This is a genomic window from Pyramidobacter piscolens W5455 (genome assembly GCF_000177335.1).
Classification (GTDB): Bacteria; Synergistota; Synergistia; order Synergistales; family Dethiosulfovibrionaceae; genus Pyramidobacter; species Pyramidobacter piscolens.
Map to the genome: position 1 here is coordinate 1 of NZ_ADFP01000079.1, position 57,671 is coordinate 57,671.

Sequence of the window (57,671 nt, forward strand, 5' to 3'; positions counted from 1 at the left end):
CCCTGGGAAATCGCGGCAAAAGCTTGCCAAGCGGCGTTGGCTCGTCTAAAATAAATAGATATCTTCGATCATGTTTCTAACCGGTCGGTAGAAACAAATCCGCTGCCCGGAAGTCGAATTTTTCGTAAAAATGGCGAAGAGTGATGGACCATGATCCCGCGAGGAGGCGCTGAGGCATGAAGAAAATATGGCGGTGGCTGCTGACGGCGCTGGCGTTCTTCGCGGTGCCGGCCGGCGCGGAAGACAAACCGTACGTGGTCCTGGCGCTGTCCGGCGGCGGCATCAAGGGGTACGCCCACATCGGCGTGCTTCGGGAACTGGAAAAGGAAGGCGTTGGCATCGCCGGCATCGTCGGCACCAGCATGGGGGCCATCGTCGGCAGTCTCTATGCCAGCGGCAGAACGTCCGAGGAGTTGGAGCGGATTGTCATGGACGTCAATCTCGGCGAGCTGGTTACGGCGAGCGGCGGCAATTATTTCAATTTGTCCGACAAAGCTACGCGCGACATCAGCATGATCCGGCCGGAAATCTACACCGACGTTCACAACAAAGTGGCGGGGCCGCTGGGGTTCGTCGCCGGCACGAGTGTGCTCGAGTACATCGCTCAGCTGCTTTCCCACGTGACCGTGACCGATTTCCGCCGTCTGCCCATCCCGTTTGCGGCTGTCGCCACCGATCTGGTCAACGGCGAGAAAGTGGTGCTGCGCCGCGGCTCTTTGGCCTCGGCCGTGCGCGCGTCCATGTCCATTCCCGGCGTGTTCGATCCGTGGGAGATCAACGGCCGCCTGCTTGTCGACGGCGGCATGGTCTCCAACATGCCTGTGGAAACGGCCAAAGAGCTATTCCCCGGCTATCCCGTGATCGCCGTCAACCTCACCAGCGAGCTGGCGCCGCGCGAGAAGCTGAGCAGCGTGTTCGACGTGGTCGGCCAGTCCATCACCATCCTTACCATGCAGAACGTGCGCCGCGAGGCGACGCTGGCCGATCTGGTGATCAGCCCCGGCGTGAAGGAGTATCCCATCCTCGGCGCTTCGCCTGCCGCCGAGATTATCCAGCAGGGGCGCGACGCTGCCGTCAAGGCTTTGCCGCAGATCCGCGCGCTGCTGAAGAAAGCGCCGCGGCGCCCCGTGAAGGAAAAGGAGCCGGTGCCGCCCGAGCCGCCTCACGTGATGGGCGTGCACGTCGTGGGCGTGCCCGAAAAGATGGGCAAGGAAATAGAGCGGGAGCTGCTCAAGGTTTGGCTGGGACGCCCTGTTCCCATGAAGGAGATCGTCGCTGCCAGCGCCAATATTGCCAAGCGCGAGGACGTTCGCAGCGTCGATTACGATCTGCTGGATACCGAGCGCGGCGTTATCGTGCTGCTCAAGGTGCAGCGATTCCCGGCGCACCGTTATTCGCTGGGCGGCTATGCCAGCACCTACAGCGACATGGGATGGTTGGTGATCGGCAGCCGTCGTTACGATTTGTTCACGCCCGGCGACACGCTGCAGTCGAGCTTCTATCTTGGCCAGCGCTGGGGCGCGAATTTCAACTACTTCTGGGACATGGACGTGTCGCGCAGCTCCTTCTGGGAGGCGGACTTGTCGGCGTCTCATTTCAGGATCGACGCGTCCGGATCTCCGCTGGAATGGGAGCGCTACAACTTCGACGTGCAGCGCCACTTTACGCTGCACGACCGCCTGCGCCTTTCCGCCGGCGTGTCGGCGACGGCCGTGCGCCGCGTGGAAGGAGGCGAGAGCGCCAACTACGTCGCGCCTTTCCTCGAAGCGACGCTCAACCTGATGGACAATCCTGACGATCCGGTCAATGGCTGGCTGCTAAACGCCCGCTCCATGTGGTCTTCCGAGACGGGAACCATGCTGATGCGCGCGACTCTGACAGGGCGCCGCCGCATCAGCCCGAAACTCATGGCTGAGCTCCAGGGCGGCTTCACGGAAGGCGATATGGACGAAAAACGTTTGTTCAGCGCCTATCTTGGCGCCCGCGAAGAACTTTACAGCCTGGCGGAACACCCCATCGAGGCCGAGCGCTTTGCCTGGTGGCGCGCCAAGCTGCGTTATCCGCTGTCGCAGACCATATTCGGCAACGTCATCGCCGAGATCTTCGGCGGCCAGGGGTACGCCTGGGCCGACGATGGAGCCGAGATCGCCCAGCCGTGGGAAGTTGGCCTCGCGCTCTGCGCGCCGCGCCGCCTCATCGACGGCAAACTGTACGCCGTTTACACTGATCGTAAGGAATGGCGCTTCGGCGTCAGCATCGGCGTCCCCAACTGGGACGTGTTCCATCTGTTTTAAGTGAGAGAACAAAGGCCACCGCGGAGAAAACAGAGAAGCGGCGAAAAAATAAACGGATGAAAAAGATTTTTTCGTTTTTCGCCGCTTTTCCGCTCCGCCGCGGTGGATTTTGTTTTGACTTTTGATTCCACGCAGGAGGACAAGAGCGCAATGGCACGCAACATCACCCCGAGAGAACAGGATTATTCACAGTGGTATCTGGACATCATCAAGGCCGCCGAGCTGGCCGACTACGCGCCCGTGCGCGGCTGCATGGTCGTACGCCCCACGGGCTACGCGATCTGGGAGGACCTGCAGGCCAAGTTCGACAAGGCCTTCAAGGAAACGGGGCATGTCAACGCCTATTTCCCGCTGCTGATCCCTTCGTCGTTTTTGCGGAAGGAAGCCGAGCACGTCGAGGGCTTCGCCCCCGAGTGCGCGGTCGTCACTCACGCCGGCGGCGAAGAGCTGGAAGAGCCGCTCGTCATCCGCCCCACGTCCGAGACGGTCATCGGCGCGATGTACAGCAAGTGGGTGCAGTCGTGGCGCGATCTGCCCCTGCTGATCAACCAGTGGGCCAACGTGCTGCGCTGGGAAAAGCGCCCCCGCCTGTTCCTGCGCACCTCCGAGTTCCTCTGGCAGGAAGGTCACACGGCCCACGCCACGGCCGCCGAAGCCGAGGAAGAGACCGTGAAGATGCTCAACGTCTACGCCAAAATCATGAAGGAAGACATGGCGCTGCCCGTCGTCGAGGGCGTCAAGTCCGAGGGCGAACGCTTCCCCGGCGCGCTCGACACCTATACCTGCGAGACCATGGTCAGCGACACCAAGGCCCTGCAGGCCGGCACCAGCCACTTCCTCGGCCAGAACTTCGCCAAGGCGTTCAACATTCAGTTCCAGGACCAGAACGGCGCCATGCAGTACGCCTGGACCACCAGCTGGGGCGTTTCCACCCGCATGATCGGCGCCATCATCATGACCCACTCCGACAACGACGGCCTGATCCTGCCGCCCCGCGTCGCGCCCGTCAAGGCCGTGATCCTGCCGATCTCCAAGGACGACGCGACGTTCGCCGAACTCGACGCCAAGGCCCACGAGCTGGCCAATCGGCTCAATTCCGTGCTCGGGCCGCTGACCGTGCGCGTGGACGAGCAGAACCACATGCGCCCCGCCGACCGCTTCTTCTATCATTTGCAGAAAGGCGTGCCGCTGCGCCTCGAACTGGGCGAAAAGGACGCCGCCGCCGGAACCGTGCGCGCCGTGCGCCGCGACACCGGCGTCAAGGAAGATCTGAAATGGGAAACGCTGGCCGAGCGCGTGGCCGCGATCCTCGAAGACATTCAGAAGAGCCTCTACGAAAAAGCCTGCGCCTTCCGCGACGCCAACACGTACGAGGCAAGCAGCTACGACGAGCTGAAAGCGCGGCTCGAAAAGGGCGGCTGGGTCAAATGCTTCTTCGCCGGCGGCAAGGAAGACGAAAAGAGGATCAAAGAAGAAACTCAGGCCACCGTGCGCTGCTATCCCCTCGCCGAAAAAGACCGCACCGGAAAATGCGTTTACACCGGCAAAGAAGGCGCGCATCTGGCCATCTTCGCCAAATCCTACTGATGAGCACATATAGTCTGGAGGGGTTGATATGTTTAAAAAGATAACTATTACGCTGTTATTTTGTGTCTTTTTAATCGCTTTTAAAGGAAATGAAGCGAGTGCAAAAAGAATAGAGGTAAAAAAAGCATTTTTTTCAGATCTGAAAAAAGGGAAGCTTGACGTTCTTGCTTTGGCGAGAGTGCAGGGCGGAACATTAAATTTGAATTATGAAAACGAAATAATGAAAGTTGATGCCTTCCCGGTAATTGCGTGGCAAGGTTTTACATCATCTGATATCCGTCGCACGATCAATCATGCTTTTAGCGGACAGGGGGATTTTATATTTTACGCTAACGGTATGGGCTTCAGAGGCGAAGCGTACTTAGGCGGTATTGATGGAATAGCAATGAGAATAAGCAATAAAACATCTAAATTACTTTTTATTGATTTGAATAAATCAGCAATAACCGTGGGATCATATTATGGCGCGCCATTATCATCAGCAAACCGTAATCATGAAAATCCTAATGCAACATTGCCTCCATTACTCATTCCTCCTAAGGGAGAAGTGACTACAACGTTAAATCGTGCAGATTTTTATAACTCAAGTGACTTTGGTTGGACCTCAGTTTTTGAATTCCCAACGGATAAGAACATGCTGGGATATATTATTTTTGCGATAGGGGAAAAAGAAACAGAGTATATAACATTTAATTTGGACTATACAGTTCCTTTAGCAGCCTTAAAAAAATATCGTCGTAATCCCGGAGATTTAAGTTGAAATGTATATTTCAAGAAAATAAAATATGAAATATCCCTTCTATCCGTGGCAGCTGGAAGCCTGGGAAAAACTGACGGGGACGGACGGGACTCCCCTGAGCGCCGTGCTGTCGGCTCCGACCGGGGCGGGGAAGACCATGGTGGCCTACCTGTGGGCCGGCCTCGTCGACGGCGGAGGGAGGCCGCTCACCGACCGCAGCGGCTGCGACCGCGTCATCTTCACCGCGCCCATCAAGGCCCTCAGCAACGAACGCTACATGGATCTGCTCAAGATGGGCTTCGACGTCGGGCTGGAGACCGGCGACTTCAAAAAGAACGACGGCGCGCCCGTGATCTGCTGTACGCAGGAGATCTACGACCTCAAATACGCCGGCTGCGACCGCATCCGCCTGATCATCGACGAGTTCCATTACATTTTCAGCGAAAACGAGCGCAGCCGCGCCTACATCGACGGCCTGCGCAAGACCCATCCCGCCGTCCCCATCCTCGTCATGTCGGCCACCTTCGGCCAGCCGGAAGAGATCCGCGGCTACCTCGAACGCGTCATGGAGCGCGATTTCGAACTGTATCTGCTCAAGGAGCGTACTACCAGGCTGACCTATCTCAGCCACGCCCTCAGCGCCCGCGAGATCCACGACGCCTTAGTCTTTGCCTTTTCGCAGAAAGGCGTGCATCAGGTCGCCGACCTGATCGCCGCGCAGCGCATGGACATCGACAAGGACCGCAAAGCCCGTCTGCGCGACCTGGCGTGGATCCTCGAAGTGAACGTCGTGCAGAAGCACCTTTACAAAGGCGTCGGCGTCTATTACGGCCGCCTGCTGCCCAAGGAAAAACTGCTCGTCGAGCGCGCCTACCGCGAGCGCATCATCGACGTAGTCGTCGGTACCGACGCGCTGGCGCTTGGCGTCAACCTGCCGGCCGAGACCGTCGTCTTCGCCCAGACGGTCAAGTATTTCGACCGCCGGCCCCTCACCAAGACCAGCTTCAGCCAGATGGCCGGACGCGCCGGGCGCAAGGGCCTGTTCGACGAAGGTTTCGTCAGCTGGCTCGCCGATTCGCCCGTGGAATCCCGCGGCGTCGACACCGGCGAGATGTTCAAGGCGCTCGAGCGCACCGGCGACGAAAAGGCCACGATCGAGCTGTGTCCCGACTTCGGCGCCATCCTCAAAAAACGCAGCACCGTCGAAAACGAAGCCGATATCGTCGCCCGCTACTCGCTGCCCCAGCTCCGCGCCAAGACCGTGCTCGAAGAGATTCGCGACGCCGTGCGCCAGATCGATTCCAGCCTCGGCCTGCTGGCTCCCGGGCGCAAGGAAATGTTCAAGCGCATCCTCGCCGACGTGTGGTACGGCGAGATGGAGATCGACCAGAATCTGGAAATGGCCGATCTGTTCTTTCGCGGCGCCGGCAGCGGCGAAGAGTACGTCCACCCCGACGGCTTGATCGCCGCCGAGCTGTTCCAGAAGTACGAAAAGAACTTTTTGCAGGCCCTGCTGCGCGTCAAACGCTATAACAACTCGCTGCCCGACGAGTACAAGTTCAACGGTATGGACAAAGTGGAACAGGCCATCGAAGAGATCGACCCTACCGTCTTCGGCTTCGAAGACCGCATCCTCGAAATGGACAACACCGCCGTCGACCTGCCGGAAGCTGAAGTGCGCCTCGTCCCCGGCGACCGCGTGCGCCTCGAAAAGCGCCGTCGCGCCCGCAAAAAAACGCCGCCCGTCCAAAAAAACGTGCCCGAGAAGCAGGAGCCCAAACCTGCCAAAAAGCGCCGCGGGCACCGCGGCGGCCGTCGCCGCAGCGCCAAGAAGAAACAGCAGATGCAGGAAGCGCTGAACGCCGCGGAAGAGTAGCGCGTTCTTCCCGGTCCTTTTCGAATTAAACGAAACGGGCCTCCGCGTTTATGCAAACGCCGGAGAACCCGTCCCTTGATATAATAAATCGAACGCCAACTTTTCCCGATTCGCGAAAGGAGTTCTTCATGGACAACATCGTCATTCTCGACTGCGGCTCGCAGTACACCCAGCTCATCGCCCGCCGCGTGCGCGAAATGAAAGTGCACAGCGAGATCCTGCCCTGGGACGCGACGATCGAACAGATCATGTCGCGAACGCCCACCGGCCTGATCGTCTCCGGCGGCCCGCGCAGCGTGCTCGAACCCAATTCGCCCCGTCTGGCCGAGGGATTTTTCGACCTCAGGCTGCCTATCCTCGGCATCTGCTACGGCATGCAGCTGGCCGCGCTCCAGTACGGCGGGACCGTGCGCCGCTCCGCCGCGCGGGAATACGGCCGCGCAACGCTCGTCGTCACGGACGGCAAATGTCCGTTCTTCGCCGGCGTGCCCGAACGCTCGCAGGTGTGGATGAGCCACGGCGACGACGTGGAAAAAGTCCCCGCCGGTTTCGTCCCCACCGCCGTGTCCGAAGACGGCGTCGTCGCCGGCATGCGCACGCCCGACGACCACATCACCGCCGTACAGTTCCATCCCGAAGTCTCGCACACCGAAAAAGGCGCGGAACTGCTCGGCAACTTCCTGTTCAAGATCTGCGGCTGCAAGGGCGACTGGGACCTCGGCGACTGGGCCGAGAAAATGAAAGACGAGATCCGCGCCACAGTCGGCGAAGACAAAGTCATCTGCGGCCTCTCCGGCGGCGTCGATTCCTCCGTGGCCGCCGCGCTGACTGCCGCCGCCATCGGCGACCGCCTGCAGTGCATCTTCGTCAACAACGGCCTGCTCCGCGCCGGCGAAGCCGAAGAAGTGCTCGCCAGCTACCGACAGATGAAACTCAACGTCGCCTACGTCGACGCCGGCGAAAAGTTCATCAAAGGACTGGCCGGCGTCATCGACCCCGAGAAGAAGCGCAAGATCATCGGCGAGACCTTCATCCGCATCTTCGAGGAAGAAGCCCGCAAGATTAAAGGCGCCCGCTGGCTCCTTCAGGGCACGCTCTACCCCGACGTGATCGAGAGCGGCCAGCGCAAAGGCGCCGCCGTCATCAAGAGCCATCACAACGTCGGCGGCTTGCCCAAAGACATGAACCTGTCGCTGCTCGAACCCCTGCGCGAACTGTTCAAGGACGAAGGCCGCGCCGTCGGCCGCCTGCTCGGCGTGCCCGAAAACATCGTGCGCCGCCATCCCTTCCCCGGCCCCGGCCTGGCCGTGCGCTGCCTCGGCGATATTACCAAGGAAAAACTCGAGATCCTGCGCGCCGCCGACAAGATCTATCTGGAAGAGATCAACAAAGCCGGACTGTACGACGAGATCTGGCAGGCCTTCGCCGTGCTGCTGCCCGTCTACACCGTCGGCGTCATGGGCGACGAGCGCACCTACGCCCGCGTCTGCGCCCTGCGCGCCATCACCAGCCGCGACGGCATGACCGCCGAATGGTACCGCATGCCCCACGAAGTGCTGGCCCGCGCCTCCACAAGAATCTGCAACGAAGTCCGCGGCGTCAACCGCGTCGTCTACGACGTCACCAGCAAACCGCCGGCGACGGTGGAGTGGGAATAAGATGATAGCGTCCCGAGGGTGTCCAGTCATGCTGGACGGTTTCGACTGCCGTGCGGTATGCGTAACTTGCTTTGTGGATTTCCCTCGGAGTGCAGTTGTCATTCAATGTTTCAATCAAGTCAACCAATAAACAGTATGAACTAACATTGATGCTAGTTCTTCAATTGACAGATAGTGGTCTTTCTCTATATGGCAGAAACAAGTTGCCAATCTATAAGTTCAGAATGATCTTCGAATATGATTGTTGCGCTACCACGACTTAAAGTACGATGTTATCCTCCTATTTGAGGCAATGTCATCCTTCAGGTTTGATAAAGGAAATTAAGAAAAACAAGGGAATTTAAGATATGGATTACTTCAAACAAGGAACCGAACTGAGGTTGGCTATTAAAAATCTCGTATACGAATTTATGCTTAAAAATGAAGATTGCTCTAACTTGGCACAAGGAATGAAGCAGGCAGAAATTTTCCGAGCATGTGGTCTTGATTGGGGAGAATATCTTAATGCAACATCTTCAAACCAACAATATTGGGTCGTTGCGTTGCTTCGCGAACTTGAACGTGAAGGGAAAATCCAGCGTGACAACACTTCAAAACATTGGCGTCTGAAATAAATAAAAATGTCTTACCGATTTGTGAAAAATCGGTAAGACTGATTCTTATATAGTCAGCTTGACATAAAATGTTTAACGTCCTGAGGGGCCCAGTATCTCATATTAGGTTTTGTCGAAAAAACGTCATAACGTCATATTGCTCAAAGAGTCCGAAGCATTTAAACTTTAGCTGTGGAAAGGAGAAGATCTGAACTGACTGGCAGCGGATGTGGTTGAATCAAGGATATTCCGCCGTCGGCGCACCTTGAGTCAGGCAAACGCAGACGTCCGGCAAAATACGATAACGGCAAAATAATGAAAGGCTTTCTGTGGATCGCCGGAAACAGGGTGTAGTGGAAAGAGCTTCCTGAACGCTATGGTATATGGCAATGGTAGGCAGTTTATGCACGCTTCCGGCTGTGGAAACAACGGGAAATATCCGGGGACAATCCTTGACGCGACGTGAACGGGGAAAACATTTCTATTGATTCTACTTCCTGCAAGGGACACCAGGGGGCTAACGGCGAGAAAAAACAGTCGGCATATCGCCTAGGCCGTAATATGAAGGTCCATGCCATGAGAGAGGTCCTAGGCAATCCCGCGGCTTTTATGCTCTGTTCTGGTAACAACCATGATGCCCTGCATGCCGTTTTCTTTCTCCACGAGATATAGAAATCAAGGGAAGCAACGTTATCGGCGATAAATCTTATAATTCACAGGCTATCAAGGAACACATTCTTTCTCATCGGACATTTTCTCTAAGAGCAGTAACACTAGGCTGTGGTTTATAGATCACCACGTTTATAAGGTGCGGTACCTAGTCGAGTACTTCTTTCTTTGTCTTTGCTCTTCTCATTGTTACCATCGTTGTCTTGACAAAGGAATGCAAACTCTACGTTTTTTAGTAGGCTTGAAAAGTTAGGAGTTGAGGATGATTGTGAATGATCAATCCATTCAAGTTGTAAATAGTATGGACAGTGATATAAGTGATTTGCGCGAAATTAATGATTTTATATTGTCTATATTTAGAGATATTTGGGGTGCTGAATACAAGACTGCAGAAAAGTGTGAGATTTACAATGATCCTAATTCATCGTGTCCCATGTTAATGATTGAAGAAATTCCACTTAAAATTCGTTTAAAACTAACTTCATTAAAATGCTGGGCACAGGCTATTTTTCAGCTTTCCCATGAGCTTTGTCATTATATAATACGGCAACATAAATACGACAAGGATTTTATTCTTGGCTGGTTTGAAGAAATTATTTGTGAAGCTGTATCGCTCTATACATTAGAAATAGCATATAAAAAATGGAAAAGTTGTAGCCTTAGTGAACAAGGTCCTGAATATAATATTAAAATTTATGATTATTTACAAAAAGAACTAGCACAAGACGAAACAGACGCGCTAGCTAAATGTACAACTCTTCAGCTACTTGCAGAATATGAGAAGCGACATATCCATGATAGGGATTCACATAGACACGAACGTAACCGACTTTATAAGTCGATATCCATTGATTCTAAAAATATTCCGATATTATGTAAATATGCTAACTATATAAATCAGGATAAACTTACACTTGATTTTGACAGCTGGGATAAAAATTATCTATGCTTGATTTTAAAGGAGTTACGTAATATTCAGCCAGTAAGATAATGAAAAAGTAAGAAGATTTTTTGCCCTTGCCACACACATTGCCTTTTTACAAAAATAGTCATATCCCTTTGGCAGGGGCGTAAACTTTGAGATGTCCGTTTCCAATGTGGAAGAGCTTTACGATAAAGTGATAACTGCGGGGATCGAGCCGTTTAGAAGATTATCGACCAGTCGCTACAGAAGCGGGACGGAGGAGATCGTCCAGAAAGAGTTTTTGGTTCAGGATCCTGACGGGTATCTCTTGAGATTTACAGACTGACGAGAAAAGCGCATGGCTTGAAGAGCGCATGGCTTGAAGAGCGAAAAATCCTTCAGCCATGTGCTTTTTCTGTATTTGTTGAAGAGTGTCGACCTGAAAAACTGTTCCGCGGCGCTGGATATACCAGACGGGGAGCTGCAGGATGTTTTCGCGCGGGAGGTTGGGCTGGGGCATGAATCGAGGCGCCGTCCGATTTCCGCGAAAGAAACTCCTTGCGCCAGACATTTTTCGACGTTTTTGCGATCCGACAACGTCAAACGCTTTCTCAGTGCCCATCCCTTTAAAAACACGTCAGAGAAATCGCATCAAACTTAATGCACACCGAAGCTTTCAGATTAAATGCAACGATGGCTCGATATTTACATTGCAGTGACTTTGACGATTGGCTGATGTAAATATTTTGATGTAAAAACGTAAAATATTTATTGACGTATCTTGAGAGCCGGGCTATACTTGGGCCCAAAAGGAGGCTGATAAAATGTATGAGATAGCAGATTTGTTTGATATGCGCAGCGCTGTCGGAGCGAAACTCGAATCGATATTGCTTGAACGTGGTTTTACGAAAGCTGGTTTCTGCAAGGCCGCGGGCATATCGCGCCCGACTTTGGACAAGCTTTTGTCCGCAGGCATTACGAACGAGACGAATTACGAAAAACATATTACAAAGGTTCTTGACGGTTTGAAAATCTCCGCAGATATGTTAATGGGAAACAGCCCGAATCGATTCAATCAAACCCGGCTCCTGAAGCAGCTTCTTCGAGTTGACGAGAAGCAGCTGGCCGAATGTACGGGAGTATCGACGGCGCGACTGAAAGAAATTGAAGCCGGCGCAAAAGCTGAGATCTCTGAACTTCGCGACCTTGCCTATGCCTTGCGCACAGGCGTGCGGAGCCTCCTGGGGACGAATTATTTCCCACCTCAAATAGCAAGGTGGGAAGCGTCCCTTGACCGTTGCAGCGCAGGAGATGAATTAGCGGAAAACGGGTTCTGGGGGCATATGGGAATTCTCCCCTCATCTTCCGAGAAATATCTTTGGTATCCGATTACCGGAACCACGCGAAGCATGGTTTATAGTTGGCTCGGACACGGATATCTTGTCATCCCTTGCATGAATAACAAAGTTCTTTTGATCAACACAAACAATGTTGATAGAATTGTTTTACTTGACGATGGGTGTAGTGCGCCTAGTTCATGCACCTGGGATTCGTCTGTCGACGAAGGTGATGTTCCGCCAGTCGTCTACGAGTCATTGAGTGACTACACGTATTACGAAGAGACCAAAGAAAAAATACCGGAAAAACTTATCTCTCCAAATCTGTGCGAAGTGATGGCCAGTTACGTCGAGAAAGATGACGCTACAAGTGACGCATTATTATCTGAGGAAGCAGTCTGCCGCTACGTCGACGGCAAAACAGAGCAGTATAACATCGATTTTGGTCAAGAGCAATCCTTGAGTTTTGAAATCTCATTGATCTACGAACTCGGCGATGAAGCTTCTGACGAACGTTTTTTGTTCTTCCATGATAACGATGGCGCAGAGAATTTTCTAAATAAAGAAAAGATATCGATTCTTGAACTTCCGCTGTTTAATATAGAAGAGACTATTTGCAAAGAGCAGGAAGAGGAGCTCGCAGAATAAAACGAGATATATAAAGGAGCGACAGCAAGATCATACTGCTGTCGCTCCTTTATTTTTTGATGCTGAGAAAACTGTGCGCGTGCAAAGAAATTGAAATATTGGGGCGGAAACATGCAAAGATCACGTTCACATGTTGCTGAGCGTTCCGCCCAAATAAGCATATCGCAGGTGATGGGTAGTTGAAAGGTAAAAGCAGCCTGATGATTTACGAGAAGTACGCGAATCTGAAGTACGAATATGCAATCGTCATTTTGGGCGCCGCGGGGATTACGCAAACGCGGCAGGACGCACCAAAGAGGCAGCCTGTGAGAGGTGCACGGCTGACGGGGTGCTCGATGAGCCTCCGGGCTTGACCTGTGTGATTACCGCCGGCCGGCCATCGCTTCGACGTCTCCGAGCCAGGCGTCGATAGAGCTTGTCACGTTGCAGAGATGACCGTCGCGGATGTCGGCTTTGGGGGCTGACGCCCGCAGGCTCTCGACGCTCTCGTGGATCGAACTGCCGCCGCTGGTGGCAAAGGGCAGGATGGTTTTGCCGTCGAGGTTGTGGGCGTCGAGGAAGGAGCGGATGGGCATCGGTTCCACGAACCACCAGATCGGATAGCCCAGCAGGATCAGGTCGTAGTCTCCGATGCCGGGCACGGAGGCGGTCAGCGGGGGATGGATGTTTTCGGCTTTTTCCTTTTTGGCCTGAGCCACGGTGTCGCTGTAACCGGCGGGGTAGGGCGTTTCGGTGCGGATCTCGAAGATGTCGCCGCCGATTTTTTCATGAATGGCGCGGGCTGCCGCGCGCGTGTTGCCGCCCCAGGAGAAATACGCGACGAGAATCTTCTTGCCGTTTTTGGCGGTCGTGCCGAGCACGTCTTTTTCCGCGGCGGTGGCGTCTACGCGCGCGCGGCTCGTGTGCAGCCAGCCGACGACGGATTCCCATTTCCACGCGGCGGCGCCGGTGGCGACGAGCACCAGCGCCAGCAGGACCATCATCAGTTTTTTCATCGGGATCACCTCATTTGCAAGATCGCGGCCTATGGCCGCTGTGATGATATCGTCACTATAACACATGGATCAGGCTTCATGGCGTGGGGGATTTTGCATCCCGTCCGTCTTTTGAGCGGCGCTTCTTTTTGCGGGGAGCTCCTGCTAAAATGATCCTGAAACGTCGGCAGGCGTTTTCGGCGTGCGGAAGAAAAGCCGCTGCCGCAGCGGTCTTCGCAAAATGAAAAACGGCGCGCACAAATAAAAGGAGTGGCCAAAATGAGCAGGACAACGAAAAAGATTCTCGTGACCGTGATGCCCGTCACGGAAGAACACAAGACGTGGTTGGAGGAGCAGGCCGAGGGCGGAAATTTCGACTGCCGGTTCGTCTATAAAGAGAGCGGTCTGAGCGCCGCCGATCTGGAAGACGTGAACGTCGTCATCGGCAACCTGCCGCCGGAGCTGGCCAAAGACGCGCCGAAGCTCGAGTGGCTGCAGCTCAATTCCGCCGGCGCCGATCCCTACGCATCCCCCGGCGCGCTTCCCCCGGGCTGCCGGCTCACCAGCGCTTCGGGCGCTTACGGGCTGACCGTGTCGGAGCACATGCTGGCGCTGACGTTCGCGCTGGTGCGCCGCCTCGGGCAGTACGCGCTCAATCAGGCGCGGCGCGAGTGGAGCGCGCGCGGCAAGATCATCTCCGTGGAAGGGGCGACGATCCTCGTCCTCGGGCTGGGCGACATCGGCGGCTCTTACGCGCGCAAGGCGCACGCGCTGGGCGCTCACGTCATCGGCGTGCGCCGCCGCGTCGGCGAGAAGCCGGATTATCTCGACGAACTGCACGCCATCGACGAGCTCGACTCCCTGCTGCCCCGCGCCGACATCGTCGCCATGGTTCTGCCTGGCGGCGCCGCGACGGAACACCTCATGGACGAGCGCCGCCTCGGCCTGATGAAAAAGGGCGCTTTCCTCATCAACGTCGGCCGCGGCAGCGCCGTCGACCCGAAGGCGCTGAAAAAGGCGCTGCGCGCCAGGCATCTCGGCGGCGCGGCTCTGGACGTGACGGAGCCGGAACCGCTGCCCGCCGACGACGAGCTGTGGGGTTTCGACAACGTCATCATCACGCCGCACGTGGCCGGATTCTTTTATCTGCCCGAAACGCTGAACCGCATCGTGCGCATCGCCGGGGACAACCTGCGCGCCTGGACGCGCGGCGAGCCGAGGACCCATGTTGTCGACGTGAAAAAAGACTCTTGAACGCGAAACGGCGCGGCCGCCCGTGAAAAATTTTTCATGAGCGGCCGCGCCGTTTGTTTTGTACTCGTAGGAAAAAAAGCTACCAAGCCGGCATGTAGCGCTGCCGGCCGCGCCGCTCGCGCTGCAGCGATTCCCTCGTGACCACGTGATTTTCGGCGAGAAATCCGCTGGAAACGGTGCCGGCCGTCAGAAAGTCGTCCATGGCGTGGATAACGCCGAGCGCGACATCGTCCCCGCGGGGGCCGACGGTGGCCGTCATGTCGCCGGTTTTGACGGAGAACTCCGCCGAGGGAATGCGGTCCGCTCCGCCGACGGGAACGGCGATCCCGTGAGAATGGAGGACGTCGAGCGCTCCCAGCGCCATCAAGTCGTTGGCGCAGAACACGGCGTCGGGCTCCCACTCGAGAACATGGAACATGGCCTTCTGGCCGCCTTCGCGGGTAAAATCGCTCCAGACCGTGCGCTTTTCCACGCCTGGAAAGCCGCTCAGCGCGGCGAGAGCTCCGGCGACGCGGCTGCGGCTCTGCCGGGCCCGCTGCGGTCCGCCGATACAGCAGAAGCGGCGCAGCTTCCGCGCGTGCCTGAGCAGCTCCTGCGTGCAGGCCTTTCCCTGCTCCTGATAATCGCAGAGCGACAGCGGCTGGTATTTGGAAAGAGAGCGGGCCAGCTTCGGATCGCTCATCGGCCCCAAATCGAAGACGACGGTGCGGCTGCGCGAGGCGGCCGCCGCCTGGGCGACGGCGGTCTCGTCGAGCGGATTGACGAGGAGCGCGTCGAATCCTTTGCGCAGCAGCGTTTTGCACAGATCGGCCTGCGCCGCCGGATCGAGCGCGTCTTCGGGAAAGAAGATCTGCGCGTGAAAGGGCGACTCGGGCAGATAGCGACGATACCACAGAATCTGTTCCTGCCAGAACGGATTGTCCTGATCGCCCAGGAGAATTCCCAGTTCATAAGCCATAAACGTTCACGCCTTTCTCGCCGATCGAAGCAGGCGCGCCGGAATGTCCATGCGCGCGAAGCCTTTCGGAATCGTTTCAATCTATAATCATCATAAAGAATATTACTAAATTTTATTTATATCATCTGCATATCCGCATCAGGTTTAAAAAAGATGGCGCGCGAAAATTCGTCTTTCTAACGAAAAACCTTCCGCGCCGCTCCGAAACCGGCGCGCTGGAAAGCCCGCTTGGCCTTCCGCCGAGAGCGTACCAAAAGCGGAACGCCGGACATTGTTCCCGGCCGTTGAAGTCGGGGCGCGCAAGATGTTATACTGACCTGCACAGGATAAGCGCGAGGAGAGTGAAGCATGAGCTATATAACGACTTACGGCGGCATCCATTTCGACCCGCTGGCGCCGCGGCCGGAACAGATTCTGGCGGAAGACATCGCCCACGCCCTGTCGCTGATCTGCCGCGGCAACGGACACGTGCGGCGTTTTTACTCGGTGGCGCAGCACAGTCTGGCCTGTTCATACGAAGCGGAAGTTCGCGGCTTTTCGGCGCGCGTTCAGCTGGCCTGCCTGCTTCACGATGCGGCCGAAGCGTACCTGTCGGACGTGACGCGCCCCATGAAAGCGCTGATGCCGCAGCTTCGCGCCGCCGAGGAGCGCCTGCTCGACGTCATCTGGCGCAGATTCCTCGACGAGGCGCCGGACGAGAGCGAGCGGGCGTTGGTCTTTGAGATCGACGACGACATGCTCAGCTACGAGTTTCACGTTCTCATGCCCGAGGATATTTCCGAACGCTGGCGCAAAATCCGCTGTGCCGTCGATACCCGCTGGGAAGAACCGGAGATCGCGGCGGCGCGCTTCGAGAAGCGGCTGCGCGAACTTTCCCCCACGGTCCCGGAATAAGGGCGGCATTTCTCGAAGCGACGTTTTCGTGGAGAGGGACACGACGCGGCAGGACGCGGAAAAAAACGCGCGGCATTTCCAATCCGTTTTCGAGCGCCTGTGCCGGAGACGATTTCTCCGGCAATGCCGGGAACGCCTCTGCGCCGTGGAGATCTCTCCCTTTTGGGGCTTGCCTCGTGATGTATAATGACGGCGGGGAAACGGAGTTTTGTTCGATATTTTGCTATTACGGGGGGATTTATCATGGATTACAAAGAAGTGCTGGAAACGGCGCGCAAAGTTCTGGCGCCCAAGTGCCGCGTCTGCCCGGTGTGCGACGGGCGCGCCTGCCGCGGCGAGGTGCCCGGCGTGGGCGGCAAGGGGACCGGCGCCACGTTCGTGCGCAACGTCGCCGCGCTCGCGGAAGTGAAGCTCGTGCTCGACACGCTCTACGCCGATCGCGGCCAGGACACGAGCTGCGAGTTCTTTGGACGCGCGTTCGCCATGCCCGTGTTCGCCGCGCCGATCGGCGGCATGAAGCTCAATTACGCTTCCGACCTCGGCGAGGGCGCCAACGGCGAGCGCGTCGTCAAAGGAGCTCACGCCGCCGGCAGCGCCGCCTTCACCGGCGATTCGCCCGACGAAGCCTTTTACGGCCCGCTGGAGGCGATCAAGGCGCTGGACGGCTGGGGCGTGCCCACCATCAAACCCTGGGCTATGAAGCAGGCGCTCGCGCGCATGGCCGACGCCGTCGCCGCCGGCGCGATGGCCGTGGCCATGGACGTGGACGCGGCCGGACTGGTCAACGTGAAGCTGCGCGGCGAATCCGTCTATCCCAAGAGCGTCGCCGATCTGCGCGTCCTCGTCGAAGCCGCGGGGAAAACGCCGTTCATCGTCAAGGGCGTCATGTCCGCCAAAGGCGCGCTCAAAGCCCTCGAAGCCGGGTGCTACGGTATCGTCGTCTCCAATCACGGCGGCCGCGTGCTCGACCACGCTCAATCCACCGTGGAGGTCCTGCCCGAGATCGCGCAGGCCGTGAACGGCCGCATGAAAATTTTCGTCGACGGCGGCGTCAGAAGCGGCGTCGATGTCTTCAAAATGCTGGCGCTGGGCGCGGACGCCGTGCTGATCGGACGCCCCGTCACCATGTCGGCCTTCGGCGGCGGCGCCGAAGGCGTGGAGATCTATCTGAAGAAAATCCAGTCCGAGCTTGCGGGGACCATGCTCATGACCGGCGCGGCCACGCTCGCCGAGATCGGCCGCGACATGGTGCGCGTGCCCGCGTATTTTTAGGCGAAGCGCGCCGGAGACGGCCGCCGGAAAAAGGCGAAAACGAAAAAAACGAGGCAAGGCGATCATAACGAAACGCCCGGCGGTTGCTGAACCGCCGGGCGTTTTTTATGCGGATGTTCCACGTGGAACATTGGCGAACGATCGCTACTCTTCGACTGTGAAAGAACCGTTTCTCCCGATCCGCGCCTGAAAATCGCTGAAATCGCCGATATGGGTGTAGAGTCCGCGCTCTTTCTGCGTGGCGATGCGGCCGCGGTAGGCTTTTGTGCCGCCGGTCGCGCGCAGGCTCGCGAGCGCGTCGTGCATGGCTTTCATGGAAGCGCGGATCAGCGTCTGCGGGAACTTGACGAGTTTGAATCCCATGTCCGCCAGCTGGTCGACGGTGAAGTCCTCGTTGACGGTGCCTTCGACGACGCTCGTACAGACGGGAAAGGGCAGGGCGGCGATGCGCTTCATGTCCTCGGCCTTGGGCGGCACGGTGATGAAAATCATGTCCGCTCCGGCGTTACGATAGATCTGGGCGCGGCGCAGCGCCTCGTCGAAGCCGAGCGACTTGGCCGCGTCGGTGCGGGCGATCACGAAGAAATCGGGATTGGAACGCGCGGCGAACACGGCGCGCAGACGTTCCACCATTTCCTCGGCGCTGACCACGGCCGTGTTGCTGTAATAGGCGCACATCTTCGGGAAAACCTGATCCTCGATCTGGATGCCGGCGATGTCCAGGGCCTCGTACTCGCGCACCATGCGGTAGATGGGCAGCGTGCCGCCGTACCCCGTGTCGGCGTCGACGATCATCGGGATCGTCGTGGCGCCGAGGATATTGAGAAAGTTGTTGCGCAGTTCGCCGTAGGAGAGGATGCCCACGTCGGCGCTGCCCAGTTCGAGATTTGACATGGACGACCCGCTGACGACCACGGCCTCGAAGCCGGCGTCCTCCACCATGCGGGCGCCAAGCGCGTCGCCTGCGGCAGGCGCGACGACGACCCGATTGTTTCTGAAGAGATCGCGCAAGACCGCGGCTCGTGATTTTTTACTGTACATACAGGGATTCCTCCTTGGACGATCAGATGTGATGCACGTGAAATAAAATCGGCCCTTTCAGGCTTCGTCGCGAATCTGAAAGGGCCTTTTCTTTTTTTTTCACCGCATGCGGCAAAGCTTGAATCAGCTCTTCTGTCCGTAAAGTTTCAGCGCGTTCTCGCTCAGCACCATGCGGGCGCTGGCTTTCGCCTGGCGTTCGGAAAGCAGGCCGTCTTCCGCGAACTGTTTCATGACGCGCGCCAGCGCTTTCTTGGCAATGAAGGCGGCGAGCCAGACCATTTCGGCGTACCAGTGCTGCCCCGTGCCGAGCATGATCTTGTCGTGCGGCGTGATCGAAAGCGCGTCTTCGAGGCAGCGCGCGAACAGCAGCGGCTGCCAGGGCAGCGTCTGGCTCAGGTCGAGGTACACGTTGGGGAAATTGCAGGCCATGATGGCGGCGTTGCGCGTGAACGGAAAACTCTGGTGCAGGAAAACGATTTTTGCATGGAAGAAACGTTTTTCCTTGAGGAACGGAGCCATCAGGATCGGATCGACCTGATAGAAGTCGGTGCGATTTTTGAATCCCGTGCTGCCGGAATGAAGATGCAATGGTACGTTCAAATCCTGACAGATCGTGAGAATATGGGGGAACATGGCGTGATACACCGTGTCGACGGCTTCTTTTTTGCCGGCTTTCGCGGCGGCGAGGGCTTTTTCCGCCTCCTGCGCCGTTATGTTGCGCACGGCCATGCCGCCGAACTTTTCGCCGATATGGCCTTTGAGTCCGGCAAACCCCTGCCGAACCGCGTCGTTAATACTTTGCAGCACTTGATCCAACAGCGCTTTGTAAGAATCCGCCGTTTGGAGCTGTCCGGTAAATACGTTCTCATACTGAAACAGCCGATTCACGCGGCAGGGGAAGCACATCGTGTCGCGGTGTCCCATGGGCAGCTCGCAGTCGAGCGTGCAGCCGCAGACCTTTTGGTCAGCGTAGAGCATGCGCGTGTAGCCGCGCAATTCCTCGGGCGTTTTCGTGCAACTGTTGCGGAAGGCCACGACGCCTTGCAGCGACTCTTCGCAGCCGAATCGGTGCGACATGACGTGAACCAGCGTCTGCACGACACTCTGGTACGGCATGTGGCTGAACGCTGCGGCAGACGGACAGGGATTCCCCGCGCCGTCTTCGGCGTCGCGCACGCCGTGATAGTAGTTGAGCGCAAACTCTTCGGCCGTGACGGATGTCCTGTCCATAAACAGACGGTGCGTGTGGTTGTCATAGAAGGCTTCGTGGCTGAAGTCGAAATCCGCCATCGGGGAAGCCTCCGCTTTAAGCCGCGGCCTTGCGGCGAGAGCTGATCCACTTGGAGATGTAGGGGAACAGCACGCCGAGGATCGTCAGAGCGATGAAGAACTTGTTCAGACCGCCGGCGAAGAAAATATCCATGGAGCCGCGGGACATCTGCATGGTGCGGCGCAGGTTGCCCTCCACCAGTTCGCCGAGAACGAAGCCGAGCACCGTGGCCGCCGGCGCGAACCCCAGTTCCTTCATGACGAAACCGATCAGGCCGAAGACCAGCACGAGAATGACGGAGTAAATGTTGTTGGTCGTGGAGAACGCGCCGATGAAGGCGAACAGCATGATGGCCGAGGTGAGATAAATCTTCTTGATGGAGGTGATATACACGCAGGGACGGAGCATCATCAGCCCCACGAAGAGCAGCACGATCTGCGCCACGAACATGCTGGCCATCAGGCCATAGGGGACAGCCGGCTGATTGATGAACAGCATCGGGCCGCAAGAGATGCCCGCCAGGCTGAATCCCACCATGAGAATGGCTGTCGAATTCGAGCCGGGAATGCCGAGCGCCAGCAGCGGAATCAGGCCGCCGGCGGGGACGCCGTTGTTGGCCGACTCGGGAGCGGCGACGCCGCGGATGTCGCCAGTGCCGAACGTCTCATTGTTCTTGCAGAACATCTTCGTCTCGGAATACCCGATCCACGAGGCGATCGTGGCCCCTGCGCCGGGCAGAGCGCCGACCACGGATCCCATGGCGCCGCAGGCCAGAACGATGGGAGTGACGCCGGCGAGCTCCTTCTTGCTGGGGTAGGTCATCTTGATCCTGTCCTTGATGACGTTGAAAATCTCGCCCGAAAAAATCTGGCGGAACACCTCGCTCAGGGCGAACAGCCCGACCAGCACGGGAATCAGGTCAAGCCCCTCGGAAAGCCGGAACACGCCAAACGTGAAACGCTGCGTCGACGTGAACTTGTCCATGCCGATGATGGCGAGGAACAGGCCGAACGCGGCGGAGATGATGCCTTTCATGGGATCCTTGCCGGACACGGCGCCGACGATGGAAAGCCCCATCATGGCCATCCAGAAGTATTGGCTGGGTCCGAACTTCAGAGCGAAACGCGCCAGCGGCAGCGTGGAAAACACCAGAATGACGACCGAAACCAACCCGCCAACGACTCCGGCATACAGCGAAATGCACAGTGCTTTGCCGCCCAGCCCCTTGCGCTGCATCTCGTAACCGTCGAGCACTGTGGCCGCCGCGGCGCCCGTGCCGGGCGTCTTGATCAGAATGGCGGGAATCGAGCCGCCGTACTCCGCTCCCACGTAAACGGCCGCCAGCATGGGCAGCGAATGTGCGGGATCCATGCCGAACGTAAGCGGCAGCAACAGCGACATGGCCACCGAGGCGGAAATGCCGGGAATGGCGCCGCCGATGATGCCCCAGATGACGCCGAAAGCGATGTACATGATGTTGAGAGGCGTCGCGGCCTGCATCAGCCCCTGACCGAAAAGAGTCAACATGAGAAAAACCTCCTTGAAATCAGCCGAGCAGCCCGTGAAGCATGCCATCGGGCAAAAGCACGCCCAGCAGTTTGGCGAAGAAAAGATACAGGAAAACGCTGAACAGCACCGCATAAAGCGCGGCGTTGCGCAGCCGGACCTTCATCTCGCTGGGGTCGAAGTAAATCACCATGCACAGCAGGAACAGAACCGTCGTGGGGATAAAACCGAGCGGATTCAGCAGGGTAGCGTAGGCGGCAGAAAGCAGGATCACGTACAGGAACGATCCGTACTTTGGACGCGAAGCGCCGGCGGCGTTTTCGGGCTTTGCCTTCAGGAAAATGATCAGCGCCGCCAGGCCGATGACCGTGGCGAGAAAACGCGGATACAGCGTGGGACCGACTGCATCGAAGTCGGATGCGGGGAACGTCCCCGCTTCGTACCAGACGTAACCGGCAAAGGCGAAGCAAAAGATACCGATCAGGCGATCCTTGCTGAGAAAACTGCTCAAAGGGATTCCTCCTTGAACGAAAAATAAAAATCAGTTCCCGAAATCGCGGCGAACCGTCGATTTCGATACGAAAGAGCGGACTCGCCGCGCTGCGGCGGCGAATCTGCCGGCATTTCGACAAAACTAGTTTCTCTTGCCGCGCAGAGCCGCCTCGTTGTCCTTGATGGTCGCGGCCACGCCGTCATAGGAGGCGAGGAACGCGGCGCCATCGACGAACTTGCCCTCGATAGCCTCGTCGGCCAGATACTTTTTGAACTTCTCGTCGTCAAGGGCGACCTTGAAAACTTCGGCCATGCGGGCCACCAGTTCGGGATCGGTGCCAGCGGGAGCGGCGAGGCCGCGCAGACGCTCGAAAACGATGTTGAATCCGTTCTCGACGGTGGTGGGCACGTTGAGGCTGTTGCGCTCCTTGGCAAGCAGCGCGATCAGCTTGAGGTTGCCGGCTTCGACCTGCGGACGCATGTCGACGTATTCGCCTACGCCCACGTCGCAGAAGCCGCCAAGAATGTTGACCAGCGTGTCGCTGCCGGTGTCGAAAACGATCCGGTTCACGTCGATCCCCGTCGTGCGGATGATCTCGGCGGAGCAGATCGTGCTGGCGCTGGTGGGAGCCGCGGTGCCCCAGTTGAGTTTGCCGGGGTTATTTTTCGCGTATTCGATCAGCTCGGGCAGCGTGTTGAAAGGCATGTCCTTGCGGGTGAAAACGTACTGAGGATCGTTGCCCAGCGCGCAGACATAGGCGAAGTCGGGGTATTTGACGGGCGAATGACCGATCAGGTCGGCGGTGACCACCGTGGTGCTCAGGCAGGCCAGCGTGTAGCCGTCCTGGGGCGCTCTCTGCACGCGCCCCCAGGGCACGGCGCCGGAAGGATCGATAAGATTCTCGATCACGATGTTGTGCCCGTTCAGCTTGTCCTTGACGGCGACGGCCATGTTGCGAAGGAACGTGTCGCCGCCCGAACCTGGGCGGGTGTAGTAGACGATGTGAATATCCTTTTCCGGCCAGTCGTCGTATTTGCCGGCGGCGAAGGCCACACCGCATGTGATGAACAGCGCGGCGACAGACACAACTTTTGCTAAGACGCTCTTTTTCATCATGATCGTCCCCCTGTTGAATAATTTCGTATGTGTGAACGCCATTTCGTCCACGGTCTCAATATATCAGCCAAGTCCAGTAAAATCAAAGACTTGCGAGGTATCCGTTTTTTGCGTTTTGCGAATAACCTATCGAAAAAACGTATGTTTAATTTTTCTGAAGGCTGGCAAAATCGTCCCGCGCGTGTATACTTGATTTTAGAAGTTATAAGTTTTTTCAATAAGAAATTTTCGAGAGAAGAGAGACCGACAGATGCGATTCGAACAACTTCACCTTTTTGCGACGATTTTGAGCTGCGGTTCTTTTGCCGCCGCCGGACGTTTGCTGCACCTGAGCCAGCCGAGCATCACGGCTTCGCTGAGCGCGCTGGAGACGGAAGTAGGGCAGAGACTGTTGGAACGCACGCCCGGGCAGCGGCGCCCTGTTCGCCCAACGGCGGCCGGCGAGATCTTTGCCACGTTCGCTCGAAAGGCGCTGGCCGATTATCGGGGCATGCTGTCGGCCGTCACACTGTCGTCGGATGCGCCGCAGACGCCCGTCAGAATCGGCGTCACGCCGACGCCGGGCAGCTCGCTCCTGCCTGTGCTGACCAATAAATTCCGCGAGGAGAACCCTACGCTTACGGTACAGGTCAAAACGTTTCGCGGTACCGAACTGGCGCGTCGCCTCAAAGAAGGGGAATTCGATCTCGGCGTGACCGGCACTCGACCGCAGGACGAGGGCATCGTTTTCGACCGGTTCTTTTACGACCCGCTTGTTTTGATCGCTCCGCTCCGCATGGGATTGTCGGGACCGATTACGCTGCGCGAACTGAAACGCCTGCCGTTGATCGTGCGCGACGCCTCGGGCAATCTGATGCGCCTGCTGATTCAGGCGCTGAACCGCGTCGGCCTGTCGTTGGCGCAGATGAACGTCGTCATGCAGGTGTCGGGCAACAACGACGTGCTGTCGTCGGTGACGCTCGGCGCCGGCGTCGGCTTTGTGGCGCGCTCGCTGCTGGCGGCCAATCGCGAAAACCATGACATCATGGTCGTGCCGGTGCGCCGTCTGCAGGTGGCGCGTTACGTCTACATGCTGCGGCGCGAAAGCAGTTCCTTCACCGGCGGCATGAGGCTCTTCTGGGAATACGCCGTGGGCGCGGAATGGCGCGAGCACGTCTTTTCATACAACACGATGATGCTGTGATGCGCATCGTCAAGCGAGAAGTTTGTTTGGCGACGCGCCGCAAATGAAAAGGGGGGTGAAAATTTTGTAACGGGCAAGCAAAGATCGCGAAGGCCCTTTTCTTGCGAAAACAAAACCACGATCATAAATTTGAAGCATAAGAGATATATAATTGATGTATTAGACGCATGAGTGCGGTTTGCTTATAATGGACCGCGTGTCGGGGATGAAAGGAGAGGAGCGATCGACGCGTTTCCTCGGAGAGTCGTTTCTGTCCATGTGAAGAAAAAAACGGGTTTGAGTGTGTTTTTGAAGTCGGCGCCCGTCACGTCCGCTTTTCATCGCGAAGATGCGTCGCGTCGCTTTGTGCCCGGGGGGCGACGAAAATAACGGTTCCGTTTCGGAAAAAGAAAGCATAAGCCGTTTCCGTTTCTTAAGGGAACCGGCGCTGTATTTTAATTAGGTTCACAACATGTCAGTTAGCTTCAATGACAATTTCATTGAATGGCCTGTGCTAGAATTTCGTCAGGTTGTTATAACCTTTCGTATGTCCCCTGAGATCATTTCGGGCTGGCATATAGAGTTTTTGGCAAGGGCGCTCCGGATGGAGCAGAGGGAAGTATTTCATCTTTATGAGGAGGAAGTACGATGAACAAGAAGGTTTTGGCAGCAGTTGCGCTTGGCCTGAGCGTTCTGGCCGGCAGCGCGAGCGCGAATCTGATGTACAAGCAGACTCGTCCCACGATCAGCGGCCGCGCCGTCGCCCATGCGGGCAGTCCCGCCGCGGCACTGGCCGGCATGAAGGTTCTGCAGGCCGGCGGCACCGCGTTCGACGCGGCGCTGGCCATGGCCGCGGCTCAGAGCTACAGCGAGGTCATGATGTGCCATATCTTCGGCGGCGACCTGCAGCTGATCGGCTATTCCGCCAAGGACAAGAAGGTTTTCAGCTTCAACGGCACCGGCTGGGCCCCCAACAAGGCCAAGGAGCAGCTTGAGAGAGACGCCGAGATCCCCGCCAAGGGCATTTTCTCCATGCACATCCCCGGCGAGTGGTCGGGCTGGATGACGTTCCTTGCCAAGTACGGCACGATGCCTCTGAAGGACATCCTCGCTCCCGTGGTTGACATGGCCGAGAACGGCATTATCGTCGACGATTTCCTGGCCAACATGATCGAGAAGAACGCCGGCCCCATGAACGATCAGGCCAAGGCGGTGTTCTTCCCCAACGGCAAAGCGTTGAAAGCCGGCGACGTCTACGTGAACAAGGACTATGCCGATCTGATGAAGACGATGGGCGAGGTGGCGGCCAAGGCGGCCGAGGGCAAGACGCTTGCCGACGGCTTCAAGGCGGCCGATGACTATTTCTATCGCGGCCCTGTCGCCGAAGAGATCGTCAAGTGGAACAACGAAAACGGCGGCGATTTCTCCATCGAGGACTTCAACGAGTTCCACGCCGAGGAGACCACGCCCATCACCACCAACTACCGCGGCATCGACGTGTACTGCACGCCTCCCAACAGCCAGGGCACCGTTCTGATCGAGACGCTCAACATGCTCGAGAACTATGATCTCAAGGCCATGGGGCACAACAGCAAGGATTACATCAACGTCCTCACCCAGGCTCTGCAGATCGCCATCAACCACCGCAACCGCTTCAGCGCCGATCCCCGCTTCCACAAGTTCCCCGCCGCGCTCCTGACCAAGGAGTTCGCCAAGGAAATGACCAAGCAGATCGACATGAACAAGGCCGTCGACGAGATCCCGCTGGGCGACCAGAAGTATTTCGTCGACTACGAGAAGAAGGGGCCCGACACGACGCATATGTTCGTCTGCGACGCCGAAGGCAACATCGTGGCCGTGACGCACTCCATCAACCATTTCTTCGGCTCCAGCATGATGGTGCACGGCATCATGATGAACGACCGCCGCATCCAGTACTCGCCCGACATGGATCTGCCCAACGCGCTGGCGCCTCATAAACGCACCGTGCAGACGATCACGCCTTCGATCGCTCTGAAGGACGGCGAACCCTACATGGCTTTCGGCACGCCCAACGCCGACCGTCAGGAACAGACCAAGGTCCAGGGCTTCCTGAACGTCGTCGAGTTCGGCATGCGTCCCCAGGCGGCCGTCGAGACTCCCCGCATCGCCACGGACGCCGCCGGCGACACGGCCAGCTTGAACAAGTATCCCAAGCAGATTTCCTATATGGTCAACTACCCGACCCAGGTCGATCCCAAGGTGCTCGACGAGCTGAAGGCCATGGGCTACAAGATGGTTCCCGTGACCAACACCGGTTCTCTCGGCCTTGGCGTGCGCGAGAACGGTTTCTGGAGCGTCGGCGCCGATCCGACCAGAAACGCCTACACCTTCGCCTGGTAAGTTTCTCTTGCCTAGCGCTCAAATCTATCCGTTAAAGGAGATTTTCGTAACGATGAAGAAATTTACGCTTGCGGCGCTTCTTTGCGCCAGCTTTCTCGCTTTCGGCGCGGCTGCCTTTGCCGAACAGCCGGCGCTTCCCACGGTGCAGCAGCCTGTCCTTTTGACCCCCTTTGGCCAGAGTCAGGACGCCAACGCCGTGAAGCTGATGACGAAAAAGTATCAGGTCGACTACGAGATGGCGGTTTTTGCCAAAGACGTTGACTGGACGAAGTACAAGACGCTGTTTGTGGTTCTCGGCGGCAGCGGCAAGGGGCTTGGCGCCGCCGGTCTGGACATTCCTTCCGAGCTGGCCCGCTGCACCGAGCTCATCGCCGAAGCCAAGAAGAACAACGCGTACGTCGTGGCGCTCCACATCGGCGGCCCCGACCGCCGCGGTCCGAATTCGGCGCCTTTCCTGACTTTCGCCGGCGACGCCAACTTCATGATCGTTCGTGAGGACGGCAATGCTGATGGTTACTTTACCAACCTCAGCACTGAGAAGAACGTTCCCATGTACACGATTCAGAAGACCGGCGATCTTCGCAAGATCATGCCGGAGATGCTCAAGTAATTCAGAAGCATAGAATCTGAACGTCATGACTCATTCTTCTTCCGTGGGAGTGAGTCATGACGTTTTAACGGGGCAGACGCGGATTTTTCGAGCGTTGTTGGAGAACGGTCCCGCTCTTTTTCGGCTTTTTTGCCGACACGACGCTGGAGATTACGCATTGCGCAGCCCGTCATCCTGTCCGAGTGCGGCACTGTGCGAATTCTTCTCTCTTGTGTAGGAAATACGCAAGGGAAGCGGAGGACTGCAAAAAATTTCAAGGAGACTTCAGACGATGATCAATCATGATACTTCCCGCACATGGGATACGATCAAGCGCGATACCGACGAGCGTCTTGCCGCGGCGGCGAAGATCGTCGGCAGCGGCAAGGTCGTCAGGGCGGAGGATGCCGTGGCTCTGCTCGAAGCGGTTATCCGCCCTTTTGACCGCGTCAACATCGAAGGCGACAATCAGAAGCAGGCTGATTTTCTGGCCCAATGCCTGTGTGCCGTCGATCCTGCCAAAGTGCATGGTCTGCACATGGTGCAGTCGGTCCTGACGCTGCCCGAACACCTCGACGTGTTCGAAAAGGGCATCGCCAAGAAACTCGATTTTTCGTTCTCCGGGCCTCAGTCCGGCCGCATCGCCGAGCTGCTCGGCGCCGGCAAGCTCGATCTCGGGGCCATTCACACCTATCTTGAACTTTACGGCCGCTATTTCCTCGATCTGACGCCCCGCGTGGCGCTGGTCGTGGCCGATGCCGCCGATCGAGAGGGCAATCTCTACACCGGTTTCAGCACCGAGGATACGCCGACGATCGTCGAGGCCACCAAGTTCCGCCAGGGGATCGTCGTCGTCCAGGTCAACGAGATCGTGGACAAGTTGCCTCGCGTGGACATTCCCGCCGATTTCGTCGATTTCATCGTCACGTCGCCCCGGCCGTTCTACATCGAGCCGCTGTTCACTCGCGATCCCGCCAAGATCTCCGACGCCCGCGTGCTGACGGCGATGATGACCATCAAGGGCATTTACGCCGAGTACGGCATCCAGAACCTGAACCACGGCGTCGGCTACGACACCGCGGCCATCGAACTGCTGCTGCCCACGTACGGCGAGGAACTGGGGCTGAAGGGCAAGATCTGTTCCAACTGGATCCTCAATCCGCATCCGACGCTGATTCCCGCCATCGAGTCGGGCTGGGTCAAGTCGGTCCACAGTTTCGGCGGCGAACTGGGCATGGAACGCTATGTGGCGGCCCGCCCCGACGTGTTCTTCATCGGCCCCGACGGTTCGATGCGGTCGAACCGCTGCATGTCGCAGGTCGCCGGCCATTACGCCATCGATGCGTTCGTCGGCGCGACGCTGCAGATCGATCCTTACGGCAACAGCAGCACGGCCACGGCGACGAAGGTCGCCGGTTTCGGCGGCGCGCCCAACATGGGCTGCGATTCACGCGGCCGTCGTCACTCGACGGCGGCATGGCTCAAGGCGGGGGCCGAAGTCGGCGCCCAGGCCGCTGCCATCGGCCCCGATCTGCACCGCGGCCGCCGCCTGGTCGTGCAGATTCTGAACACGGTCGCCAAGATCAGGGACACGAAGAATCCCGGCCAGTTCAAGGAGATCCCCGCGTTCGTGGAGCATCTTGACGCCGAGAAACTGATGAAAAACGCCAACCTACCCATCGAGCCCGTCATGATTTATGGCGACGATCTCACTCACATCGTCACCGAGCAGGGCATCGCGTATCTGCACCGCTGCCGCGATATCGAAGAACGCCGGGCCGCCATCCGCAGCGTCGCCGGCAAAACTCCCGTGGGGTTGCAGGGCAGCGAGGAAGAGCGCCGCCGGATGCGCGAGCTCGGCATCGTCAAAACGCCCGCCGATCTTGGCATCGACGTAGCCACGGCGACCCGCGACCGACTGGCTGCCAAGAACATCATGGAGCTGGTGGAGTGGTCCGGCGGGCTCTACGATCCGCCCGCAAAGTTCCTGCCCAGGAAAGAGGATCCATCCCGTCAGTGAATAACGGTCTGCCGTCGTTCCGTCCGCGGTCGCGGACGGAACGCGGCGGACGGTTCGAAGTTCCGCGCGTGAGAGTGCTGCCGTGGGGCAGCGAAGCCGAAGTCACAGTTTTACCTTTCTGGAGGTACGAAAGAGAATGACCAATTCGTTAATCGTTTTGGGCGTCATGCTGGCGATCCTGGTGGCAGGTTCGTTCATGCGTAAGATCCCCGTCGCCGTTCTGCTGGTCGTCGCGTCGATCGCGGGGGCCGTCGTCGGCGGCATGACCGATCCCCTTCTGAAACGCGATTACTTCACGTCCATCGCCAGCATATTCGTCGGCAACAGCGAGACCGTGCCGTCGCTGCTGAGGCATTTCATGGAAGGTTCCATGCTGTTCCTCAACCTGATGTTGACGGTGGCGGCCGGCATGCTCTTCATGAGCATCCTCAAGGAGAACGGCGCCCTGAATCTGCTGACCCGCGAGATCGTCGGCGGTTTCCACAAATCGCCCACGCTTCTGCTGATCCTGATCATGATCCTGATCATGCTGCCGGCCATGCTCACCGGTTCGGCCCCCGCGTCGGTCCTCAGCACCGGCGTGCTCGTGCTGCCCATTCTTTTGGAGATCGGCGTCTCGCGCGATGACGCCGCGGCGATCATCGCTCTCGGCTCACTGTTCGGCATGGTGGCGCCGCCCGTCAATGTGCCCGCTATGCTGATCGGCACGGGCGTCTACATGCCTTACGAGGGGTTTGCGATCCCGCTGCTGATTTTGACGCTGCCGTTGGCCGTCTTCTCGGTGCTGTACATCGCTCGCCGCTCGGTCAGCACGGTCGACAAGGAAGCCGTTCTCGCGAAGATTCCCGGCGATCCCGCGGTGAAGGGATTCCTGCCTCAGTTCCCGCTGGTGTTCCTGATCGGTTACATGATCGTCAAGAGTTATTATCCACAGATCGACCCCGGCACGCCGCTGGTGTTCTGCATGGGCATCGTCATGGCGCTGCTGTGCAGCAAAAAGAAGATCAATTTCTGGAAGGTGTCCGTCCAGTCCATGTCCGAGTCCGTCGAGGTCATGGCGCTCTTTGCCGCCGTCGGCATGATGATTCAGATCATGGGTCTGACCGGCGCCCGCGGCGCTACGGTGCTCGGCGCTCTTGGACTGAAGGGGCCGCTGCTTTATCTGTCCATCGCGGTCGTCGCGCCCATCGTCGGCGGTCTGCTGATGCCCTTCGGCTGTGCCGGCGTGCTCGGCATCCCTCTGATCATGGCCTTCACGAACAAGAACGCGATCTGGGTCACCTCCGCCCTGACTCTGATCATGTGCGTAGGCGCGCTGCTGCCGCCGACTTCCGTTTCCGCGCAGTTTGCCGCTCGCGCCGTAGGGCTTGAGAATCAGGGCAAGATGCTCAAAAAATGCGTTCTCCCCGCCGTCCTGTCGCTGATTCTCAGCGTTGTCGTCATGGTCTATGCCAACGAGATCGTGGTCTTCCTGCGCGGTCTGGGCATTCCCCTGAAGTAAGAGAGGAGTCTTCTCACTATGGCAATCCAGTACATTATCATGAAGTACGCCTACCTGGTCATGGTCGCCTTCTTCTCGGCGCTGTTCATCTATAACCTGTTCACCCAGAAGAGCCTTGCCAAGCAGATCGGCTGCGCCATCCTCCTTATTCCTTTCCTTCTGCGTCTGTTTCTGCTTCACTGATCGGTTCAAGAGGGAGAATGAAAAATGTCTGAAAACAATTCTGCGAAAAAAGGCTGCGGCAATTTCCTCACCGGACTGATCCTGGCGGCCGCACTCGGCGCCGGAATCTTCACCGTCGGCAAGGAATTCCGCTATCAGTTCAACGTCGAGCCCATTTACAAGGGTCCCGGCGTCACCGACGTGAAGATGCTGAGCGATTACAATCCCTTCCTGAAGGGGACCAACGGCGACTCCAAGGTTTACGTCCTTGACAGCGGCAAGCCCGGCGGGAATTTCATCATCATGGGCGGCACGCATCCTACCGAGCCCGGCGGACTGCTGGCGGCCATTCTCTTCGTCGAGAACGCCGTGGTCACCGAGGGCAAGATCATGGTGGTGCCTCACTCCAACAACTCCGGCTTCAGCACCTGCGAGCCCGGTCTCGGTCATGTGCCTTATTTCCACATCGCCACGCCCAGCGGCAAGGTCCGCTATTTCCGCTACGGCAACCGCGGTTCCAACCCCGTCGATCAGTTCCCCGACCCCGACATGTACCTGCATTATCCCTCGGGGCAGAATCTGGCCGCCGACGAGATCCGCAACCTTGACCGCGCCCATCCCGGCAATCCTCACGGCCTGCTGACCCAGCAGATCGCCTACGCTTTCAACCGCATGTGCTGGGACGAGGGCGCCGACATGATCATCGACCATCACGAGGCTCCGCCCGAAAAGCCCCTGGTCAACGCCATCTGCGTGCACCAGAAAGGCATCGACCTGACCTCCGAGATGGCGCTGATGCTCGAGGAGCAGAACATCAGGATGCGCGTCGAGATCTCGCCCATCCCGCTGCACGGATTTTCGCACCGCGAGCTCGGCGACTACACGCCCGCCATCGCTTTCCTGTCGGAGACGCCCAACCCCAGCCAAGGTTCCGCCCGCGGCGTCACCTATGAAGAGCTGATCATCGACGGCAAGGACGAAGTGTACCGCCATCTGCTCGAGGACAAGCTGCTAAAGGTCGACTACAAGAGCGAGGGCGTCACTCTGAACGAGCGCACCGGCCGCAACGTGGCCACCGATCTGTCTCTGGCGGAGATCTACTCCGACCTGGGCGAAGACGCCCGCAACGAGTACGGCGGTTATCCCAAGAACCTCGGCGAGCTGAAGCCCGACGCGGCGCTGAAGATCGACGACGCCACGGCGCAGCGGATGCTGGCGAAAGGCCCCGAAGGCGAGCGCAAGATCGTGATCATCAACATGCCTTCCTACGAAGATATCATGCGAAACGGCATCGGCCGCTATCTGCGCGACGCCGACGCCACGGCCGAAGAAATCGAAGCCGCCAAGAAAGCTGCCGACTAGACGACTTTTGTCCTGAGAAAATCGAAGTCCCGAATCTGGCACAGATTCGGGACTTTTTGCAAGGCCGCGAACGTGAGAGGGCGCGATTCCTCCCGAATGACATTGCGGGACCCCGTCATGCCGAAGGTGTCTTTTCAAAAAGCCGCGCCGCGTTCTCCTTTTGCCAGGAAAGCGCGGCGCGATCTTTTGCCGTTCCGCGCGGAACAGCAATAAAGTAAAGTCAGCCGTTGGCGGCGTTTTTCGAATTTTGACGGACCGCTTTTTACAGTGCCGTTCCCGTTTTGGGGACGAAGAAGCGGCTCAGGTCGACGCCTTCGAGGCGCAGCAGGGCCTGCTTTCTGGCGATGCCTCCGGCGTAGCCGGTCAGGCTGCCGCCAGTGCCGACGACGCGGTGGCAGGGCACGATGACGGAGATGGGATTGTGGGCGACCGCGCCGCCGACGGCCTGCGCCGACATGCGGCTGAGCCCGCGCTCCGCGGCGATCTGGCGGGTGATGTCGCCGTAAGTCGTCACGGATCCGCGGGGAATAGCCAGCAGCGCGTCCCACACGGCCAGGCGGAAATCGCTGCCGTGCAGGGCAAGCGGCGGGACGGGGCCGGGGTTTTGTCCCGCGAAATACGTGTCCAGCCACGCCGCCGTTTCGGCGAACACGGGCAGGTCGCCCTCGGCGCGCCGTTCCGTCAGCGTGCGGGCGAAATGTTTCTGTCCCTCGAACCACAGCCCCGTCAGCGCCGCGCCGTCGGCGGCCATGAGCATTCTGCCGAGCGGCGAATCGTAATATTTTGTGTACGTCATTTTCAATCCTCCTGATTCTTTGTGTGGGAGCGTTCCCTTTTCTTCGCCGCGGCGGGATCGCTCAGATCCGCAATCGCGCCGCCGGCGACCGCCCAGAGGTACAGGCTGGCCACGCTGCCGCAGGGCGAAAAGCGGCGCCGGTAGCGCTCGAAGCGTTCGCGACCGATCTCCCGGTGGCGGTAGACCATGCGGAGCCCGCGCCGGACGGCGAGGTCGCCGAAGCTGAAAATATCCAGGCGCTGCAGGCCGAACAGCAGGATCATTTCCGCCGTCCAGACGCCGATGCCTTTCAGCGACGACAACGCCGCGATCGCCTCAGCGTCGGGCATCCGTTCCACGGCGTCCAGATCGAAAGCGCCCGAACGCACTCTTGCGGCGAAGTCGGCGATGTACTCGGCCTTTTTGAAAGTCATGCCCAGCGCTTGCAGCGCGCCGGCGCCCGCCGCGAGGACGGTGCGCTCGTTCACCTCGCCGAGCGCGCCTCTCATCCGCGCCCACACGGTCTGCTGAGCCTTCGTGGAGATCTGCTGGCCGACGATGTGGCGCGCCGCGGACGAGAACAGGTCGCCGTCGACGGGGCGGCGGATGGGGCCGATCCGGTCGATGATCTGCGACAGTCTTTTGTCCCTCGATTTGAGATAGTCCGTTTCTTTTTCGCCGTAGCGGAAATACGCCGCGCCGCTCATCGTTTTCCCGAGCCCCCGCGCGCATGCCGTCCGCCCCGAGGCGAATGTGGCGGGGCGGTTTCATGCCGATGTCCTGAGATCATGTTCTCTCTCCCTCCGCGTCGTGCCGGCGCAGAAAATTTTTCTCACCGATATTATACCGTCAATTGCCTTTGCGGCGCGTCGATCCCGGCGTGTCTTGCCGGCGGCGCTCCATTGACACGCCGCCGTTCGGGGTGTTATGATAACATTGTTAGATGGATCTAACCAAGGCAACCAAGGAGGCTGAACATGTTGAAGAGCAGACTGACGGCGGCAATCGCCGTGCTGGCACTGGCGGCGTGCGGGGCAGGGAGCGCCGAGAGCGCGCAGGTTTACGTGCTGATGAACGTTCCCTACAACGATTTTTACAAGGCGGAACTGACGAAAAACGCCGTGCCGGTGGATGCGGTCACCTCGGCGACCGTCGCCAAGGCGAAAAACGCAAACCTGGTCGGAGGCACCTACCACACCGGCGACGACAAAGCGCTGGTCATCGAAGGCGTGACGTTCCCCGTCAAGACCGACGAGGCGGCGCTGAAGGGATTTGTCCACGCCGCTTCGGCCGACGAACTTTTCGCGCTCGGCAGCTACGCCTGGACTGAACTGGCGCAGGAGCCCGCGTTTTTCAAGGAAATGAGCGTATCCGACGGCGCGCCCGCCTTCGGCAAGGTGCAGGGACTGCCGGAAGTGGCCGTCGCGAACGTGAAAGGCAGCGTCAGGACCATGACTCGGCGCGGCGACTACCAGATGAAGCTGGACGGCTTCGACACCGACCCCGAGAAAGAAACGCTGTACGGCGTGATCGTCCGCACGGCGCAGAACGATTACGGCATGCGCCGTCTGGAGAACATCTGGCGCGGCGGCCGCGAGCTGGGCTGGAACGTGGGCTACACCAAGTTCATCAAGGACGTCAACCCGACCTTCCCCGAGCACTACAAGACCCTGATGGGCACGACGATCACCGGCCTGAGCTATATCACCGACAAGGCCGTCTACAACGTGGACGCGCAAGTTTACCTGCCCGTCCTCACCGGCTGCCGCCTGAAGGTGGAAAACGCCATGGCCGCGGCCGGCGGCACGGCGTTTGCGATCGAGGGCGAGCTGCCCAGGGATTACGTTCCCGCGTTCGACGTGCATGCGCTTGACGGCGCTTCGGCCGCCGACGGCCGCATCGTTTGGTCCGCGCAGAACAATCCCGGCGAATACGAGGTGTACGTCAAGGACGAAAAAGGCGTGTACGAGACGCTGACGGCCGCGTTCGTGCTCTCGACCGACGCGCTGCCCGCCGCTTACGACGCGGAGGGCGGACGTCTTGTTCCCGTCGGCGGCGAAGAGGATTTCAAAAACTATCTGCGCTGCGTCCGCGAGCTGACGATCGACGGCAAAGCGGTCAACCCGAAGAGAGCGAAGGTCATCGACGGCGAAGGCCGGCTCGATCTTTCCGCGCCGCTCTTCAAGGAACGCAGCGCCGTAACCGTCCGCGCCGCCGGTTATCCCGACCTGAGCTTCGAGGCCGCGCGCCGCTAGCCGCTTGTTCGCGCCCGGCGCGGCATGGAAAAGCCTCCGGAAATTCCGCAGGAACGCGGAAAATTCCGGAGGCTTCTTTATATATATAATCATGAGTTGTTCTTCAACCGCCGTTCTTATCCCAACACCACGTCCAGCGCCATCATGACGCTGAATCCCAGCGCGAACGAGAGCGTGCCGTAGTCGGAATGGGGAGGCTGCGACATCTCCGGGATCAGTTCCTCGACGACGACGTAGATCATGGCGCCGGCGGCGAAGCTGAGCAGATAGGGCATGGCCGGCACGACGAGGCCGATGGCCAGCAGCGTGCCGGCTGCGCCCAGCGGCTCGACGGCGCCGGAGAGCACACCGCCCGCGAACGCTTTCCATTTGCTCTGCCCTTCGGCGTGGAGCGGCATGGAGATGATCGCCCCTTCCGGAAAGTTCTGGATGGCGATGCCAACGGCCAGCGCCAGCGCGCTCATCGGCGTGATGTTCGCCGTGCCCGCCAGCAGCCCGGCGTAAACGACGCCGACGGCCATGCCCTCGGGCACGTTGTGGATCGTCACCGCCAGAACCATCATCGTCGTGCGCGCCAGGCGGCTGCGCGGCCCCTCCGCCTCTTCGCTGAACTGGTGCAGGTGCGGAATGGCGTGGTCGAGCAGCAGCAGAAACAGGATCCCCAGCCAGAAGCCGGCGACCGACGGCACGACGGCGCCCCGGCCGTAATGCGCCGCCAGATCGATGGCCGGGATCAGCAGGCTCCACACGGAGGCGGCGACCATCACGCCGGCGGCGAAGCCGGTGAGGCTTTTCTGCACGTTTTCCCTCATGCTGCCCTTCATGAAAAAAACGCAGGCCGCGCCCAGGCTCGTGCCCAAGAATGGGATCAGGATCCCCGCGGTCACGTGAACGGCGTTTGTCACGATGATTTCACTCCCGTCATTTTCTTCCCGTCAGCAGCGTCGAGCCCTTGAGCATCAGACGCCGGGCCTCGGCCGGGCTCATGAACATGCCCCCGGTCGTGTCGAGCAGCTGAACTTCTTCATACCCCCGCCGCTTCAGTTCGTCGGCGAAGGCCCGCATGTCGCCGTAGCGCGACGGCGTCATCAGGTCGTGAATGGCGAAGACGCCGCCCTTCTTCAGCACGCGCAGCGTTTCCAGAAGCAATTCCTGTTTGTCGGCGCCGGTCACGTTGTGATACACGTAGTTGCTGGTGACGGCGTCGAAGCTCTCGTCGGGAAAGTCCAGCTTCAGCGCGTCGCCGCGGGCGAAGCTGACGTTGTTCGTCCCCTCGGCCGCCGCGTTGCGCTCGCAAAGCGGCTTGTTGTACGAGGCGTACTCGTGCCCCCAGCGGTCGACGCCCAGCATGGAACCCTGCGGATTGCGTTTGGCGCAGGCGATCGTCAGCGCGCCGCTGCCGCAGCCCACGTCCAGCCCGCGGCCTCCCGGCGGCAGTTTGACGTACCGCGCCGTTCCCTCCACGACCTGACGCGCCAGCTGCCGTTTGCCATTATAGGAAAAAGCGCGGTACATGACGATGAACTGCGCCGCGAGAAGGGCGCAGAGCGCGCAGATCGTCCCGGCGGCGACGGCCCATGCGATCCGCGCCGTCCATCCCACGCCCCAGCCGGCGACGCCGAAGACGGCGAAACAAAGCCCGGCGGCCGCGGCGGCGGCGAGCAGCGCCACGATCAGACCTTTCGGCACCCAGTTTTTATAATCGGCTTTCATGATGCGGATTCATCTCCTGTCATTGTGATTCCGGCTTGCGCCCGACGACGGTGTAGATCAGGCCGCGCAGCCGTTCGTTTCTGATCACCGCGAAGCCGTGGCGCTCCATGCGCGCCGCGATGGCGTGCCGGTTTTCGGTGTGGCAGTCGCCGCTTCGCAGCAGCGGGAAAACGATGTGGTTGTCAAACCACGCTCCCAGGCCGCCGACGCCCGTGTCGGAGAGCAAATACAGCCCTCCCGGCTTGAGAACGCGGTGGGCCTCCCGCATGGCCTCGTCGGCGTAGGGATAATGGTGAAAGCTCTGAATACACGTGACGACGTCGAAAGTTCCGTCCGCCCAGGGCAGTTTGTTGGCGCTTCCCAAAACGAATTCTGCGCCGGGGATTTTTTTTCCGCGCGCGATTTCGATCATCCCTTCCGAGATGTCAAGCCCCTTGTAAACGGCGCGCCGCTGCCGGGCCAGCCCGTCGAGGAGAAACCCCGTGCCGCAGCCGACGTCGAGCAGCGATTCGTACCGTATCTCCCGGAAATACGCCAGCGCGTCGGCGCCGCTGACTCTGGCCGGGCCGGAATAATACACGCCGGTGTTTTCGTCGTAGACGGCGGCTTGCTTGTTGAAATGGCGGCGGGAAAGTTCTTCGTAGTTTTTCGTGCCGATCGCCTCCCCATTGTCTTCTTCGAATATGAATTAGTTTCAGCTAACTATAAATATATCACGCGCCGCTTGAAAATCAAGACCTCGGGCCGCTTGGAGGAAGCGTGGAGCGCGAAGCCGTTTTTGCGCCGGCCGCCGGGCGCATTTGACAAGATGAAGAAATATGTTATATTTTAGCCGAAATTAAGCGGAACGACACTGAAATCGGCATTTTTGAGGGAGATCTCCCTGATGGAAAGGATGATCCGAGAATGGACAACAAGTGGCTCTATTTTGCGGCGGGAATCGTGGTTGGCGCCGGCGCCTACGCGCTGGTGCAGAGCGGCGCGGCCCGAAAGGCCGCCGTGAAGATCGCCGGCAAAGGCTTGGAACTTCAGGAAAAAGTCGCCGCCATGGCCGCGCAGGCGAAAGAATCCGCGGAAGACATTGTGGCTGAGGCGAAGGCGGCCAGGGAAACCGCCGGCGCCGCGGAAGCGTAGCAGAGGACTGAAGGCGAGGCACGAACGGCGCTTCGCCTTCGTTTTATTTTCGACATGAAATATCAGATTGTTCATGAATTGCCGGGGCGCATCCGCTTCCGCGTCGATCCCGCCGAGGCGTTTTCCGTCCGCGAGGCGGCGGTCGTCGCCGCCCTGCTGGAAACGCAGCCTGGCATCGCGCGGGCGCAGGCGAACTGGCGCACGCGCGGCGTGCTGGTGAACTTCGCGCCGCAGAGCCGCGACGCCGTGCTGATGACGATGACGGCGCTGACGAAAGAATTTTACGGAGAGATCGCCGCGGAGATGCCCGCCGCGCCGGAACGCCAGCCCGGGCTGGCGCAGATCCTTCTGGGCACCGCGGCGCGCGTCGCGTTCCGTTCGTTGTTCCCGCTGACCGTGCGCAACGTCATGACGGCCTGGCGCGCGCTGCCGTACTTCCGCCGCGGGCTGGGGAGCCTTGTCGGCCGGCGGCGGCTGAACGTCTCCGTCCTCGACGCGGCGGCTATCGCCGCCTCCATGCTGCAGCGCGATTTCCGCACGGCCTCGACGGTGATGTATCTGCTTGGCCTCGGCGACGAACTGGAGGAGTGGACGCATCGCCGCTCGCGCCAGAACCTCAGCGACAGCCTGCAGCTCAAAGTCGATTCCGTCTGGCTCTGCGGCGACGACGGCGTCGAGCGGAAGATCCCCGCCCGGCTCCTGAAAAAAGGCGACCGCATCGTCGTGCGCCAGGGCAGCATGATCCCCGCCGACGGCGTCGTCGTCGGCGGCGAAGCCACCGTCAACCAATCGACGATGACCGGCGAATCGGAGCCGGTGCACCGCACGCGGGACCAAAGCGTTTTCGCCGGTACGATCCTCGAGGAAGGCGAGCTGACCGTCCGCGTTACGGCGCTTGCCGGCGGCACGCGCGTCGACGAGATCGCGCGCCTGATCGACGAGTCCGAGAGCCGCAAAGCCCTCGTGCAGACCCGCGCCGAACGCATGGCCGACTCGCTCGTGCCCTACAACTTCCTGCTGGCCGGATTGATTTTCCTGTTCACGCGCAGCGTGCGGCGCGCCTCGGCGGCGCTGATGGCCGACTACTCCTGCGCGATCAAGCTGGCGACGCCGCTGACCATCCTCACGACCATGTCGGCGGGCGTCAAGCAGGGTGTGCTCATCAAGGGCGGCAAATATCTCGAAGCCCTCAGCGCCGTGGACACCGTCGTCTTTGACAAAACCGGCACGCTCACCGTCGCGTCGCCGCAGGTGGCCCGCGTGGTGCCGCTCAACGGCTCCAGCCGCTACGACGTGCTGCGGATCGCCGCCTGTCTCGAAGAACATTTTCCGCATTCGCTGGCCCGCGCCGTCGTGCGCCGGGCCCAGGACGAAGGGCTCAAGCACGAAGAGGAGCACGACAAGCTCCAGTACGTGGTCGCGCACGGCATCCGTTCCACGCTCTACGGGCGGCAGGCCCTGATCGGCAGCGCGCACTTCGTCTTCGACGACGAACGCGTCGCCTGCCCCGCCGCGCTCAAACGGAAGATCAGCGCCGAAGCCCGCGGCGCCACCACGCTCTATCTGGCCCTCGGCGACAAACTGGCCGGCGTCATCTACATCGAAGACCCGCTGCGCGCCGAGGCCAAATCGGTGATCGGCGAACTGCGCCGCGAAGGCGTGCGCCGCGTCGTCATGCTCACCGGCGACAACGACCACACCGCCCGCCACGTGGCCTCCGCTCTCGGCGTGAACGAATACCGCGCCGAACTGCTGCCCGCCGGCAAGATCGACTGCATCCGCCGCATGACCGCCGCCGGCAGCAGAGTCGCCATGGTCGGCGACGGCATCAACGACAGTCCGTCGCTGGCCGCCGCCAGCGTGGGCGTCTCGCTGAGCAGCGCCACCGACATCGCCCGGGAAGTGGCCGACGTCGTGCTTTATCAGGGGCTCTCCAAGCTGCCCGTCGCCCGCCGCCTCAGTTGCCGCGCCATGGCCAAGATCCGCCGCAACTACAACGGCATCGTCGGCGTCAACTCGGCCATCATCCTGCTCGGCGTGGCGGGGATCCTCTCGCCCGGCGTCTCGGCCCTGCTGCACAATCTTTTCACGCTGGGCGTGTCGCTGTACAGCATGAAGCCCGTCAGCGGCGAAAGGGAGGATTGACATGAATAATCTTGTGGAAAGCTTCATCCCCGGGCGCGTGCGCCTGCGCAGCTCGCTGCTGAAAAGTCCCGCCGCGCCGCTGATCCTCGCGGCCTTCGAGGATTTGCCCGGCGTCCGCAGCGTCGAACTGAACCGGCTCACCGGCAGCCTGCTGCTCAAATACGACGCCGCCGTCCTCACCGCCGAGCGTTTGATGCCGGCCCTGCCGCTGCTCGAACAGATCAAGGCCCTCGAACGCGAAGCTCCCGCGCCGGCGTGCACGGAACGCCTGCGCGCCCTGCTGGAACAGCTGCGTGCCCTGATCGGGCGGTAGACTTTTCTTTTTGCTTCGCCGACGGATGGGATTCGATCGTTACGACCGAATCCCATCCGTTTTTGCGTTTCCGTCAAAACCCTCCAGCGTAAGGATTGGCGCGGATCGGCGGATGAAATGTTCCACGTGGAACATTCCTTGGCGGAAAACGGCGAGGCCCCGCGGTGTCGGCAAACTTGAAAAAGGTTGATTTTGCCTCCGCTCTGCGTTACAGTAGGCGAATCGCGGTTCGAACCGCCGCGCCGGCAAAAATCTGCCGAAAAGATGCGAGGGAGTGACAGTCCAGTGAAAGAAAACAGCGAACGCGCCGGGGCGCTGTACGTGATCGCCTCGGCCGTGCTCTTCGGCCTGATGCCGCTGCTTGCCAAGATCGCCTACGCAAGCGGCGCCAACGCCTTCACGGCGGCGTTCGGACGTTTTTTCACAGGCAGCGTCATGGCTTTCGCGTACCTCGAATACAAAGGCGTGCCGCTGCGCGTCGGCCGCCGGCAAATGGGCGAACTCGCCTTTCTGTCGGTCTTTTACGCGCTCACGCCGGTGCTGCTTTACCTGTCTTACGGCTTCATTGGCTCCGGTCTGGCGACGACGCTGCACTTCACCTATCCCGTCGCGGTGATGTGCCTGATGGGCCTGTTCTTCCGCGCCCGCTTCACGCCCCGCCAGGTGCTCTGCGCGGCGCTGTGCGCGGCGGGAATTTTTCTGCTCTACCGCCCCGGGCGGAGCGCCGACGGCTTCGGCACGGCGCTCGCCGCCGCGTCCGGCCTGCTCTACGCGGGCTACATCATCGCGCTGGGACGCAGCCATCTGCGCGACGTCGATATATTTGTGATCACATTTTGGATCTCTGTGTTTTCGGCGTTCATGATCGGCGCGTTCGCGGCTCTGACGGGCGGCCTGGCCTGGAACCAAGGCGCGTCCGCCTGGGCGGCCGAAGCGGGGCTGGGGCTGCTGGCGACCGTGCTGGCGCTGGCCTTTTTTCAGAAGGGGCTGTTCCTCTGCGGCGAGGTGAAAGCGTCGCTGCTGAGCACCTTCGAGCCGCTGACCAGCATCGCCGTCGGCCTGGCCGTTTACGGCGAAGCCATGACGCCGCGTCTCGCCGCCGGCATGACGCTGATCCTGCTGTCGTCCGTGCTCCTCGTGCTGGGCAGGAGCCAGCCGCGGAACGCCGGAGACGAAGCGAAAAAGAGTTTGTCCTGATCCTGATTTTCAATGAAAATGCCTCATTGAAAATGCCGCGCTTCGCGCGCCCGTGCCGCAAAGAACATGCGTCACGCGATTTCATGCCGTTTTCGACGCGCCGTTGACGCTCTGAAAAGAGCAGAGAAAACTTGGCCTTTTTAACGAAAACTCGGATGAAAATTTTTCCGCACCGCCTTTTGCGCCGGGTTTTTGCCGCCGGCCGGCGCCGAAGCGAACGAACGGAACGGGGCGAGCTGTTCTTCGCAGCGTTTGCGCAAAAAACTGGCGCCGATGCTGGCGCTCGGCCTGTTCTCCTCGGCCGTGCCCTATGGATTCTTTGCCGTGGTCTTGGCGCGGCTCGACGTCGGCCAGGTCTACACCATCGGCCTGGTGGAACCTCTTACGGCGGCGCTGCTGGGAATCGCCCTGCTGGGCGAGCGGATGGCCGGCGGACAGGCGTCGGGCATGGCCTGCCAGTTCCTCTGTATGGCCCTGACCGGCTGGGATGTGATGCGCCGCCCTCGAACAGAAGACGCGGCCGCGCGGCGGCGAGTGAACGCAAAAAACGGCGGCGACCGCTAAGAAATATATTCCCCAGTCGGTATGCCTGACGGCACAAAAGTGCAGGACAGAAATATCAGGGGTATTCCTTCCATAAGAAGGAATCCTGTGCTCGCCGATTTTTTGCCATGTTCGGCTATATGGAGCGTTCCGGAAGCGGGCTGGGAAAGATTATCAGTAAACAATCCGGCGGATAGACCGGCAGATCCGGCAGATCGCCTGAATGAGCGACACAAGCAGATTCTGCGGTGGATGGCAGCCGGAAGAGAGTACAATGCGGCTGAAATATCGGACGTGCCTGGATTGAAAGGTTCCAGAACAAGAGAGCTGTTGAACGATTTGGTTCGAAAAAGTCTGCTCAAAGTGACGGCTGAAAACAATAGACGGCGGTATGTCAAGGTGTAATAGTCTATGGGATTCCAGCGCTGCGCGCTTCGGGCAAGCTCCGGTAAAGGGAATCCACAAAACAAGAGGCACGGCGATCCGTTCCAGCGGTCGCCGTGCCTCTTTTGCGCGAGATGGCGGCCGCTGTCCGGGGCGAGGCTCACCCTGCTATAATGAGCGGAAAAGATCAAAGCGACGGGGGATGGTAAGATTGAGTTCTGCGTCACGAAGTCTGGGCGTTTTCGCCATGCTCATGGCGGGACTGTTCTGGGGCGGCAGCGGCACGATTTCGCGCTTCGCGCCGGCGGCGGCTCTCGATCAACCGCTGGCGCTGGCGTGGACACGGCTGTTTTTCGGCGGCGTCATGCTCGGCGCGGCGGCGTTGGCCGTTCGCCGACGCGGCGTTTTTTTGGCGGCGCGCGCGGCGCTGCTTGCCGGAGTCTGCACGGCGATGAACCAAACGGGGTTTTTCATGTCCATGGATGTGCTCGGCGTGGCGCTGAGCACGATGCTGGTGATCGGATCGTCGCTGGTGATGGCGGGCGTTCTCGGCTGTTTTCTCGGCGAGGTTCCGTCGCGGCTCTGGTGGTTCGCGGCGCTGCTGGGCATTGCCGGCAGCTGTCTGGCGGCCGCGCCCGGCTCGGCGGGAGCTTTTTTCAGTTGAAGGGACTGCTGGGCGACTTCGTACCGCCGGAACGCAGGTGGCATAGCTGTCAGCTTCTCTACATGTCTCCGATGGGCTGGTACGTGATGCGTTGTCTTGTTCTGAAATAATAAAACACCATCACAGCAACCGGACAGATTTTCTTCCATTGCTTTCCGCTTGAGCTAGGGACTATCTGCGGTACAGTGGACGAACGGCTTGGGCACCTGGATTCTGTCAGTCTCATAATGCTTGTCCCGCTCTCTGACGCCGCTCGTGTCCACACCGGGCTACCTCGGATTGCCGACGATCCGTTTTCTCGCCCTGTCAGAAGGTTGGAGCTACCTCTCTTCGCTTCAGCGTTGGTCTTTGAGCTGTATGATAAAATTATGCTCCTTTCTCAAGGGCAGTGATTGTTTATTTCACTGCCTCTCGTGAAGGGAGCATGTCAAATCCGTCCTTAAAATGACTAGAGCGTGTTCACGCTAAATTGCATCTACAATCATAGCAAAGTAGATGAATCCACAGAACAGCATGTCAAGCTTATCGTAACGGGTAAATATTTTCCGAAATCGCTTAAGACGCAGGAAATATCGCTCTATCTCATTGCGTTGCTTTTATCATACTCTCTTGGATCTGTGCGGTTCGATTTTGGAGGAACAACCGGAGAATACCCCTTCTCCACCGCTTTTCTCCGTATATTCTCTCCCTCGTAAGCTTTGTCTATCAGGATGTATTTTTGCTCTGGGACTCTTATGATCTTGTCAAGCAGAGCGAGCCCTTCCAGCGAGTCATGGGCTTCTCCCTCGGAGAGCGCGAAGCTGACAGCCGATCTGTCAGTTGCGGTGACCATATGAATCTTCGTTGTGAGCCCGCCTCATGATCTTCCAATGGCCTGTTTTCCTCTTTTTTTAAAGCGCCTGTTCCGTTGGGATGAACCTTTACCGATGTGCTGTCCAGGCAGATCGATTCGACCTTTATGCGAATAATGTTCTCCACTTGCAACGCTTCAAACAGGCGCTGTAAAACGCCGTTTTTGCTCCACCTGTTCATGCGTACATAAATCGTATGCCAGTTTCCATAGGATTTCGGCAATGCCCTCCATTTGCAACCGTTTCCCGTGACATACAGTATCGCATTGATCAGTTGGAGATTGCTCATACTCACATTCCCGCGCTGACGCGGCAAGTGTTTTTCAATCCGATCATATTGTTCTTGCGTAATTTCCATATGTACATTATAGATTACTATTGGGTAATTGTCTATTAGTGTGAACATACTCTAATCGAAAAACAGGACATTGACTCTGTTATTTTTTGTTCTTTATCATCCTGAGATCATGTTCGATGTTAGTTCAAAGTAAACTGAATCATCCTTCTCTTCGTCTTTCATACTCCACAATGCCGTCAATCATCGTTAAATCTACATTGAGATCAGCGATATTCATGGGATCGATCTTTAAGATATTATCGGAAAGGACTATCATGTCGGCAAGCTTGCCAACCTCAATGCTGCCCTTGATTTTTTCTTCGAAGGATCCGTAGGCGCCGTTCAGTGTGGCGCAGCGGATAGCCTCAAGAACGGTCACGGCCTGGGTCCGGTCACACTGCACATTTTTGATTTTGTCGTAACGGTTTACACATCCATCAATGCACTTGAGTCCCACTGGCCCTGAAGGTGCGTCACTGTGAAGGGAGCATTTTATGCCGGCCTTGAGCATACTTTTCAGCGCGCCAAGGTATCTGTTGCGCTGGCCATAGAATTTTGTAAAGTTTTCTCCCAGCATGGCCACAAGCCCGGCATTTACTGAAGGGCAAATGTTCATTCGTGCCATGCGGTCAATCAGATCCTGATCCACGATGGTACAATGCTCGATACGATGGCGCAGGTGACGAACCTTTTCCGGATTCTCGGCGAAGACCTTCTCGTAACCCTCCACCATGAATTCAATAGCCAAGTCTCCAATGGCGTGGGCTGTGATTTGGCATTCGGCGTCGTTAATGGTCTTGATATAGCGTGCTGTCTCATCGCGTTCCCAGCCTCGCTCGCGAACCATGGAGGGATCGTGGCTGTAGGGCTCACGGGTGGCACAGGATGGACCGCCTGAACCGCCATCAATCATGAATTTGCATGGTCCCACGCGGAAGTGTTCATCGCCTAGCCCAGTCATGAAACCAAGATCCAGCCAATGCTGGTTGTCAGCTAAGGAGTAAGATTTGCCAAAAATACTGTGAAGCGCCATATAGACGCGAACCTTGAACTCTCCGTCACGACAGAGCTTCTGCATAATATGATATGAAGATTTATCACATTCACCCATATCGCCTACCGAGGTGATGCCTGCTTCAAGAAGCTGTTTGTGGGATTTCATGGCGGCGCGTTTCTGCTGTTCTTCTGTGTAGTCTACCTGTCCCCAAAGCCCAAAGTGCGTATGACCGCGGACCATTCCCGTCAATTTTCCGGCGCAAACTTCTACTTCATCAGCAGGATATTTTACGGCATCAGAGGGACTATAAACGCCCAGATATTCCAAAGCTTTTGAATTGTACATACAGATGTGCCCGCCGCCGTGCATGCAGTGAACAGGGTTATTGGGCGCAGCTGCATCAAGCTCTTCAAGAGTGGGGTGTCTTCTTTCGGGGAAAAGAAGCGGTTCATATCCCATCATTGAGATCCATTGTCCGGGCTTTTTGATCTTCACTGTTTGTCGTATCAGTTCTAGCATTGCTGCAAGAGATGAGCAGTGCTTAGGTGTGGTATCGAGTATGGCGGAGTCCAGTTCTGTTCCCAGCATACCGTTCAGGATAGGATGAAAATGGCTGTCGTTGATTCCTGGCATCAGCGTACGCCCGTCTAGGTCGTAAACCTTTGTGTGCAAGTCGAGCAGTTCATGCAGTGCTTCGTTAGACCCTACAAATGCGATTTTATTGCCCTTGACGCCTACAGCCTGAGCCTCGTCGTCGTTGGCATTTACCGTAATAACGCTTCCATTTCTAAAGGCAATGTCAAGATACGAATGATCAGAGCTCATTTTTTCCTCCTTTGCAAGAGCGTATTAACATGGAAGGTGTCGAAATTCCCAGTCGCTGTGCTCTTTGCTGCCCACCATATTCTAATCATGAATTATATCTCAAATATTATTTAGTTTACTGGTTTGCCATCTTTCATGATAAGTTTACCGTCTTTATACTTCTCTCCCTTGTTCATGTCGAAGGTTTTTTTACCCCATACGCCAACGACGCGCATGAAGATCAAGTAACCCACGAGAACGGCCACAAGGCACAGAATCATGGATATCTGAGTCATCGTTTTGGCTGCGAAAGCCAGAATGGCAGGCATGACAAAGTAGGATGCCGGAACGTTCACGATGTTTGCGGGCCCCAACTCCGCTGCAGTGGTGGTCTCAGCTTCCGGATCGACGATACGGACCAATGACAGCCCCGTAGCATTTGTTCCTGTTGCCGTTCCCCATTCGCCGAGGATGCGCTCAAAGTCATTGCTGCCTCCAAAGCGGGCGCCGAAGTATTTAATAGTAACCCAGGTAACTCCGGATACAACTACGCAGATGATGGTGATAGGAACCATCCATTTGCCAACGATATCCATGTCAATAGCCATGAAAGCCGCTGTTACCATGATATCGGTGCATGCTCCGCCGATGCGGAGCTGAGTGCCGCGGTCAAGATATTTGCTGACCCCAAGTCTACCTATGATCCAGCGCAGGCCATAGCCGCAGAGCATACCGTTGAAGAACAGAAGCATTGAAAAGAGTTGACCGAAGTATCCTGGGAACAAGCCCCAGAGCTTGCCTAGATAGGTACCCAAGATCCATGCTACCCCTACAAGGGCGATATGGAACGTCAGCACATCGAGGTTGCCGCCAAAGGTTGTGATTTTACCGTAGGGCTCCTGCTTTTCAGGTTCATAGAAGCCAAAGGCCACATCGGGGCTCAGACGGATCTTGGAACTGGCGATACCCATCTTGATACCCTTTTTGGCATAAGGGACGCCGAGGATAAAGGCGACTAGGAAGCCAACGGATGCAAAGGTGATGCCCACCTGAATTGCATGACTCCATCCGGCCGCTTCCATCTGGGCGCCGTAGGTAACGGCCTGGCCGGGGCCCTGAGCGAACGCGAAGGAGATAAGCAGGCCATAGGTGGGATCCATGTCCCAGTACTTGCCGATGAGACACAAAATACCAAAACCGATCAAGGCTTGGAATGAATAGGCCAGCGCCCAGTAGGACCCCATACCGAAGATACCCGAGAACATGCTGTCGCCCATGCGCGCACGTAGCTCTTTCAGATTTTTGATCTTCTCTTTTTGAGGGGTATCAAGTTTTTTCGCAGCAAGAGTAACGCCCATATTGATGAACAGGAAGGTGTAAAGCTGCCCTGAAATATAGCCGTAATCTCCGGCTTTGCTGCCTCCAAGCCCGCAGGTGTTCATCAGAATAAAACCGATGACTCCGGCAATGACACAAGCAGGCACCAGAGATCTTCCGAGAAAGTTTATCTTCGCTCTCAGAATTACCGCAATGATAAACATAACACCGATCCACGCTAATGCTGTCATGCTTTTTCCCCCTTTTGTGCAGTAGTTCTCATGTTGTTTTTCATTGTAAGAAAACAATATTATTTTCTTATTTTCCTAATGGAAATACTGCGAGTATAAGCATTTTTCGAGAAAACTCGGTTTTATCTATATGCTCGTTAAGTTGGGATCTTTACATCAACGCATTCGGAAGCCAGGTACTGAGGCAGGGTAGGTAGGTAACCAGAATCACATCCAGAATGAGCATCAGGATGAAGGGAAGCACGCTTTTTACTATGCGTTCAAGCTTGATGTCCGCCACTCCGCAAGCGACGAAAAGGCAGATGCCGAAAGGTGGCGTCACTTGACCGATAGCTAGGTTGACGCAGATGATGAGCCCAAAGTGAACAGGGTCGATGCCCAGCTGTGCGGAAATGGGGAAGAGAATCGGCACCAGAATAATGAGTGCTGCTACGGTGTCAAGAAATGTTCCCACGCTCAGAAGAAGAAGGTTGATCAGCATCAGGATGATGATGGGATTTTTTGAGATGGACATCAGCCATTGCGCTATGGCGTCAGGGATACGGTTGTTGGTAAGTATCCAGCCGAAAAGCGATGCAGCGGCGATGAGGAATAAAATGCCCGCCGTACTTACCGCTGATTCTGTGAAAACTTTCATGATAGTTTTGAGAGTCAGCTCACGATAGACCAGAACTCCTACCGCCAAGGCGTAGACCACGGCAACTACGGCCGCCTCTGTGGGCGTAAAAAATCCCGAATAAATACCGCCGATGACGATAATCGGCATAAACAGCGCCAGAATAGAGTTCTTAAAGGCTACCCACCTAGCATGCCATGTCGCCTTCTGCTCGTCCTTGTAACTGCGCTTGTATGAGATGCCGTAGGTTAAAGCTATCAATGACAGTCCCATCAGAAGTCCTGGCACCATGCCGCCCAAAAACATGCTTGCTACAGAAGAGCCGGTGAGCACAGCATAAGTGACAAAGGGTATGCTTGGCGGAATGATGATGCCAATGGTCCCTGAAGCTGCGTTGATCGCAGAAGCAAAACCCACGTCATAACCATGACTGACCATGGCGGGAATCATAATGCTGCCGATAGCTGCTGTCGTTGCCGCTGAGGATCCGGAGATGGCTGCAAAAAACATGCATGCAACGATCGACACCATACCGAGCCCGCCGTGGCAGGCACCGAGAAATGAACTCGCAAGAGCAATGAGCCGCCTCGATATGCCTCCCTGCTCCATGAGACTTCCTGACAGGATAAAAAATGGCACTGCCATGAAGGGAAAGGAATCTGTCGCCGTAAAAAGGCGCTGAGGTACCACTTGAAGGGGAATACGGGTGCACAGCGTCAACGTCAACACCGACGAAAGGCCTATAGCAAACCCAATAGGGACCTTCAAAAAGAAGAATAGTAGCAGAGAGCCGAAGAGCACCAGCGCGACTTCGTTAGTCATGAGAGTTCACCGTCGCTTTATTTGAGAATTTCTGAAGTAAGTTATCGACGGAGTGAAGCATCATTAAAGCAGCTCCAATGGCGATAGACGCGTAAATGTAGCCCATTTTGACGCCCATGGCTGGGGAAGTCTGACGCAGCGTGAACAGGACAATTTTGACGCCGTAACGGAGGAGTACGTAAAAAAAGGCCATATTCAACAGGGTCACAAAAAGAGCGCCTGTATTCTGGATTTGGGGAGGAAAGAGGTTCATGAAAGCTTCTATATTAATAAGAACACCTCGCTTAACGCCCACACTCAGCCCAAGAAAAGTCAGATAAACCATCATGTAACGCGATAATTCCTCGGACCACGGCAAAGAGCCCTGTATAAGTCTGCATACTACCTGCGCAAAGGTTACCGCCGTCATGCCTGCGAGCAGAAGGCAGATAGTCTTCTCTACGAGGCTGTTCAAGAGCTCGCTTGTTCTATGTATCAGTCCAGTCAGTTGCATAGGTCCTCCTTTCCAAAACAGACCGTGCTTTTCAGGGCACGGCCTGTCCTTTGCGTTCAAGATAGAAAATCGACCCTTCTGTTTGTGTTATTTTGTATTGATGATATTGTCGATAAGCTTTTTATCAAAGCGCTCTTCGTACTTTGTGTAAATAGACTGGCAGGCGGCCTTAAATTCAGCCTGATCAGGATAGGTGACTGCCATGCCCTGCTTCTGAAGGAGTCCAATCTGCTCTTCATCCATTTGCTTGATCAGGCCGCGCTCGTAGAAGGCCACTTCTTTTGCTGTATCTACAAGGACAGCGCGGGTCTTTGCATCAAAGCGCTCCAGAGTGATAGCGCTGATCAGAAACAGCGAAGGTGAATAAACGTGGTTGGTCATTGCTAAATACTTCTGACCGGCCTCGATCAGTTTCTGAACGTAGATGATAGGCACAGGATTTTCCTGACCGTCGATAACCCCCTGCTGCAGCGCTGTGAAGACCTCACTCCAGGCCATGGGGGTAGGATCGACGCCAAGAGCGCGAAAGGCATCTATGTGAACCTGATTCTCCATAGTACGGAGCTTAAGTCCCTTGATATCGTTGACGGAGTTGATCGGACGCTTGGAGTTGGTGACCTGACGGAACCCATTCTCCCAGTAGGCGGCACCGACAATACCTACATCGATGAGTTTCTTTAGGAGTTCTTGTCCCACAGTGCCGTCGAGAACCTTGTAAACATGCTCACGGTCGCGGAACAGGAAGGGCAGGTCAAACATAAAGAAGCGGGGTTCAAATCCGCCCATGGGGCCCGTGGAGGTAACGCAGATGTCCAGAGTTCCCATCTGAAGGCCTTCGATGTTATCCCGCTCGTTGCCAAGCTGGGCGGAATGGAAGATATCAATTGTCACAGCACCATTGGTACGTTCCGTCACCAACTCGGCATACTTGACGAGTCCAAGGTGATACGGATGGGACGGAGCCACGGAATGAGAAGCCTTGAGGATCTCAGTGGCTGAAGCTGACGCGCAGAGCAGCGCTAAAACCACAAGAGCAGCATATAACTTCTTCATGTCGAGAAAGCCTCCTTGAAATTTTGTGGAATGAAATGGCGCAGCGGGCGCACTTGTATGTCCTTGTCAAAGTACCCCCAGGGAGGCGCACGGTGCTGCGGAAGGGCTGGTTTTATTTCAGAACTTCTCTTGCTTATTCCCTGGCCGGCGGGATATCGACTTGCTTGTTGAAACTGAACTCGGGTGATGGGAATGATCCGTTCAGAGTCTCCTCGTGGAACGCATTAAGACCATCCACCATGGCCTTGCGAATCTGAGCAAACTGCTTGACGAACTTGGGCTTGAAATCACCGTACATGCCAAGAAGATCCTGTGTCACCAACACCTGACAGTCCACATCGGGACCAGCACCAATACCGAGAATAGGAACACGGACTTCTTTGGACATGGCCCTTGCGACACAACTGGGCACGCACTCAAGGACGATGGAGAATACGCCGGCTTTTTCGATGGTCTTGGCATCTTCAATAAGTTTGCGGGCGCTTTCAGGCGTACCGCCCTGAACCTTGAATCCTCCGAGCGAAGTTGCGGTTTGAGGAGTCAGACCTATGTGCCCCATCACGGGAATACCAGCATTCACGATTGCTGCGATCTTGTCGGCCATGTTGATGCCGCCCTCAAGTTTGACGCAGTCGCAGCCTGTTTCCTTGATCATGCGGATGGCATTGGTCATCGCTTGCTCACAGGAAACCTGATAGGAACCGAAAGGCATATCGCCAATGACAAAGGTGTGAGGAGCTCCCTGTACTACTGGACGGATATGATGGATCATGTCGTCCATGGTTACTGCCGTTGTTCCCTTGTAGCCAAGCATGATCATGCCTAGAGAGTCGCCGACAAGAATAACCTCCACATCACTGTCGTCCACGATAGATGCAGTCGTATAATCATAAGCCGTCACATAGGAGAACTTTCTGCCTTCATCTTTGTACTTCTGAAAATCCATAACCGTCATTTTCTGCTTTTCCATCACGAAATGCCCCCTATTTAAAGAATATGCCAAGTTTTCATCGCCATTTTGCTGTTTTTGTCCGACGAGTTGCCATCTTTAAACCACATCTTTATTCTCGGGAAATTCACCTATTCTTTTGCGTGGATCAAATTTACGATCAGACGATTGGCCGGCACATCCACGCCATGAGCTTCTGCTTCTTTCACAATGGCACCGTTGATTTTATCAATCTCAGTTTTACGCTTCTTAGACACATCCTGAAGCATGGATGAGCGATTCAGGCCTGTTTTGCGGGCGACTTCCACTACATTTGCAAAAACTGTGGCTGCGTCAAAATTAGCACCGCCAGCATTGGCTGTCGCGACAGCTTCATAAACTAGTGCCTTCGACACTGCATTGGCGCAGGGATTGTCGGCAATACAGGCATTTGTTCTGTCTATAAGAGCTGTAATTGCGTTGATGCCGACATTCACAAAGAGTTTGTTCCACACAAGTTTCATTACGTCATCAGAGACGTCCGTAATGAGATCACATTCATTCAGGACAGCAGCTACTATCTCTGCCGCATTTCGATCACTGCTTACGGGACCAATATGATTCTGGCCGACGCCGGCATGGTAAACAAATCCCGGCTCTTTCATCGTGCAGCCATGGGCTGTCGTTCCTAGAACGATATTTTTCTTATCCACAAACTTGCGGATATCCGCATCATTCCCATAACCGTTTTGAAGAGAGAGAACCATAGTGTCTGGCCCGATCAGTGAAATGTTTTCTTCCATAGCCTCAATGGTCTGGATAGACTTTACAAATACAACAGCAAGCTCTACGACTCCTACAGTTTTTGCATCTGTCGTCGCTTTAGGATGGAAGATTCGAATCTGCCCATCCTGCTCCTCAATTTTCAGCCCGTTTTCATTTATGGCCTGCACGTGCTCTGCCCAGATATCCACAAGATAGACGTCGTTTTTTTGAGAAAGATATCCGCCGAAGAGGCTTCCCATCGCGCCGGCTCCGACCACAGCAATTTTCACGAGTTATTTTCCTCCTTTCAATCAGTTCTTAACGGTTTTTAACTGTCTTGCTCGTGCTGTTTATAGATTATGCCTCCTTTCTATGCTATAATTTATCTCATATATAAATTTATTTTTCCGGAAAAATACGCCATAAATAATAGCTTGTTTCGCATTGCGAAACGGCATATTGTTTTTGACTTGTAGAATAATTATAATATAAAAATGCCGTCTGTCAATCATTATTTTTCAAATGAATCTTAGGTCGCATAAGTGAGGTTTTGCAGTTTATAAAAAACAAAAAATAAATTCATGGGAAACAAGATCGTTGCTATACTAAAAAACACCATCAACTGAAAGGAGATTTTTCCATGAGCAGCAAAAAAGAATTTTTCCACTAGAGAATGTTCACACTAATAGCCAATTACCCAATAGTAATCTATAATGTGCATATGGAAATTACGAAAGGACAGTATGAGCGAATTGAAAAATACTTGCCACGTCAGCGCGGGAATGTGAGTATGAGCAATCTCCAACTGATCAATGCGATACTGTATGTCACGGGAAACGGTTGCAAATGGAGGGCATTGCCGAAATCCTATGGAAACTGGCATACGATTTATGTACGCATGAACAGGTGGAGCAAAAACGGCGTTTTACAGCGCCTGTTTGAAGCGTTGCAAGTGGAGAACATTATTCGCATAAAGGTCGAGACGATCTGCTTGGACAGCACATCGGTAAAGGTTCATCCCAACGGGACAGGCGCTTTAAAAAAAGAGGAAAACAGGCCATTGGAAGATCATGAGGCGGGCTCACAACGAAGATTCATATGGTCACCGCAACTGACAGATCGGCTGTCAGCTTCGCGCTCTCCGGGGGAGAAGCCCATGACTCGCCGGAAGGGCTAGCTCTGCTTGACAAGATCATAAGAGTCCCAGAGCAAAAATACATCCTGATAGACAAAGCTTACGAGGGAGAGAATATACGGAGAAAAGCGGTGGAGAAGGGGTATTCTCCGGTTGTTCCTCCAAAATCGAACCGCACAGATCCAAGAGAGTATGATAAGGAGAGATATAAGCAACGCAATGAGATAGAGCGATATTTCCTGCGTCTTAAGCGATTTCGGAAAATATTTACCCGTTACGATAAGCTTGACATGCTGTTCTGTGGATTCATCTACTTTGCTATGATTGTAGATGCAATTTAGCGTGAACACGCTCTAGATATAGAAACATTGAGTAAAAGGAGAGAAATCCATGAAATCGCATTCAGAGCGAACTGGCTTGGTCCAGTCTATAGAGCGTGCTTTTTCTATAATTGAAGCGTTGAAAGAGCATCAGGAACTTGGCATTGCAGAGCTCAGCGCACAGCTTTCGCTCGATCGAAGCACCGTGCACCGTCTCTTGGCAACACTTCGCGTTCTTGGATATGTGAATCAAAATAGAGAAAACTTCAAGTACTCCAACAGCCTAAAGTTTTTTGACATTGGGCACAGCGTCGTGAGATCCCTTGGACTTGGGCGTATCGCTATGCCCTTCATGAAGGCGTTGGCCGAAGAAACTCAGGTAGGCATCAATCTTGCTGTGATGGAATCGTATTCCGTGGTTTATATCGAGAAGATAGAAAGCCAGTCTACAATCCGTGCCACATTGCCTCTGGGCGTCTATATGCCTGCCTACTGCACGGGGCTTGGCAAAATGCTTTTGTCCTGCATGGATGAAAAGGAAATTCGGGACGTTTTCAGGAGTTCCGACGAGGCAGCGTCACGCAGTACTCCTCATGACAATATCAAACTTCGCCGCTATACGGCGAATACAATTACCAATCTTGATTTGCTCTGTGAAGAGCTGGCGAATATCCGCAAACGGGGATACAGTCTCGACGACGAAGAGTACATCAGCGGACTCTACTGCATCGCAGTGCCGATCCGCGATTATCAAGGACGTACTGTGGCCGCCATGAGTGCTGTCCTGCTCAAGATAATTGGCACGGATATCCAGAGCAAATCCCAGGATGTGCTGAAGAAGCTTACCGCAGCAGCCGGCAGCATATCAGCCTCTTTGGGCTATCACTGAACAATAGAACAGTATGACCGGTCATGTCTGGATACATTCGAGAGCAGCGGCGCGGCGCCGTGTAACAGCGCCGCGCCGCTGCTCGTATTGGTCTTATGCTGTTCCCTGTTGCCTTTTTCTGCGGCGCTGTCGCGCATAGGTGTCGGTCAGGTTTATACCATCGGTTTGATCGAAGCGCTCGTGGCTGGGGTGCTGGGGATCGCGCTGCTGGGCGAGTGCGTTGCCGGAACGCAGGCGACGGCGTGCCCTGACAGTTCCTCCGCATAGCTTTGACCGGCCAGGATGCGATGTGCCGCCGGTCCCGAAAGGACTCGCTGCGCTTCAAGCATGGCATGGTCAGTAAAATTTCCTAAATAATTGACGGCGGGGAGTGACGCGGCAAGGGCGTTGCCCCTGAATGAAGTCTCCGGAAGGCGGCGACGTTCTGAAGCCGATAAAGCGGAATGGACGCGGAGCGTTACAGTATGGTATAAATTAAAAGAACGAACGGCGGCGCGTGTTTTATCACGGCGGAAGAATGATCGGCAGAGCCTGCAGAACAGCTGAACGACCGACAAAGGGAGTGCAGGGATGAAATCTTCTTCAAGCGTCTTGGGAATTGGGGCGATGCTGGCCGCGGGACTGTTCTGGGGCGGCAGCGGCACGATTTCGCGCTTCGCGCCGGCGGCGGCTCTCGATCAACCGCTGGCGCTGGCGTGGACGCGGCTGTTTTTCGGCGGCGTCATGCTCGGCGCGGCGGCGTTGGCCGTTCGCCGGCGCGGCGTTTTTTTGGCGGCGCGCGCGGCGTTTCTGGCCGGGATCTGCACGGCGATGAACCAAACGGGGTTTTTCATGTCCATGGATGTGCTCGGCGTGGCGCTGAGCACGATGCTGGTGATCGGATCGTCGCTGGTGATGGCGGGCGTTCTCGGCTGTTTCCTCGGCGAGGCGCCGTCGCGGCTCTGGTGGTTCGCGGCGCTGCTGGGCATTGCCGGCAGCTGTCTGGCGGCCGCGCCCGGCTCGGCGGGAGCTCCTTTTCAGCTGAAGGGGTTGCTGTGGGGATTTCTTGGCGGGCTCGGCTACGCGCTGCTGGGGCTGAACTTGAAACTTTTGGGCCGGCGCGGGCTCGGCCCGTTGGAGAGCAACGGCGCGGCGCTGTTGTGGGGCGCGGCGCTGATGCTGCCGCTGCTGTGGAAAAGCGACATGAGCTGGCTGGCGACGGCGCGCGGCATGGCGAGCGCGCTGGCGCTGGGTTTTTTCCCCACGGCGGTGCCTTATTTCTTCTTCGCGCTGGCGCTCGCGCGTATCACCGTGGGACAGTCCTACACGATCGGACTGCTGGAGCCGCTTACGGCGGGGCTGCTGGGGCTGTTCTTCCTCGGCGAGACGGTAACGGCCGTGCAGGCGGCCGGCATGGCGCTGGAATTCGCCTGTATGGCGCTGACTGGTTGGGACGCTCTTCATAAAAGGTAAAAGCTGACGAAGGGGAGAGGATGAAATGTACGAATCGCTGCTGACTCGTTTCAGCCGGGACCATCCCTGCTGGAACCGCGATCTGTTGGAACGCGCCGGAGAGGACGCGGCCGGACTGGACGAACTTGCCGCGCGGGGGCTGCTGAAGGAGCGCGGCGGAGTCTGCACGCTGACGGCGGCGGGAGCGGAATCGTTCCGCCGGGCCGCGGCGGAGATGTTTCTCGACGAGTGCCCCGGCGGCGAGCCGGAAGACGCGGAACGCTGCCTGCTGACCACGGCGCTGTGGCTGGAACTGGAGCGCACGAACGTGCAGCGCTGGGGGCTGAAGCGCTACGTCGTCCGCCTCGATTGGCCCGTGCATCCGGCGCTGCGGCGCGAAGAAGTGTGGCGTCTCGAGGACGGAAAATTGCGCTGGCTTTATCCCGACGAACCGCGCTTCAAGGCCATGCTCGCAGCCCGTCCTGCCGTGCCGCATCACCGCCGCCGGCCGGAAATCCCCGACCCCGCCGCTTGGACGGCGTGGCGCGCGCTGCCCGGCGAGAGGCTTGGGCTCGATCTGGCGCTGATCGTCAACTACGATTTCGAGAACTATCTTGACTTTAAAGGACATGCGGGCGACGAGCACCGGCTCATCAACACCGACCGCTTTTACTTCTCGGCCGCGGCGACGGCGGAAGAACAGCTCGACGCGCTCGGCCGCTTCCACCGGCTGCTCTGGGAACTGCGGCGGCTGGCGATCCCCGGCTATCTCGACTGCGACGTTCACGAACAGGACAGCGTCAACTGGCTGATCTTCGTCAGCCGCACCCGCGCCGAGGCCGAAGCCTCTCTGGCGCGGCTGAAAACGCTGGGCGACGAGCTGATCCGCCCCGTCAACCCGATGGAGATCTGGACGCTCGCGCTCGAAGATCTGAGAGCCGTCCCCGACCGCTGCGAAGTGATCTGGGACGTGCTGCCCCAAGCCGCCCGCCCCGTCTGCCTGACGCTGTAACGCGGGCATTTTGCCCCTGAACGACGCAAAGCGGGCGGAATTATTTCGTTTTGTCTTTTGGACATGAGGCGATACGTATTGACACGTAATCAATCGGTTGTATGATAGATTCGGCACAAAAGAAGGGAGTCCGCGCGGTGGGCAAAGTTTACGGCCAAAAAGAATTCATCAGGGAGGCGGTCTCCAGAGGCTGGACGATCAGTTACGGGCGCGGCAAGGGAAGCCACGTCTGGTGCTGCAAGGAAGGAGAAAGGCCGTTCCCCATA

Annotated in this window: 50 protein-coding genes and 2 pseudogenes; 31 read left to right on the forward strand and 21 right to left on the reverse strand. The window is 57.3% G+C overall.

Annotated elements, in window-relative coordinates:
- The first annotated feature begins 176 nt into the window (after positions 1-176).
- The 7 genes from HMPREF7215_RS12435 to HMPREF7215_RS13235 all read left to right on the forward strand — a co-directional run bounded on the left by HMPREF7215_RS12435 (position 177) and on the right by HMPREF7215_RS13235 (position 10,407).
- Complete coding sequence (locus HMPREF7215_RS12435) at positions 177-2,294, forward strand: patatin-like phospholipase family protein (protein ID WP_009165038.1); 2,118 nt, start codon at positions 177-179, stop codon at positions 2,292-2,294.
- A 150-nt stretch (positions 2,295-2,444) separates the two neighbouring features.
- Positions 2,445-3,881, forward strand: coding sequence for a proline--tRNA ligase (proS, locus tag HMPREF7215_RS06930; protein WP_009165040.1), 1,437 nt, complete (start codon positions 2,445-2,447; stop codon positions 3,879-3,881).
- Positions 3,882-3,909: 28 nt separating this feature from the next.
- On the forward strand, positions 3,910-4,641 hold the full coding sequence (locus tag HMPREF7215_RS13230; RefSeq protein ID WP_009165041.1) for a hypothetical protein: 732 nt from the start codon (positions 3,910-3,912) through the stop codon (positions 4,639-4,641).
- A 25-nt stretch (positions 4,642-4,666) separates the two neighbouring features.
- Complete coding sequence (locus HMPREF7215_RS06935) at positions 4,667-6,496, forward strand: DEAD/DEAH box helicase (protein ID WP_009165042.1); 1,830 nt, start codon at positions 4,667-4,669, stop codon at positions 6,494-6,496.
- Positions 6,497-6,624: 128 nt separating this feature from the next.
- Positions 6,625-8,154 (forward strand): glutamine-hydrolyzing GMP synthase, encoded by a 1,530-nt coding sequence (guaA, locus tag HMPREF7215_RS06940; RefSeq protein ID WP_009165043.1) that lies wholly within the window; start codon positions 6,625-6,627, stop codon positions 8,152-8,154.
- 347 nt (positions 8,155-8,501) lie between these two features.
- Entirely contained in the window at positions 8,502-8,768 is a 267-nt protein-coding gene (locus HMPREF7215_RS12820; protein ID WP_083798284.1) for a hypothetical protein, read from the forward strand.
- Positions 8,769-9,678: 910 nt separating this feature from the next.
- The gene (locus HMPREF7215_RS13235) at positions 9,679-10,407 is read left to right on the forward strand and encodes a hypothetical protein (protein WP_009165044.1); all 729 of its coding nucleotides are present in this window, start codon (positions 9,679-9,681) and stop codon (positions 10,405-10,407) included.
- Between the two features lie 219 nt (positions 10,408-10,626).
- Here HMPREF7215_RS13235 and HMPREF7215_RS14065 read toward each other — a convergent pair whose 3' ends face one another.
- Complete coding sequence (locus tag HMPREF7215_RS14065) at positions 10,627-10,956, reverse strand: helix-turn-helix domain-containing protein (protein ID WP_156797472.1); 330 nt, start codon at positions 10,954-10,956, stop codon at positions 10,627-10,629.
- Between the two features lie 188 nt (positions 10,957-11,144).
- Between HMPREF7215_RS14065 and HMPREF7215_RS12440 the strand changes: the two genes are divergently transcribed.
- Positions 11,145-12,305, forward strand: a complete 1,161-nt coding sequence (locus HMPREF7215_RS12440; RefSeq protein WP_009165047.1) for a helix-turn-helix domain-containing protein — start codon at positions 11,145-11,147, stop codon at positions 12,303-12,305.
- Between the two features lie 362 nt (positions 12,306-12,667).
- Here HMPREF7215_RS12440 and HMPREF7215_RS06955 read toward each other — a convergent pair whose 3' ends face one another.
- On the reverse strand, positions 12,668-13,300 hold the full coding sequence (locus tag HMPREF7215_RS06955; RefSeq protein WP_009165048.1) for a flavodoxin: 633 nt from the start codon (positions 13,298-13,300) through the stop codon (positions 12,668-12,670).
- A gap of 258 nt (positions 13,301-13,558) precedes the next feature.
- Here HMPREF7215_RS06955 and HMPREF7215_RS06960 point away from each other — a divergent pair, with 258 nt between their 5' ends.
- Positions 13,559-14,533 (forward strand): D-2-hydroxyacid dehydrogenase, encoded by a 975-nt coding sequence (locus HMPREF7215_RS06960; RefSeq protein ID WP_009165049.1) that lies wholly within the window; start codon positions 13,559-13,561, stop codon positions 14,531-14,533.
- A gap of 79 nt (positions 14,534-14,612) precedes the next feature.
- Here the strand turns inward: HMPREF7215_RS06960 and HMPREF7215_RS12445 are convergent, their stop codons facing one another.
- Positions 14,613-15,491, reverse strand: coding sequence for a sugar ABC transporter substrate-binding protein (locus HMPREF7215_RS12445; RefSeq protein ID WP_009165050.1), 879 nt, complete (start codon positions 15,489-15,491; stop codon positions 14,613-14,615).
- Between the two features lie 348 nt (positions 15,492-15,839).
- Between HMPREF7215_RS12445 and HMPREF7215_RS06970 the strand changes: the two genes are divergently transcribed.
- Together HMPREF7215_RS06970 and HMPREF7215_RS06975 are read left to right on the forward strand one after the other, a co-directional pair.
- Complete coding sequence (locus HMPREF7215_RS06970; RefSeq protein WP_009165051.1) at positions 15,840-16,385, forward strand: phosphohydrolase; 546 nt, start codon at positions 15,840-15,842, stop codon at positions 16,383-16,385.
- Positions 16,386-16,628: 243 nt separating this feature from the next.
- Positions 16,629-17,657 carry an alpha-hydroxy-acid oxidizing protein gene (locus HMPREF7215_RS06975; protein ID WP_040550811.1) on the forward strand — a complete coding sequence of 343 codons (1,029 nt, stop codon included), beginning with the start codon at positions 16,629-16,631 and terminating at the stop codon, positions 17,655-17,657.
- A 144-nt stretch (positions 17,658-17,801) separates the two neighbouring features.
- On the opposite strand, the gene HMPREF7215_RS06980 is transcribed toward HMPREF7215_RS06975, so the two are convergent.
- The 5 genes from HMPREF7215_RS06980 to HMPREF7215_RS07000 all read right to left on the reverse strand — a co-directional run bounded on the left by HMPREF7215_RS06980 (position 17,802) and on the right by HMPREF7215_RS07000 (position 23,083).
- Positions 17,802-18,698: an isocitrate lyase/PEP mutase family protein gene (locus HMPREF7215_RS06980; protein WP_009165054.1), complete on the reverse strand. Its 897-nt coding sequence runs from the start codon at positions 18,696-18,698 to the stop codon at positions 17,802-17,804.
- A 123-nt stretch (positions 18,699-18,821) separates the two neighbouring features.
- Positions 18,822-19,988, reverse strand: a complete 1,167-nt coding sequence (locus tag HMPREF7215_RS06985) for an amidohydrolase family protein (protein WP_009165055.1) — start codon at positions 19,986-19,988, stop codon at positions 18,822-18,824.
- Between the two features lie 16 nt (positions 19,989-20,004).
- Positions 20,005-21,495, reverse strand: coding sequence for a tripartite tricarboxylate transporter permease (locus HMPREF7215_RS06990; RefSeq protein ID WP_009165056.1), 1,491 nt, complete (start codon positions 21,493-21,495; stop codon positions 20,005-20,007).
- A 19-nt stretch (positions 21,496-21,514) separates the two neighbouring features.
- Positions 21,515-21,985 carry a tripartite tricarboxylate transporter TctB family protein gene (locus tag HMPREF7215_RS06995; protein WP_009165057.1) on the reverse strand — a complete coding sequence of 157 codons (471 nt, stop codon included), beginning with the start codon at positions 21,983-21,985 and terminating at the stop codon, positions 21,515-21,517.
- A gap of 123 nt (positions 21,986-22,108) precedes the next feature.
- Positions 22,109-23,083: a tripartite tricarboxylate transporter substrate binding protein gene (locus tag HMPREF7215_RS07000; protein ID WP_040550813.1), complete on the reverse strand. Its 975-nt coding sequence runs from the start codon at positions 23,081-23,083 to the stop codon at positions 22,109-22,111.
- A gap of 250 nt (positions 23,084-23,333) precedes the next feature.
- Between HMPREF7215_RS07000 and HMPREF7215_RS07005 the strand changes: the two genes are divergently transcribed.
- From HMPREF7215_RS07005 to HMPREF7215_RS07030, 7 genes are all read left to right on the forward strand, one after another.
- On the forward strand, positions 23,334-24,266 hold the full coding sequence (locus HMPREF7215_RS07005) for a LysR family transcriptional regulator (protein WP_009165060.1): 933 nt from the start codon (positions 23,334-23,336) through the stop codon (positions 24,264-24,266).
- 627 nt (positions 24,267-24,893) lie between these two features.
- Entirely contained in the window at positions 24,894-26,627 is a 1,734-nt protein-coding gene (locus tag HMPREF7215_RS07010; RefSeq protein ID WP_009165063.1) for a gamma-glutamyltransferase family protein, read from the forward strand.
- A 52-nt stretch (positions 26,628-26,679) separates the two neighbouring features.
- Complete coding sequence (locus HMPREF7215_RS07015; RefSeq protein ID WP_009165064.1) at positions 26,680-27,237, forward strand: DUF6305 family protein; 558 nt, start codon at positions 26,680-26,682, stop codon at positions 27,235-27,237.
- Between the two features lie 271 nt (positions 27,238-27,508).
- On the forward strand, positions 27,509-29,236 hold the full coding sequence (gene mdcA / locus HMPREF7215_RS07020) for a malonate decarboxylase subunit alpha (RefSeq protein ID WP_009165065.1): 1,728 nt from the start codon (positions 27,509-27,511) through the stop codon (positions 29,234-29,236).
- A gap of 136 nt (positions 29,237-29,372) precedes the next feature.
- Entirely contained in the window at positions 29,373-30,737 is a 1,365-nt protein-coding gene (locus HMPREF7215_RS07025; protein ID WP_009165067.1) for a TRAP transporter large permease subunit, read from the forward strand.
- Positions 30,738-30,755: 18 nt separating this feature from the next.
- A complete protein-coding gene (locus tag HMPREF7215_RS13245; RefSeq protein ID WP_009165068.1) occupies positions 30,756-30,920 on the forward strand; it encodes a hypothetical protein in 165 nt (54 codons plus the stop codon).
- Positions 30,921-30,944: 24 nt separating this feature from the next.
- Positions 30,945-32,261 (forward strand): M14 family metallopeptidase, encoded by a 1,317-nt coding sequence (locus HMPREF7215_RS07030; RefSeq protein WP_009165069.1) that lies wholly within the window; start codon positions 30,945-30,947, stop codon positions 32,259-32,261.
- Positions 32,262-32,523: 262 nt separating this feature from the next.
- Here HMPREF7215_RS07030 and HMPREF7215_RS07035 read toward each other — a convergent pair whose 3' ends face one another.
- Both HMPREF7215_RS07035 and HMPREF7215_RS07040 read right to left on the reverse strand, forming a co-directional pair.
- Positions 32,524-33,057, reverse strand: a complete 534-nt coding sequence (locus HMPREF7215_RS07035) for a methylated-DNA--[protein]-cysteine S-methyltransferase (protein ID WP_009165072.1) — start codon at positions 33,055-33,057, stop codon at positions 32,524-32,526.
- 2 nt (positions 33,058-33,059) lie between these two features.
- Positions 33,060-33,743 carry a DNA-3-methyladenine glycosylase family protein gene (locus HMPREF7215_RS07040; RefSeq protein ID WP_009165073.1) on the reverse strand — a complete coding sequence of 228 codons (684 nt, stop codon included), beginning with the start codon at positions 33,741-33,743 and terminating at the stop codon, positions 33,060-33,062.
- A 270-nt stretch (positions 33,744-34,013) separates the two neighbouring features.
- Here HMPREF7215_RS07040 and HMPREF7215_RS07045 point away from each other — a divergent pair, with 270 nt between their 5' ends.
- Positions 34,014-35,291, forward strand: a complete 1,278-nt coding sequence (locus HMPREF7215_RS07045; protein ID WP_009165075.1) for a hemoblobin-interacting domain-containing protein — start codon at positions 34,014-34,016, stop codon at positions 35,289-35,291.
- Positions 35,292-35,407: 116 nt separating this feature from the next.
- Here the strand turns inward: HMPREF7215_RS07045 and HMPREF7215_RS07050 are convergent, their stop codons facing one another.
- Genes HMPREF7215_RS07050 through HMPREF7215_RS07060 form a run of 3 tightly spaced genes read right to left on the reverse strand, consistent with a single transcriptional unit; the run spans position 35,408 to position 37,584 of the window.
- On the reverse strand, positions 35,408-36,196 hold the full coding sequence (locus HMPREF7215_RS07050; protein ID WP_009165076.1) for a ZIP family metal transporter: 789 nt from the start codon (positions 36,194-36,196) through the stop codon (positions 35,408-35,410).
- A 16-nt stretch (positions 36,197-36,212) separates the two neighbouring features.
- A complete protein-coding gene (locus tag HMPREF7215_RS07055; protein WP_009165077.1) occupies positions 36,213-37,004 on the reverse strand; it encodes a class I SAM-dependent methyltransferase in 792 nt (263 codons plus the stop codon).
- A 19-nt stretch (positions 37,005-37,023) separates the two neighbouring features.
- Positions 37,024-37,584 carry a class I SAM-dependent methyltransferase gene (locus HMPREF7215_RS07060; protein ID WP_009165078.1) on the reverse strand — a complete coding sequence of 187 codons (561 nt, stop codon included), beginning with the start codon at positions 37,582-37,584 and terminating at the stop codon, positions 37,024-37,026.
- 27 nt (positions 37,585-37,611) lie between these two features.
- Between HMPREF7215_RS07060 and HMPREF7215_RS07065 the strand changes: the two genes are divergently transcribed.
- The 7 genes from HMPREF7215_RS07065 (at position 37,612) to HMPREF7215_RS13250 (ending at position 43,384) form a co-directional block, all read left to right on the forward strand.
- Positions 37,612-37,836, forward strand: a complete 225-nt coding sequence (locus HMPREF7215_RS07065; RefSeq protein ID WP_156797474.1) for a hypothetical protein — start codon at positions 37,612-37,614, stop codon at positions 37,834-37,836.
- 74 nt (positions 37,837-37,910) lie between these two features.
- Complete coding sequence (locus tag HMPREF7215_RS07070) at positions 37,911-38,138, forward strand: hypothetical protein (protein ID WP_009165080.1); 228 nt, start codon at positions 37,911-37,913, stop codon at positions 38,136-38,138.
- 54 nt (positions 38,139-38,192) lie between these two features.
- Positions 38,193-40,283, forward strand: a complete 2,091-nt coding sequence (locus tag HMPREF7215_RS07075; protein WP_009165081.1) for a heavy metal translocating P-type ATPase — start codon at positions 38,193-38,195, stop codon at positions 40,281-40,283.
- Position 40,284: 1 nt separating this feature from the next.
- A complete protein-coding gene (locus tag HMPREF7215_RS07080) occupies positions 40,285-40,596 on the forward strand; it encodes an HMA2 domain-containing protein (RefSeq protein ID WP_009165082.1) in 312 nt (103 codons plus the stop codon).
- A 285-nt stretch (positions 40,597-40,881) separates the two neighbouring features.
- Positions 40,882-41,793, forward strand: coding sequence for a DMT family transporter (locus HMPREF7215_RS07085; RefSeq protein WP_009165084.1), 912 nt, complete (start codon positions 40,882-40,884; stop codon positions 41,791-41,793).
- A gap of 252 nt (positions 41,794-42,045) precedes the next feature.
- A complete protein-coding gene (locus tag HMPREF7215_RS07090) occupies positions 42,046-42,357 on the forward strand; it encodes an EamA family transporter (RefSeq protein ID WP_009165086.1) in 312 nt (103 codons plus the stop codon).
- Between the two features lie 574 nt (positions 42,358-42,931).
- Positions 42,932-43,384 (forward strand): EamA family transporter, encoded by a 453-nt coding sequence (locus HMPREF7215_RS13250; protein ID WP_198004576.1) that lies wholly within the window; start codon positions 42,932-42,934, stop codon positions 43,382-43,384.
- A gap of 464 nt (positions 43,385-43,848) precedes the next feature.
- On the opposite strand, the pseudogene HMPREF7215_RS13255 reads toward HMPREF7215_RS13250, so the two are convergent.
- The 8 genes and pseudogenes from HMPREF7215_RS13255 to HMPREF7215_RS07135 all read right to left on the reverse strand — a co-directional run bounded on the left by HMPREF7215_RS13255 (position 43,849) and on the right by HMPREF7215_RS07135 (position 52,908).
- Positions 43,849-44,593 (reverse strand): annotated as a pseudogene (locus HMPREF7215_RS13255) (IS5 family transposase).
- A 139-nt stretch (positions 44,594-44,732) separates the two neighbouring features.
- Positions 44,733-46,394, reverse strand: coding sequence for an amidohydrolase (locus HMPREF7215_RS07105; RefSeq protein WP_009165092.1), 1,662 nt, complete (start codon positions 46,392-46,394; stop codon positions 44,733-44,735).
- 110 nt (positions 46,395-46,504) lie between these two features.
- Positions 46,505-47,941: a sodium/glutamate symporter family protein gene (locus tag HMPREF7215_RS07110; RefSeq protein ID WP_156797477.1), complete on the reverse strand. Its 1,437-nt coding sequence runs from the start codon at positions 47,939-47,941 to the stop codon at positions 46,505-46,507.
- A gap of 151 nt (positions 47,942-48,092) precedes the next feature.
- On the reverse strand, positions 48,093-49,379 hold the full coding sequence (locus HMPREF7215_RS07115; RefSeq protein WP_009165094.1) for a TRAP transporter large permease: 1,287 nt from the start codon (positions 49,377-49,379) through the stop codon (positions 48,093-48,095).
- On the reverse strand, positions 49,372-49,872 hold the full coding sequence (locus HMPREF7215_RS07120; protein ID WP_050768885.1) for a TRAP transporter small permease: 501 nt from the start codon (positions 49,870-49,872) through the stop codon (positions 49,372-49,374). Before HMPREF7215_RS07120 ends, HMPREF7215_RS07115 begins: the two co-directional genes overlap by 8 nt.
- A gap of 87 nt (positions 49,873-49,959) precedes the next feature.
- Positions 49,960-50,925 carry a TRAP transporter substrate-binding protein gene (locus tag HMPREF7215_RS07125; protein ID WP_009165096.1) on the reverse strand — a complete coding sequence of 322 codons (966 nt, stop codon included), beginning with the start codon at positions 50,923-50,925 and terminating at the stop codon, positions 49,960-49,962.
- A gap of 133 nt (positions 50,926-51,058) precedes the next feature.
- Positions 51,059-51,895 carry a 3-methyl-2-oxobutanoate hydroxymethyltransferase gene (gene panB, locus HMPREF7215_RS07130; protein WP_009165097.1) on the reverse strand — a complete coding sequence of 279 codons (837 nt, stop codon included), beginning with the start codon at positions 51,893-51,895 and terminating at the stop codon, positions 51,059-51,061.
- 110 nt (positions 51,896-52,005) lie between these two features.
- Entirely contained in the window at positions 52,006-52,908 is a 903-nt protein-coding gene (locus HMPREF7215_RS07135; protein WP_009165098.1) for a ketopantoate reductase family protein, read from the reverse strand.
- A 431-nt stretch (positions 52,909-53,339) separates the two neighbouring features.
- On the opposite strand from HMPREF7215_RS07135, the pseudogene HMPREF7215_RS13260 reads away from it, so the two are divergent.
- From HMPREF7215_RS13260 to HMPREF7215_RS07155, 5 genes and pseudogenes are all read left to right on the forward strand, one after another.
- Positions 53,340-54,094: pseudogene (locus HMPREF7215_RS13260) on the forward strand (IS5 family transposase).
- A 49-nt stretch (positions 54,095-54,143) separates the two neighbouring features.
- Positions 54,144-54,962: an IclR family transcriptional regulator gene (locus HMPREF7215_RS07145; protein ID WP_009165101.1), complete on the forward strand. Its 819-nt coding sequence runs from the start codon at positions 54,144-54,146 to the stop codon at positions 54,960-54,962.
- 108 nt (positions 54,963-55,070) lie between these two features.
- Entirely contained in the window at positions 55,071-55,229 is a 159-nt protein-coding gene (locus HMPREF7215_RS13265; protein ID WP_009165102.1) for a hypothetical protein, read from the forward strand.
- A gap of 303 nt (positions 55,230-55,532) precedes the next feature.
- Positions 55,533-56,414: a DMT family transporter gene (locus HMPREF7215_RS07150; RefSeq protein ID WP_083798290.1), complete on the forward strand. Its 882-nt coding sequence runs from the start codon at positions 55,533-55,535 to the stop codon at positions 56,412-56,414.
- Between the two features lie 25 nt (positions 56,415-56,439).
- Positions 56,440-57,405, forward strand: coding sequence for a hypothetical protein (locus HMPREF7215_RS07155; RefSeq protein WP_009165104.1), 966 nt, complete (start codon positions 56,440-56,442; stop codon positions 57,403-57,405).
- Positions 57,406-57,671: the final 266 nt, after the last annotated feature.

Coding starts and splice junctions, on each gene's coding strand:
- HMPREF7215_RS12435 (WP_009165038.1), top strand. CDS start 177: ATGAAGAAAATATGGCGGTGGCTGCTGACGGCGCTGGCGTTCTTCGCG.
- proS (WP_009165040.1), top strand. CDS start 2,445: ATGGCACGCAACATCACCCCGAGAGAACAGGATTATTCACAGTGGTAT.
- HMPREF7215_RS13230 (WP_009165041.1), top strand. CDS start 3,910: ATGTTTAAAAAGATAACTATTACGCTGTTATTTTGTGTCTTTTTAATC.
- HMPREF7215_RS06935 (WP_009165042.1), top strand. CDS start 4,667: ATGAAATATCCCTTCTATCCGTGGCAGCTGGAAGCCTGGGAAAAACTG.
- guaA (WP_009165043.1), top strand. CDS start 6,625: ATGGACAACATCGTCATTCTCGACTGCGGCTCGCAGTACACCCAGCTC.
- HMPREF7215_RS12820 (WP_083798284.1), top strand. CDS start 8,502: ATGGATTACTTCAAACAAGGAACCGAACTGAGGTTGGCTATTAAAAAT.
- HMPREF7215_RS13235 (WP_009165044.1), top strand. CDS start 9,679: ATGATTGTGAATGATCAATCCATTCAAGTTGTAAATAGTATGGACAGT.
- HMPREF7215_RS12440 (WP_009165047.1), top strand. CDS start 11,145: ATGTATGAGATAGCAGATTTGTTTGATATGCGCAGCGCTGTCGGAGCG.
- HMPREF7215_RS06955 (WP_009165048.1), bottom strand. CDS start 13,300: ATGAAAAAACTGATGATGGTCCTGCTGGCGCTGGTGCTCGTCGCCACC.
- HMPREF7215_RS06960 (WP_009165049.1), top strand. CDS start 13,559: ATGAGCAGGACAACGAAAAAGATTCTCGTGACCGTGATGCCCGTCACG.
- HMPREF7215_RS12445 (WP_009165050.1), bottom strand. CDS start 15,491: ATGGCTTATGAACTGGGAATTCTCCTGGGCGATCAGGACAATCCGTTC.
- HMPREF7215_RS06970 (WP_009165051.1), top strand. CDS start 15,840: ATGAGCTATATAACGACTTACGGCGGCATCCATTTCGACCCGCTGGCG.
- HMPREF7215_RS06975 (WP_040550811.1), top strand. CDS start 16,629: ATGGATTACAAAGAAGTGCTGGAAACGGCGCGCAAAGTTCTGGCGCCC.
- HMPREF7215_RS06980 (WP_009165054.1), bottom strand. CDS start 18,698: ATGTACAGTAAAAAATCACGAGCCGCGGTCTTGCGCGATCTCTTCAGA.
- HMPREF7215_RS06985 (WP_009165055.1), bottom strand. CDS start 19,988: ATGGCGGATTTCGACTTCAGCCACGAAGCCTTCTATGACAACCACACG.
- HMPREF7215_RS06990 (WP_009165056.1), bottom strand. CDS start 21,495: ATGTTGACTCTTTTCGGTCAGGGGCTGATGCAGGCCGCGACGCCTCTC.
- HMPREF7215_RS07000 (WP_040550813.1), bottom strand. CDS start 23,083: ATGATGAAAAAGAGCGTCTTAGCAAAAGTTGTGTCTGTCGCCGCGCTG.
- HMPREF7215_RS07005 (WP_009165060.1), top strand. CDS start 23,334: ATGCGATTCGAACAACTTCACCTTTTTGCGACGATTTTGAGCTGCGGT.
- HMPREF7215_RS07010 (WP_009165063.1), top strand. CDS start 24,894: ATGAACAAGAAGGTTTTGGCAGCAGTTGCGCTTGGCCTGAGCGTTCTG.
- HMPREF7215_RS07015 (WP_009165064.1), top strand. CDS start 26,680: ATGAAGAAATTTACGCTTGCGGCGCTTCTTTGCGCCAGCTTTCTCGCT.
- mdcA (WP_009165065.1), top strand. CDS start 27,509: ATGATCAATCATGATACTTCCCGCACATGGGATACGATCAAGCGCGAT.
- HMPREF7215_RS07025 (WP_009165067.1), top strand. CDS start 29,373: ATGACCAATTCGTTAATCGTTTTGGGCGTCATGCTGGCGATCCTGGTG.
- HMPREF7215_RS13245 (WP_009165068.1), top strand. CDS start 30,756: ATGGCAATCCAGTACATTATCATGAAGTACGCCTACCTGGTCATGGTC.
- HMPREF7215_RS07030 (WP_009165069.1), top strand. CDS start 30,945: ATGTCTGAAAACAATTCTGCGAAAAAAGGCTGCGGCAATTTCCTCACC.
- HMPREF7215_RS07035 (WP_009165072.1), bottom strand. CDS start 33,057: ATGACGTACACAAAATATTACGATTCGCCGCTCGGCAGAATGCTCATG.
- HMPREF7215_RS07040 (WP_009165073.1), bottom strand. CDS start 33,743: ATGAGCGGCGCGGCGTATTTCCGCTACGGCGAAAAAGAAACGGACTAT.
- HMPREF7215_RS07045 (WP_009165075.1), top strand. CDS start 34,014: ATGTTGAAGAGCAGACTGACGGCGGCAATCGCCGTGCTGGCACTGGCG.
- HMPREF7215_RS07055 (WP_009165077.1), bottom strand. CDS start 37,004: ATGAAAGCCGATTATAAAAACTGGGTGCCGAAAGGTCTGATCGTGGCG.
- HMPREF7215_RS07070 (WP_009165080.1), top strand. CDS start 37,911: ATGGACAACAAGTGGCTCTATTTTGCGGCGGGAATCGTGGTTGGCGCC.
- HMPREF7215_RS07075 (WP_009165081.1), top strand. CDS start 38,193: ATGAAATATCAGATTGTTCATGAATTGCCGGGGCGCATCCGCTTCCGC.
- HMPREF7215_RS07080 (WP_009165082.1), top strand. CDS start 40,285: ATGAATAATCTTGTGGAAAGCTTCATCCCCGGGCGCGTGCGCCTGCGC.
- HMPREF7215_RS07105 (WP_009165092.1), bottom strand. CDS start 46,394: ATGAGCTCTGATCATTCGTATCTTGACATTGCCTTTAGAAATGGAAGC.
- HMPREF7215_RS07110 (WP_156797477.1), bottom strand. CDS start 47,941: ATGACAGCATTAGCGTGGATCGGTGTTATGTTTATCATTGCGGTAATT.
- HMPREF7215_RS07115 (WP_009165094.1), bottom strand. CDS start 49,379: ATGACTAACGAAGTCGCGCTGGTGCTCTTCGGCTCTCTGCTACTATTC.
- HMPREF7215_RS07120 (WP_050768885.1), bottom strand. CDS start 49,872: ATGCAACTGACTGGACTGATACATAGAACAAGCGAGCTCTTGAACAGC.
- HMPREF7215_RS07125 (WP_009165096.1), bottom strand. CDS start 50,925: ATGAAGAAGTTATATGCTGCTCTTGTGGTTTTAGCGCTGCTCTGCGCG.
- panB (WP_009165097.1), bottom strand. CDS start 51,895: ATGGAAAAGCAGAAAATGACGGTTATGGATTTTCAGAAGTACAAAGAT.
- HMPREF7215_RS07145 (WP_009165101.1), top strand. CDS start 54,144: ATGAAATCGCATTCAGAGCGAACTGGCTTGGTCCAGTCTATAGAGCGT.
- HMPREF7215_RS07150 (WP_083798290.1), top strand. CDS start 55,533: ATGAAATCTTCTTCAAGCGTCTTGGGAATTGGGGCGATGCTGGCCGCG.
- HMPREF7215_RS07155 (WP_009165104.1), top strand. CDS start 56,440: ATGTACGAATCGCTGCTGACTCGTTTCAGCCGGGACCATCCCTGCTGG.